The organism is Lentilactobacillus parakefiri (assembly GCF_002157585.1).
Classification (GTDB): Bacteria; Bacillota; Bacilli; order Lactobacillales; family Lactobacillaceae; genus Lentilactobacillus; species Lentilactobacillus parakefiri.
Genome location: NZ_BDGB01000025.1, coordinates 1 through 51259, shown reverse-complemented (window position 1 = coordinate 51259; position 51259 = coordinate 1). Strand labels below are relative to the sequence as shown.

The 51259-nt window shown below is 42.6% G+C and carries 57 protein-coding genes, 8 tRNA genes and 1 pseudogene; 4 read left to right on the top strand and 62 right to left on the bottom strand.

The window, feature by feature from the left end:
- Positions 1 to 413 (top strand): transposase (locus tag LPKJCM_RS01800; protein ID WP_165758557.1); only part of this gene is annotated, 413 nt, incomplete at its 5' end.
- A gap of 112 nt (positions 414 to 525) precedes the next feature.
- Here LPKJCM_RS01800 and rlmD read toward each other — a convergent pair.
- From rlmD to LPKJCM_RS01745, 11 genes are all read right to left on the bottom strand, one after another.
- Complete coding sequence (gene rlmD, locus LPKJCM_RS01795) at positions 526 to 1896, bottom strand: 23S rRNA (uracil(1939)-C(5))-methyltransferase RlmD (protein ID WP_057962971.1); 1371 nt, start codon at positions 1894 to 1896, stop codon at positions 526 to 528.
- A gap of 77 nt (positions 1897 to 1973) precedes the next feature.
- Positions 1974 to 2972, bottom strand: coding sequence for a diacylglycerol kinase (locus tag LPKJCM_RS01790; protein ID WP_057962987.1), 999 nt, complete (start codon positions 2970 to 2972; stop codon positions 1974 to 1976).
- A 15-nt stretch (positions 2973 to 2987) separates the two neighbouring features.
- Entirely contained in the window at positions 2988 to 4409 is a 1422-nt protein-coding gene (gene gatB, locus LPKJCM_RS01785) for an Asp-tRNA(Asn)/Glu-tRNA(Gln) amidotransferase subunit GatB (RefSeq protein ID WP_057962972.1), read from the bottom strand.
- Entirely contained in the window at positions 4409 to 5872 is a 1464-nt protein-coding gene (gatA, locus tag LPKJCM_RS01780; RefSeq protein ID WP_057962973.1) for an Asp-tRNA(Asn)/Glu-tRNA(Gln) amidotransferase subunit GatA, read from the bottom strand. Before gatA ends, gatB begins: the two co-directional genes overlap by 1 nt.
- Positions 5872 to 6183, bottom strand: coding sequence for an Asp-tRNA(Asn)/Glu-tRNA(Gln) amidotransferase subunit GatC (gene gatC, locus LPKJCM_RS01775; protein ID WP_057962974.1), 312 nt, complete (start codon positions 6181 to 6183; stop codon positions 5872 to 5874). Before gatC ends, gatA begins: the two co-directional genes overlap by 1 nt.
- A gap of 83 nt (positions 6184 to 6266) precedes the next feature.
- The gene (locus tag LPKJCM_RS01770) at positions 6267 to 7409 is read right to left on the bottom strand and encodes a CamS family sex pheromone protein (protein WP_087069508.1); all 1143 of its coding nucleotides are present in this window, start codon (positions 7407 to 7409) and stop codon (positions 6267 to 6269) included.
- A gap of 17 nt (positions 7410 to 7426) precedes the next feature.
- Entirely contained in the window at positions 7427 to 9454 is a 2028-nt protein-coding gene (ligA, locus tag LPKJCM_RS01765; protein WP_057962976.1) for an NAD-dependent DNA ligase LigA, read from the bottom strand.
- An 18-nt stretch (positions 9455 to 9472) separates the two neighbouring features.
- Positions 9473 to 11707 (bottom strand): DNA helicase PcrA, encoded by a 2235-nt coding sequence (gene pcrA / locus LPKJCM_RS01760; protein ID WP_057962977.1) that lies wholly within the window; start codon positions 11705 to 11707, stop codon positions 9473 to 9475.
- A 64-nt stretch (positions 11708 to 11771) separates the two neighbouring features.
- Positions 11772 to 12932, bottom strand: coding sequence for an ATP-grasp domain-containing protein (locus tag LPKJCM_RS01755; protein WP_057962978.1), 1161 nt, complete (start codon positions 12930 to 12932; stop codon positions 11772 to 11774).
- 78 nt (positions 12933 to 13010) lie between these two features.
- A complete protein-coding gene (locus LPKJCM_RS01750; protein ID WP_057962979.1) occupies positions 13011 to 13583 on the bottom strand; it encodes a xanthine phosphoribosyltransferase in 573 nt (190 codons plus the stop codon).
- Between the two features lie 14 nt (positions 13584 to 13597).
- Positions 13598 to 14173, bottom strand: coding sequence for a glycoside hydrolase family 73 protein (locus LPKJCM_RS01745; RefSeq protein WP_057962988.1), 576 nt, complete (start codon positions 14171 to 14173; stop codon positions 13598 to 13600).
- A 222-nt stretch (positions 14174 to 14395) separates the two neighbouring features.
- Between LPKJCM_RS01745 and LPKJCM_RS01740 the strand changes: the two genes are divergently transcribed.
- A complete protein-coding gene (locus LPKJCM_RS01740; protein ID WP_057962980.1) occupies positions 14396 to 14692 on the top strand; it encodes a hypothetical protein in 297 nt (98 codons plus the stop codon).
- 43 nt (positions 14693 to 14735) lie between these two features.
- Here LPKJCM_RS01740 and LPKJCM_RS01735 read toward each other — a convergent pair whose 3' ends face one another.
- The 39 genes from LPKJCM_RS01735 to rpsL form a co-directional block, all read right to left on the bottom strand.
- Positions 14736 to 15332 carry an ECF transporter S component gene (locus tag LPKJCM_RS01735; protein ID WP_057962981.1) on the bottom strand — a complete coding sequence of 199 codons (597 nt, stop codon included), beginning with the start codon at positions 15330 to 15332 and terminating at the stop codon, positions 14736 to 14738.
- 160 nt (positions 15333 to 15492) lie between these two features.
- Positions 15493 to 15885, bottom strand: coding sequence for a 30S ribosomal protein S9 (gene rpsI, locus LPKJCM_RS01730; RefSeq protein ID WP_013728473.1), 393 nt, complete (start codon positions 15883 to 15885; stop codon positions 15493 to 15495).
- 13 nt (positions 15886 to 15898) lie between these two features.
- Positions 15899 to 16342 (bottom strand): 50S ribosomal protein L13, encoded by a 444-nt coding sequence (gene rplM, locus LPKJCM_RS01725; RefSeq protein ID WP_057962982.1) that lies wholly within the window; start codon positions 16340 to 16342, stop codon positions 15899 to 15901.
- 126 nt (positions 16343 to 16468) lie between these two features.
- Positions 16469 to 17263, bottom strand: a complete 795-nt coding sequence (truA, locus tag LPKJCM_RS01720; protein WP_057962989.1) for a tRNA pseudouridine(38-40) synthase TruA — start codon at positions 17261 to 17263, stop codon at positions 16469 to 16471.
- A 10-nt stretch (positions 17264 to 17273) separates the two neighbouring features.
- Positions 17274 to 18071: an energy-coupling factor transporter transmembrane component T family protein gene (locus tag LPKJCM_RS01715; protein ID WP_057962983.1), complete on the bottom strand. Its 798-nt coding sequence runs from the start codon at positions 18069 to 18071 to the stop codon at positions 17274 to 17276.
- The gene (locus LPKJCM_RS01710) at positions 18064 to 18939 is read right to left on the bottom strand and encodes an energy-coupling factor ABC transporter ATP-binding protein (RefSeq protein ID WP_057962984.1); all 876 of its coding nucleotides are present in this window, start codon (positions 18937 to 18939) and stop codon (positions 18064 to 18066) included. Before LPKJCM_RS01710 ends, LPKJCM_RS01715 begins: the two co-directional genes overlap by 8 nt.
- Positions 18909 to 19742, bottom strand: coding sequence for an energy-coupling factor transporter ATPase (locus LPKJCM_RS01705; protein ID WP_057962985.1), 834 nt, complete (start codon positions 19740 to 19742; stop codon positions 18909 to 18911). The genes LPKJCM_RS01710 and LPKJCM_RS01705 overlap by 31 nt, the downstream gene beginning before the upstream one ends.
- 182 nt (positions 19743 to 19924) lie before the next feature.
- The gene (gene rplQ / locus LPKJCM_RS01700; protein WP_057962986.1) at positions 19925 to 20308 is read right to left on the bottom strand and encodes a 50S ribosomal protein L17; all 384 of its coding nucleotides are present in this window, start codon (positions 20306 to 20308) and stop codon (positions 19925 to 19927) included.
- Positions 20309 to 20336: 28 nt separating this feature from the next.
- On the bottom strand, positions 20337 to 21287 hold the full coding sequence (locus tag LPKJCM_RS01695; protein ID WP_014940328.1) for a DNA-directed RNA polymerase subunit alpha: 951 nt from the start codon (positions 21285 to 21287) through the stop codon (positions 20337 to 20339).
- A gap of 93 nt (positions 21288 to 21380) precedes the next feature.
- A complete protein-coding gene (gene rpsK / locus LPKJCM_RS01690) occupies positions 21381 to 21770 on the bottom strand; it encodes a 30S ribosomal protein S11 (protein ID WP_013728481.1) in 390 nt (129 codons plus the stop codon).
- A 25-nt stretch (positions 21771 to 21795) separates the two neighbouring features.
- Entirely contained in the window at positions 21796 to 22158 is a 363-nt protein-coding gene (gene rpsM, locus LPKJCM_RS01685; protein ID WP_057963427.1) for a 30S ribosomal protein S13, read from the bottom strand.
- Between the two features lie 24 nt (positions 22159 to 22182).
- Complete coding sequence (gene rpmJ / locus LPKJCM_RS01680; RefSeq protein WP_013728483.1) at positions 22183 to 22302, bottom strand: 50S ribosomal protein L36; 120 nt, start codon at positions 22300 to 22302, stop codon at positions 22183 to 22185.
- 36 nt (positions 22303 to 22338) lie between these two features.
- The gene (gene infA / locus LPKJCM_RS01675) at positions 22339 to 22557 is read right to left on the bottom strand and encodes a translation initiation factor IF-1 (protein ID WP_003559541.1); all 219 of its coding nucleotides are present in this window, start codon (positions 22555 to 22557) and stop codon (positions 22339 to 22341) included.
- A gap of 124 nt (positions 22558 to 22681) precedes the next feature.
- A complete protein-coding gene (locus tag LPKJCM_RS01670; protein WP_174658998.1) occupies positions 22682 to 23332 on the bottom strand; it encodes an adenylate kinase in 651 nt (216 codons plus the stop codon).
- Between the two features lie 44 nt (positions 23333 to 23376).
- Complete coding sequence (gene secY / locus LPKJCM_RS01665) at positions 23377 to 24693, bottom strand: preprotein translocase subunit SecY (protein WP_057963425.1); 1317 nt, start codon at positions 24691 to 24693, stop codon at positions 23377 to 23379.
- Positions 24693 to 25127, bottom strand: coding sequence for a 50S ribosomal protein L15 (gene rplO / locus LPKJCM_RS01660; RefSeq protein WP_013728486.1), 435 nt, complete (start codon positions 25125 to 25127; stop codon positions 24693 to 24695). Before rplO ends, secY begins: the two co-directional genes overlap by 1 nt.
- 25 nt (positions 25128 to 25152) lie before the next feature.
- Complete coding sequence (rpmD, locus tag LPKJCM_RS01655; protein WP_013728487.1) at positions 25153 to 25338, bottom strand: 50S ribosomal protein L30; 186 nt, start codon at positions 25336 to 25338, stop codon at positions 25153 to 25155.
- A gap of 14 nt (positions 25339 to 25352) precedes the next feature.
- On the bottom strand, positions 25353 to 25856 hold the full coding sequence (gene rpsE / locus LPKJCM_RS01650; RefSeq protein ID WP_057963423.1) for a 30S ribosomal protein S5: 504 nt from the start codon (positions 25854 to 25856) through the stop codon (positions 25353 to 25355).
- A 19-nt stretch (positions 25857 to 25875) separates the two neighbouring features.
- Complete coding sequence (rplR, locus tag LPKJCM_RS01645; protein ID WP_275667835.1) at positions 25876 to 26241, bottom strand: 50S ribosomal protein L18; 366 nt, start codon at positions 26239 to 26241, stop codon at positions 25876 to 25878.
- 28 nt (positions 26242 to 26269) lie between these two features.
- Entirely contained in the window at positions 26270 to 26809 is a 540-nt protein-coding gene (rplF, locus tag LPKJCM_RS01640) for a 50S ribosomal protein L6 (protein ID WP_057963422.1), read from the bottom strand.
- A gap of 26 nt (positions 26810 to 26835) precedes the next feature.
- Positions 26836 to 27234, bottom strand: a complete 399-nt coding sequence (rpsH, locus tag LPKJCM_RS01635) for a 30S ribosomal protein S8 (RefSeq protein ID WP_057963421.1) — start codon at positions 27232 to 27234, stop codon at positions 26836 to 26838.
- A 25-nt stretch (positions 27235 to 27259) separates the two neighbouring features.
- On the bottom strand, positions 27260 to 27445 hold the full coding sequence (locus LPKJCM_RS01630) for a type Z 30S ribosomal protein S14 (RefSeq protein WP_003635667.1): 186 nt from the start codon (positions 27443 to 27445) through the stop codon (positions 27260 to 27262).
- A 15-nt stretch (positions 27446 to 27460) separates the two neighbouring features.
- Positions 27461 to 28003, bottom strand: coding sequence for a 50S ribosomal protein L5 (gene rplE, locus LPKJCM_RS01625; RefSeq protein ID WP_057963420.1), 543 nt, complete (start codon positions 28001 to 28003; stop codon positions 27461 to 27463).
- A 28-nt stretch (positions 28004 to 28031) separates the two neighbouring features.
- Entirely contained in the window at positions 28032 to 28340 is a 309-nt protein-coding gene (gene rplX, locus LPKJCM_RS01620; protein ID WP_057963419.1) for a 50S ribosomal protein L24, read from the bottom strand.
- A gap of 30 nt (positions 28341 to 28370) precedes the next feature.
- Positions 28371 to 28739, bottom strand: a complete 369-nt coding sequence (gene rplN / locus LPKJCM_RS01615; protein WP_057963429.1) for a 50S ribosomal protein L14 — start codon at positions 28737 to 28739, stop codon at positions 28371 to 28373.
- Positions 28740 to 28797: 58 nt separating this feature from the next.
- Positions 28798 to 29064: a 30S ribosomal protein S17 gene (gene rpsQ / locus LPKJCM_RS01610; RefSeq protein ID WP_013728496.1), complete on the bottom strand. Its 267-nt coding sequence runs from the start codon at positions 29062 to 29064 to the stop codon at positions 28798 to 28800.
- Positions 29065 to 29088: 24 nt separating this feature from the next.
- On the bottom strand, positions 29089 to 29283 hold the full coding sequence (gene rpmC / locus LPKJCM_RS01605; protein WP_008855795.1) for a 50S ribosomal protein L29: 195 nt from the start codon (positions 29281 to 29283) through the stop codon (positions 29089 to 29091).
- Positions 29273 to 29707 carry a 50S ribosomal protein L16 gene (gene rplP / locus LPKJCM_RS01600; RefSeq protein ID WP_057825054.1) on the bottom strand — a complete coding sequence of 145 codons (435 nt, stop codon included), beginning with the start codon at positions 29705 to 29707 and terminating at the stop codon, positions 29273 to 29275. The genes rpmC and rplP overlap by 11 nt, the downstream gene beginning before the upstream one ends.
- A 2-nt stretch (positions 29708 to 29709) precedes the next feature.
- Positions 29710 to 30375 (bottom strand): 30S ribosomal protein S3, encoded by a 666-nt coding sequence (gene rpsC / locus LPKJCM_RS01595; protein ID WP_020281109.1) that lies wholly within the window; start codon positions 30373 to 30375, stop codon positions 29710 to 29712.
- A gap of 3 nt (positions 30376 to 30378) precedes the next feature.
- Positions 30379 to 30735 (bottom strand): 50S ribosomal protein L22, encoded by a 357-nt coding sequence (gene rplV / locus LPKJCM_RS01590; RefSeq protein ID WP_013728499.1) that lies wholly within the window; start codon positions 30733 to 30735, stop codon positions 30379 to 30381.
- An 18-nt stretch (positions 30736 to 30753) separates the two neighbouring features.
- Positions 30754 to 31029, bottom strand: coding sequence for a 30S ribosomal protein S19 (gene rpsS, locus LPKJCM_RS01585; protein WP_013728500.1), 276 nt, complete (start codon positions 31027 to 31029; stop codon positions 30754 to 30756).
- Between the two features lie 51 nt (positions 31030 to 31080).
- Positions 31081 to 31920, bottom strand: coding sequence for a 50S ribosomal protein L2 (gene rplB, locus LPKJCM_RS01580; RefSeq protein ID WP_057963418.1), 840 nt, complete (start codon positions 31918 to 31920; stop codon positions 31081 to 31083).
- Positions 31921 to 31953: 33 nt separating this feature from the next.
- Positions 31954 to 32241: a 50S ribosomal protein L23 gene (gene rplW / locus LPKJCM_RS01575; RefSeq protein WP_013728502.1), complete on the bottom strand. Its 288-nt coding sequence runs from the start codon at positions 32239 to 32241 to the stop codon at positions 31954 to 31956.
- Positions 32241 to 32864, bottom strand: a complete 624-nt coding sequence (gene rplD / locus LPKJCM_RS01570) for a 50S ribosomal protein L4 (RefSeq protein ID WP_057963417.1) — start codon at positions 32862 to 32864, stop codon at positions 32241 to 32243. Before rplD ends, rplW begins: the two co-directional genes overlap by 1 nt.
- A gap of 17 nt (positions 32865 to 32881) precedes the next feature.
- Entirely contained in the window at positions 32882 to 33517 is a 636-nt protein-coding gene (rplC, locus tag LPKJCM_RS01565; RefSeq protein ID WP_057825064.1) for a 50S ribosomal protein L3, read from the bottom strand.
- Between the two features lie 27 nt (positions 33518 to 33544).
- Complete coding sequence (gene rpsJ / locus LPKJCM_RS01560) at positions 33545 to 33853, bottom strand: 30S ribosomal protein S10 (RefSeq protein ID WP_057963416.1); 309 nt, start codon at positions 33851 to 33853, stop codon at positions 33545 to 33547.
- A gap of 373 nt (positions 33854 to 34226) precedes the next feature.
- Positions 34227 to 36329, bottom strand: a complete 2103-nt coding sequence (gene fusA / locus LPKJCM_RS01555) for an elongation factor G (RefSeq protein ID WP_057962321.1) — start codon at positions 36327 to 36329, stop codon at positions 34227 to 34229.
- 80 nt (positions 36330 to 36409) lie between these two features.
- Complete coding sequence (gene rpsG / locus LPKJCM_RS01550; protein WP_057962320.1) at positions 36410 to 36880, bottom strand: 30S ribosomal protein S7; 471 nt, start codon at positions 36878 to 36880, stop codon at positions 36410 to 36412.
- A 56-nt stretch (positions 36881 to 36936) separates the two neighbouring features.
- Positions 36937 to 37350 (bottom strand): 30S ribosomal protein S12, encoded by a 414-nt coding sequence (rpsL, locus tag LPKJCM_RS01545; RefSeq protein ID WP_013728508.1) that lies wholly within the window; start codon positions 37348 to 37350, stop codon positions 36937 to 36939.
- Positions 37351 to 37592: 242 nt separating this feature from the next.
- On the opposite strand from rpsL, the gene LPKJCM_RS01540 reads away from it, so the two are divergent.
- On the top strand, positions 37593 to 38282 hold the full coding sequence (locus LPKJCM_RS01540) for a prepilin peptidase (RefSeq protein WP_057963415.1): 690 nt from the start codon (positions 37593 to 37595) through the stop codon (positions 38280 to 38282).
- A 65-nt stretch (positions 38283 to 38347) separates the two neighbouring features.
- On the opposite strand, the gene rpoC is transcribed toward LPKJCM_RS01540, so the two are convergent.
- The 12 genes from rpoC to LPKJCM_RS01475 form a co-directional block, all read right to left on the bottom strand.
- Positions 38348 to 42010: a DNA-directed RNA polymerase subunit beta' gene (gene rpoC / locus LPKJCM_RS01535; RefSeq protein WP_057963414.1), complete on the bottom strand. Its 3663-nt coding sequence runs from the start codon at positions 42008 to 42010 to the stop codon at positions 38348 to 38350.
- 18 nt (positions 42011 to 42028) lie between these two features.
- Positions 42029 to 45646 carry a DNA-directed RNA polymerase subunit beta gene (gene rpoB, locus LPKJCM_RS01530; RefSeq protein WP_057963413.1) on the bottom strand — a complete coding sequence of 1206 codons (3618 nt, stop codon included), beginning with the start codon at positions 45644 to 45646 and terminating at the stop codon, positions 42029 to 42031.
- 246 nt (positions 45647 to 45892) lie between these two features.
- A complete protein-coding gene (locus LPKJCM_RS01520) occupies positions 45893 to 48385 on the bottom strand; it encodes an ATP-dependent Clp protease ATP-binding subunit (RefSeq protein WP_057963412.1) in 2493 nt (830 codons plus the stop codon).
- A gap of 15 nt (positions 48386 to 48400) precedes the next feature.
- A complete protein-coding gene (locus LPKJCM_RS01515; protein ID WP_057963411.1) occupies positions 48401 to 48868 on the bottom strand; it encodes a CtsR family transcriptional regulator in 468 nt (155 codons plus the stop codon).
- Between the two features lie 512 nt (positions 48869 to 49380).
- Positions 49381 to 49454, bottom strand: a tRNA-Pro gene (locus tag LPKJCM_RS01510).
- Positions 49455 to 49514: 60 nt separating this feature from the next.
- Positions 49515 to 49588, bottom strand: a tRNA-Pro gene (locus LPKJCM_RS01505).
- A 25-nt stretch (positions 49589 to 49613) separates the two neighbouring features.
- A tRNA-Arg gene (locus tag LPKJCM_RS01500) sits at positions 49614 to 49687 on the bottom strand.
- 46 nt (positions 49688 to 49733) lie between these two features.
- Positions 49734 to 49805, bottom strand: a tRNA-Gly gene (locus LPKJCM_RS01495).
- Positions 49806 to 49809: 4 nt separating this feature from the next.
- Positions 49810 to 49883 (bottom strand) — tRNA-Thr (locus LPKJCM_RS01490).
- A 33-nt stretch (positions 49884 to 49916) separates the two neighbouring features.
- Positions 49917 to 49998: transfer RNA gene (locus LPKJCM_RS01485), tRNA-Leu, on the bottom strand.
- An 18-nt stretch (positions 49999 to 50016) separates the two neighbouring features.
- Positions 50017 to 50089 (bottom strand) — tRNA-Lys (locus LPKJCM_RS01480).
- A gap of 2 nt (positions 50090 to 50091) precedes the next feature.
- A tRNA-Val gene (locus LPKJCM_RS01475) sits at positions 50092 to 50164 on the bottom strand.
- 342 nt (positions 50165 to 50506) lie between these two features.
- Between LPKJCM_RS01475 and LPKJCM_RS13865 the strand changes: the two are divergent.
- Positions 50507 to 51235, top strand: a pseudogene (locus LPKJCM_RS13865) (helix-turn-helix domain-containing protein).
- Positions 51236 to 51259 lie beyond the last annotated feature (24 nt).

The window sequence follows — 51259 nt, the reverse complement described above, 5'->3', positions numbered from 1 at the left end:
TCAACTACGAGGTCTTCCGTAAATGGACGAACTTCTCGTATCTGGCGACTGCCACTGATGTGGTTGATGCTTTATTAGGCATTGATCCCGAGCTCAAGCAAACATACGCTGTGATGAATCAGTTACGTGAAACCATCAAAACCCGTGACTGTCCCAACTATAATCAAGCCTTTCACCACCTGCAAGGCTGCTCGGAAGAAATGTTGGCAGTCCTCCAAACCTTGGCAGTTCATCGTGATGAAATTGGCAACACTTTTACTCACCACTACACCAACGGGCCTTTAGAGGGTTCCAATAATAAGATTAAAGTCATTAAACGAACTGGATTTGGTTACCGAAACTTCTTCAGATTCCGGCTCAGAGTACTGTTTGCTTTTCGAGTTCATACAAAAAGAGCTCTAATCACCAAGTGATTAGAACTCCAATATTTTGTTCACCAACAACAGTTGACGAAGAACCTCAAAAAAGAGGAAACTAGAACAAAACTGATTGCTTTGTCCTAGTTTCCTCTGGATTTTTCAATGCTTAATTTCCACGTTCCAAAACGGTCACTGATTCAACGTGGACCGTCTGCGGAAATTGGTCAACGGGTTGAATCGGCTGGTTAACCTGATAGCCTTGCTCAGTAAATAATTTAACGTCGCGGGCCAATGTTGCCGGGTTACATGAAACATAGACTACTCGCTTAGGATGCATCTTTACGACGCTATCGATCAAGCTGGCATCCAGTCCCTTTCGTGGGGGATCAACCGAAATGACATCTGGTTTTAAGCCGTCTTCCTGCCACTTTGCCATCTGCGTCTCGGCTTTACCAGCAACAAAGTGCACATTGGTCAAATGGTTGAGCTTGGCGTTCTTCTTTGCATCTTCCACAGCCTCAGGGACAATTTCCACCCCATAAACCTGCTTTGCAACCTGAGCCATCGAAAGCGAAATCGTCCCGATCCCACAGTAGGCATCAATGACAACATCATCTGCCGACAAGGCCGCCTTCTTTGTTGCCAAATCATAGAGTTTTTCGGTCTGCACTGGGTTAACCTGATAGAAGGAACTGGCTGAAATATCAAATTTAAGTCCCAGTAATGTGTCCTCAATGGTACTTTTACCCGCCAGAACTTTATTTTTCCGACCCATCAATGCGTTGGTCTTGTCGGGATTAACATTTTGGACGATACTCTTCACTTCAGGCAGTGAATGTTCGATCTCAGCAACAATTTCGCTGCTGCTTGGTAACTTCTCAGTCCTGGTGATCAAAACGATCATCATTTCATGAGAGTAATACCCGCGGCGAACCATGATGTTGCGGACAACGCCCTTGTTAGTTTGTTCATCGTAGGGCTGAATTCTAAACTTGCGAATAATATCACGAACAACGACCACGGCCTCGTCAATCTTCGGATCCTGAATATAGAAATCTTCAATCGGGACCAAATCGTGAGAATGTTTCCGATAAAAACCGGTCTGAAGCTGACCATTAATTAAACGCACGGGGATTTGAGCCTTGTTGCGGTAATGAGTCGGATCATCCATGCCCATCGTGGGATTAACAGTCACGTCAAGCTTCATCTTATCAAAATCAACTTCGATTTGATGTTGTTTGAATTTTAATTGGGCATCATATTTTAAATGTTGCAACGGCGCAATGCCAGTCTGGGTGTAGGCTTTATCAACCAATTCAACCCGGTCCTTGCTCTTCTGGTTAATCTTAACCACCCGACCAAAGGCGAAGTTTTTCTTGACCTTAATTACCTTCATTGTCACATTTTCAGTCGGCAAAGCATTTTCAATAAAGATTGGGAAATCATCAATCTTGGCAACTCCAAGACCTTGATACGTTAAATCACTAATATCAACGTCGTAGTTTTGGTTCTTTTCAACTGGTACCATCTTTTTCATTTATTCACCTTTTTAATTCCTAGAAACAAAAATTGCGAAACGAAAGCTTCGTAACGCAATTATAACATCTTATTAAACTATTCTTTATCAGGGAGTTTGTCAACGCCTGTGACGAAGTTCTTTTCAACCCGACGCATCTCGTTGGTTTCGTCGGAATATGCGTCATCGGGAATCTCATCAGTGTTGGCACAGAATTCAATATGTTGCTTAAGATCAACAAAAGTCATTGGTGCATCCCCCCCATATTCCCCGTCCAAATTGATCTGCATTCGATCATGGACCGGTTTGGCAGTCACTTTACGAACCTTTTTGTAAATAATCCGTGGATCATCGACATGCCGGCCGCCATTAAGAACCTTGGAAGCCAAGTGGAGAATCTCAACTAAGTTGCTGGTTTTCACAATGATTAAGGTGAATTTTCCATCATCTAACGAAGCGTCAGGAACAATTTGCTCGAATCCACCAACTGAATTAGTTAAGGCGAGGAAAAACATCGAGGCCTTACCCTTAAATTCCTCATCATCATACTTCAGATCCATCTCAATTGGTTTGATACGCGGTAGTAGTTCAGCTCCACGAACCAAGTAGGCCAAGTAGCCGAAGAAAGTCTTTAAGTCTGAAGGAACATCATAGGTCAATTCGGTTAATAAACCGCCGGCTGCGATGTTGATGAAGTAATTGTCACCGGCTTTACCGATGTCCATTCGCAGCGTTTGATCCTTCAAGACCACTTTGGCGGCATCAACCGGGTCTTCTCTGGGAATGTGCAGCGCTCTTGCGTAATCGTTAGTCGTCCCGGCTGGAATAATCGCCATCTTAGGACGTTTCCTCAACGGGGCAATACCATTAACCACCTCATTGATGGTGCCATCCCCACCGGCAGCTACCACAAGTTCAAAGCCGTCTTGTGCCGCTCGACGAGCCTCGTTTTTGGCAGAATCTTTGGCAGGAGTTGTCGCAAAAGCGCTGGTTTCATAACCAGCTTGCTCAAAAATATTCAAAATATCGACTAACTTTTGCTTGAGAAGTTCCCTTCCCGAAGTGGGATTGTATATAACCCGAGCCCGTTTTCGCATATCCATCCTGACTTTCTATTTACTCATTGAATCCTTTAGCATTTTGTTGATGACCTGCGGGTTAGCTTTCCCGTGAGTTTGTTTCATAATCTGACCAACCAAGAACCCAATGGCCCGATCCTTACCATTATGGAAATCTTCAACGGATTGTGGATTAGCCGCTACGACTTCGTCCACAATTGGTTGGAGTTTGGCTGGATCTGACAACTGAACCATGCCCTTGTCTTCAACGAATTTCTTAGGCTCTTCTCCATTGGTAATTGCCTTGAAGACCTTCTTGGCCATCTTTGATGAAATTGTGCCATCAGAAATTAACTTGATCATAGTAGCCAAATGTTCAGGGGTAATCTTGGTATCTTGCAATTCGACTTGATTATCGTTCATATAAGCATTTACGTCGCCTTGCAGATAGTTGGCTGCCAATTTGGCGTCAGCGCCGGCAGCAATCATCTTATCGAAGAAATCAGACATTTCCTTGGTCTGAGTAATCACCATCGCATCGTAATCGGTAATGCCGAGTTCATTAACATAACGCTCACGACGCTTTGCAGGCAGCTCAGGCAGCTCTGTTTGAATCTGGTCAATCCAATCCTGTGAAATGTTCAGTACGGGTAAATCAGGCTCTGGGAAGTAACGATAATCATCTGAACCTTCCTTAGTCCGCATCAAGATGGTTTGGCCGGTTGACTCGTTAAAACGACGGGTTTCTTGAGCAATCTTACCGCCAGACATCAATACCCGTTGGTGGCGTTGCTCTTCAAAAGCCAGCCCCTTCTTAACGTAGGTGAAGGAGTTCAAGTTCTTTAATTCAGTCTTAGTTCCATATTCTTGTTGACCAACGGGACGAACTGAAATGTTGACATCAACACGCATGGAGCCTTCTTCCATCTTGACATCCGATACACCGGTAAACTGGATGACCTGACGCAACTGTTCCAAGTAAGCGTATGCTTCATCTGATGAAGAAATATCCGGTTTGGAAACAATTTCAATCAATGGGGTTCCCTGACGGTTTAAATCAACGTAAGAATATTCAGAAGCATGCGAGTTCTTACCAGCATCTTCTTCAATGTGCATTTCAGCAATTCCAATTTTCTTTTTCTTACCGTCAACATCAATTTCAACCCAGCCGTCATGAGCAATGGGGGTTTCTGATTGTGTAATCTGGTAAGCTTTAGGATTATCGGGATAGAAGTAGTTCTTTCGGTCAAAGTGCGGGTGACGTTCAATTTGAGCGTGAAGGGCCAGACCGGCCATAATGCCGTCATGAACAACCCCTTTATTAGTGGTTGGTAAAACACCAGGATAACCCCAGTCAATGACGTTGGTATTAGAGTTGGGTTCATCACCAAATTCTACAGGAGATGGACTAAAAATTTTGGAGTTGGTTTTTAATTCAACGTGGACTTCAAGCCCGATTGTTGTTTCAAAATTCATTAGTTGTTACCTCCCATCTTCGGTGTTTGTTTTGCAAAGTCAGTTTCTTGTTCAAATGTGCTACCAGCTTGGTAAACCGTTAATTCATCGAATGGGCGACCGATCAGTTGTACGCCGACTGGCAATCCATTAGAGAATCCGGCAGGAATTGACATCCCTGGTAAACCGGCCAAGTTAACTGGTAAAGTCAAAACATCATTCATATACATCGTCATCGGGTCCGAAACATCTTCACCAATCCCATAAGCAGGCGTTGGCGCAGTTGGTGCCAAGATCAAATCGTAGTCTTTGAAAACATTGGTAAAGTCGTTAATCATCAAGGTTCGAACTTGAGCGGCCTTCTTGAAGTAGGCGTCATAAAAACCAGCTGAGAGTGAAAATGTTCCCAGCATAATCCGGCGTTTAACTTCGTCGCCAAAACCCTCTGAACGCGATTTAACGTATAGGTCTTCCAAATCCTTGACGTCTTTTGCCCGGCGACCATAACGAATGCCGTCAAAACGCTGCAGGTTAGAGGATGCTTCGGAGGAAGAAATGATGTAATAAGCGGCCACACCATACTTGGTATGTGGAAGCGAAACTTCTTCAACGTCTGCCCCCAACTTTTTGAAGGTTGCTGCGGTGTCTAAAACAGTCTGTTTGATGTCGTCATCCAAGCCCTGGGCCATGAATTCGGTTGGGATACCAATCTTCATGCCCTTAACACCCTTATCCAAAGTACTGGTGAAATCGGGAACTTCCTTAGTTGAGGAGGTCAAATCATGATTATCATGACCGGCAATTGCATTCATAATTGTTGCGTTATCGCTGACGTTACGAGTGATCGGACCAATTTGATCCAAACTGGAACCAAAGGCAATCAGTCCCCATCGTGAAACCCGGCCATAAGTTGGCTTCATGCCAACAACGCCATTAAAGGAAGCTGGCTGACGAATTGAGCCACCGGTATCTGAACCCAACGCAGCAATGACTTCGCCGGCAGCCACTGCTGCCGCTGAACCACCTGATGACCCACCAGGAACTTTGGTGGTATCCCAAGGGTTATGAGTAATCTTAAATGCAGAGTTTTCGGTTGAACCACCCATGGCAAACTCATCCATGTTGGTCTTACCAACAGTGATTGTTCCAAGTTTGTTCAACTTATCGACAGCCGTAGCATCATAAATTGGCTTGAAGTTTTCAAGAATTTTTGATGCCGCCGTCGTCGTTAACCCTTTGGTCACCATATTGTCCTTAATCGCAATTGGCATTCCGGACAAGACGTTATCAGCATCGATCCCCTTGGCGTCAACATCTGCCGCCTTTTTGAGAGCTCCCTCGTCATCAACCGTAATAAAAGCGTTAATGTCAGGATCAACTGATTTGATGTTGTCCAAGGTTTGTTGCGTCAAATCCTTTGCAGAGATTTCTTGATTGACCAGTTGTTTGTGAATGCTGGCAAGTGATTGATCAAAATAGTTCATTATTCATTATCCCCGCTTTCATCAATAATGGTTGGCACTCTAATGTAACCGTCGGCCGTATCAGGTGCATTGTCAAGTAATGCTTGGCGTTGATGCCAATTTTCGGCAATGTCGTCTCGCATGACGTTAATTTGATCGGTTACGCTACTAGTGGGTTCAACGCCATCAGTGTCCACTTCACTCAATGTTTCAAACAACCCGATGATTTGGTCTAATTGGGTTGTAAAGTATGGCAGCTGGTCGTCGGCAATTTTTAACTTTGCCAATTCAGCAACGTGTTTTACTTGATCTTCGGAGATCTTTTCAGTCATTGAAATCCTTCTCTCTTCTGAATATATCCAAAATTTAATAACAACAATAATTCTACCATATAAAGAATCGCATTTTTTAGAAATTAATAACTATTGAAAATATGCGTTGAAAATTTCTTTTCATTTTGCTTTCGACTCAAGAAACTCTGAATGCCTTCGGTCGAAGATACGGTAATATCAATTGGCGCATTGGCTGGCAGGTATCTTTGAGCGGCATTTTGAATGTATTGGGTAAAACTGATAATCTCAGTCTGACTATAAAATTGGGTGGTGATGCTGATATTCATGCCGCTCAATGAACCATCGGTGTATTGTGCCTGGGCGGTAACCCCACTTAGGTTCGGGAAGAATCCCTGAATCTCTGATTTGAAGTTATCAAAGGAATCAGCATCATTTTGACTCGGGCCCTTTTTGTTCGATTGTAATGGGAAAACATAGTTCTTCTGATTAATTTTATTCCATTTGCTAACCTTGGTCTCGCCGTCATCATTCATTGAATAAGCAAAGAAATTGCCGCCAACCAAACTATCGTCCGACGCCTGCTTGTATAAAGCGATGATGATCGGAATGTTCTTCAGTGCTCGTCTTTGCCTCAGCCGCTTGATGACTTGGTTGGCAATTGCCTTACCCTGCTTTTTAACTTGGGCATCCGAAATGTCAGTTTGGTAGGTCGGACCATATGCGGTCTTCTTATAATAATCAACCGAATTAATCCCCAAGCCAATCGTCATTGCCGATAAGCGAAGTGATTTTCCACTTTGGGTCATGAAATCCTGCTCATCAATTTGGGAAAGATAAATTGGGTTTCGGGTGGTCGGGTTGGTTGATTTTGATTTAACCGGATTTAGGCCGGTTGGGTTTGATTTTGACTGGCGGCCCAACCAATTTTCAACCGTATTGGTAGAAAGATATTGGCCTTCTTGAAAAATATACTTTTTAGTTGAAAATTCCTTTTTGGAAATATCCAACAAGCCATTTTCAAAGCCCTTAATATTGAACTGATTTGCCTCTTGGGAAACACTCACACCACGAGATTTACTGGTCTGATAATGGCCATTCTTAATCACACCTTGGTAATAGTCGGTGTTTGTTTGGCCGGTTAATTGGGTCTTCGTTTTAGACCCGCTGGAATTGCTGGTATCCTTTGACAGATTATCAACACTGCCACACGCTGCCAACATCAATCCCGACAGAATGATTGAAATCCCCAGGATAATTTTTTTCACGATTTGTTCCTCCATTGTCACTTTTCATCAGCCATTTCTTGGTGGAAACGATCTTCGTCCCACGTCTGAATGCCGAGGCGCTTTGCCTTATCATACTTGCTGCCGGGATCCTCCCCAACAACGACGATATCTGTATTTTTGGAAACTGAACTGCTGACTTTGGCGCCATGATCTTCAAGCCACTGAGTCGCATCCGGCCGGGTGATATTCTGTAATTTGCCAGTCAAGACAAACTTCTTGCCTGTAAAAAACGATTCACTTTCAGCAAGCTGTTCATTTGTAACCCCCAGGTAATCCATGTTGACACCCACTTGTTTGAGTTGGTCGATCAACTGTTGGGATTCAGGCATTGAAAAATAGGTCACCACACTATCAGCAATGATCATTCCCATTGTAGCAATTTCGGCGATATCTTGCGCGCTTGCCTGCATAACCTTATCAATATTTTTAAATCGTTGGGCAATCAATCGGGCTGCTTTAATCCCAACGTGACGAATTCCCAAGCCGTACAGCAATCGTTCACAAGAATTGGCTCGGCTGTTATCAATCGCAGCTAACAAGTTGGTGGCCGATTTTTCACCAAATTTATCCAAGGTTAGCAGCTGGTCAAAAGACAACTCATAAAGCCCCGCCACATCGGAGAGCATGTGTTTTTCAAATAACTGGGCAATAATTTTTGGACCCAAACCATCAATATTCATTGCATCTCTGGAAGCAAAGTGGGTTAAGCCCTCTTTGAGCTGAGCCGGACATTGTGGGTTAATGCAGCGCAAAGCAACTTCTTGGTCTAAGTGAACCAGCGTGGACCCACACGATGGACATTGCGTCGGAATCTCATACACCTGACTGTGAGCTGGTCGTTTCTCGGGTAAATATTGTGAAATCTCGGGGATGATATCGCCAGCCTTATGCAGCTTGACGGTGTCGCCAACCCGGATATCCTTTTCTGCTAAATAATCGGGATTATGGAGTGATGCTCGACTCACGGTGCTGCCGGCTAATAATACCGGATCCATCACGGCGGTCGGCGTCACTACGCCAGTCCGTCCCACGGTCCATTCAATATCTCTGACAACAGTTTGAACCTCTTCTGGCGGGAACTTGTAAGCAATTGCCCAGCGAGGAACTTTGACGGTTGCCCCGAGTGATCGTTGCAATGGCAATGAATTAACTTTAATCACGATGCCGTCAATCCCATAAGGCAGTCCGTCTCGTAAATCTTTGTATTGATCAACGTAATCATCAATATCAGTCATATTATGAGCCACTTTGTAATCAGAATTGATGGTAAATCCAAGCGCCTTTAGCTCTTCAAGCATTCCACTTTGGGTATCCGATTGCAAATCATCAATGTCAGCAACATTATACATAAAGGTGCTTAAATGACGACTGCGGGTCACACGTGGATCTAATTGACGCAAACTACCTGCCGCAGCATTCCTTGGATTGGCAAAGGGCTCTTCACCATTTAACTGCCGCTGATCATTAAGTTTGGCAAACGATTCTTTCGGCATGTAACATTCACCACGAACTTCAATATTGATCGGTCGGGAAAGCTTTTGAGGAATTGACTTAATCGTCTTCAAGTTACGGGTAATATCCTCTCCAATTTGACCGTTTCCCCGGGTAGATCCTTGAACGAAAAGTCCGTTCTCATATCGGAGATTGATTGCTAACCCATCAATTTTTAATTCGCAATTATAGTCAAATGCCACTGAATCATTTTCACTTAATCGGTTGACAAACTCAGCCAATTCTTCCTTAGAGAAAACATCCCCCAATGAAAGCATCGGAATTTCATGACTAACCTTGGTAAAGCCGGGTAATGTGTGATCACCGACTTTTTGAGTGGGTGAATCGGCGGTTACAATCTGTGGAAACTGGTTTTCCAAATCTACCAACTGCTGATAGGTTTGATCATACACAGAATCTTCGACGCTCGGTGCGTCAAAGGTGTAGTATTCATCAGCCCACTTATTCAATTGTTTCCTAAGATCGCTAGCTTTGGCGGCTGCCTGTTTTTCGGACATATTTTCAAATGCCACAATAACACCTTCTGTTGATTAGTTTTCCTGTTTCTTAATTGGGGCAAACGCAGCTAACAACCGTTTGATCCCCTCCTGCTTAAATGCAATGTCCAATTCCATATCCTCACCGGCTCCGGTAACCTTAACAACCGTACCGGTCCCCCAAGCCTTGTGGGAAACTTTATCGCCAACTGCCCAGGCCAGTTTATCGGTACCGGATCCTTTGAGGCTTTCAACGGCTTTGCCAGGTCGATGGTAGGTGGTTGCGGTTGCTCTTCTGGTTCGGCGATCGAATGGGGTTGTTAATGGTGACTCGGTTTGCTGTTGGTTGTCCGAATGGATGAGTTCTGGACTAATTTCATTCACAAAACGGGACTCCGGATTGTTTTGCAGACGACCATACAGCATTCGTGAGTATGCATTGGTAATATAGAGCTTTTCTTTGGCACGGGTAATCCCAACATAGGCTAGTCGGCGCTCTTCTTGAAGCTCCGATTCGTCTGCGGCAGCCCGCGAAAGTGGGAATAATCCTTCTTCCATTCCCATCAAGAAAACGACTGGAAATTCCAGTCCCTTAGCAGCATGCAGCGTCATCAAGGTGACCTGGGAGTTGTCCTCTTCCAGACTATCTTGGTCAGAAACTAATGCTAAGTCACTTAAGAAATTCACCAGGTTCTGTTGACCGGTTTCCCCCTCGTTTTCTTCATCATACTTTTGAGTAACAGAAATCAATTCTTCCAAGTTTTCAAGCCTGGTTTGGGCTTCCAACGATTTTGACGCTTTCAGGGTGCTTAGGTAGCCACTCTTATCAAGAAGTTCTTCAGTAATATCAGTAATTGACAACTGATCCAGCTTCTCTGAAATCGTGCGCATTGTCTGTTCAAACGCGGCAATCGAATTTTTGGCACGTGTCGAAATTTGGTTGGCTAAATCAACATTTTTGGCCGCTTCGAGAAGTCCCCATTGATGATCGTTGGCAAATAGCCTTAGCCGCTCAATACTGGCTTGGCCGATTCCACGCTTGGGTTCATTAATAACCCGCTCAAAACTCATCGAGTCGTTGGGGTTGGCCAATAAGGTCAGATAGGACAAGGCATCTCGAATTTCCTTTCGGTCATAGAACTTATGGCCACCGACCATCGTGTAAGGAATATTTGATTTAAGCAGTGTCTCTTCAATCACACGTGACTGGGCGTTAGTCCGATATAGGATCGCAAAGCTGCCATAATTGCGTTTGGGTTTAGCCATTTCTTCTTGGATTTTGGCAACAACGTATCTGGCCTCATCGTTCTCAGTCTGACCACGATAGTATGAAATCTGATCTCCCTTGGGATTTTCAGTCCATAAATTTTTGTCAGCACGGTTGTCATTGTGAGCAATCACCGAATTAGCGGCATCGAGCACCGTTTTTGTTGAGCGGTAATTTTGCTCCAGCAACGTCACATGCGCATCTGGATAATCTTTTTTGAAGTCAAGAATGTTCTGCATATTTGCGCCCCGCCAGCCGTAAATACTTTGATCGGCATCCCCGACGACACAGATGTTGCGGTTCTTCTTAGCCAGGGTATTTACCAGTCGGTACTGAGCCTCGTTAGTATCCTGATATTCATCCACATGGATATACTGAAATTTATCCTGATAAGATTCCAAAACATCTTGATGTTCATCAAACAGTTGGATGGTAATCATAATTAAATCGTCAAAGTCCAGTGATTCATTTTGCTTGAGTTCCGCTTGATAACGGTCATACACGTCAGCCACGATTTGATCGAAAGCACTATTGGCCTGAGCCTTGAAGGCTTTTGGCGTGAGCAGATCATTCTTGGCATTGGAGATTGCTGACAACACGGCTCTAGGATCAAACTTTTTCGGGTCAATGTTTAAATCTCGCAGCACCCGTTTAACAAGGGTCCGCTGCTCGCTGGTATCGGCGATCGTGAAGGCTTTATTATAGCCCAGCAAATCGATATGTCGACGCAAAATCCGCACACACAAAGCATGAAATGTTGAAACCCACACATCATTGCCACCTTCACCCAACAATTTGGAAACCCGTTCACGCATTTCCCGGGCAGCTTTGTTGGTAAAAGTAATCGCCAAAATCCGCCACGGCATAATATGGTTGTGTTCAATTATGTAGGCGATTCGGTGCGTTAACACCCGTGTCTTCCCACTTCCGGCACCGGCCATAATGAGGACGGGTCCTTCGGTATGGACAACGGCGTCTTTTTGATCTTTGTTTAATCCTGCTAATAAGCTTTCTTCTGCCACTAAATATTCCATCCTCTCATATTTATCTTTTCAATTATAACAAAAAAGTCGGCTTCCCGACTCTCTACATGTTGCTATATTTTGTTTTGTAATCTATGTCATGCCAAATGCCTGTGGCTTCAAGCTTAATTAACGTATCGGAAATGGATTCGGTCGGAATCAAAACGTGGCCGACCAGCTGATGATCGTCACTCGGTTCATTGCCATAAAACGTAAAGTGCCAATTGTCTTTAATGACCCACTGGGTTTGAACCCGTTGATATTCCTGCTGGCGAATTGCTTGATAAACAGTGGCAATTCCAGGAATAATCTGTGTCAAGGGAAGCCCGGCAATTGCCCGTAAATGTTGTTCAAATTCATCCGCATTTGCGGCATAATCAAACACAAATCCGGCAGGACTCAACTTGGGCGCAACTCTGCTGACGTAGATTGAGCCACTCTTGGCCAAGAAGAGGGTCACTTCAAAAGTACCAACGTAATCAAGATTGTTGGCAATCTCATTGGTAATTCGAGTCATTTCCTTCTTCACGCTGGGATCAAGTTTCGCTGGTGTGTACGCGGTCATCAACTGATCGCCTTCATAGATCACTTCAACCGGTGGAAACATCACAATGGACCCCGACTCAGTACGCGTAACGACCACCGAGTAATCGGTATCGTGTTCGACGTAAGGCTCCAAAATATAGGTTCCTGAATCCAAAAAGCCAGACGCCAAAACAATGTCAGCCTGACTTTTGATCAATAATTCCTTACCACCATTAAGTCCGCGTTGAATTGGTTTTAAAATTGCCGGATAGCCGATTGAGTTAATCGCTTGATAAATGTCTTCCAACGTCACGATCGTCGAGTAAGGTACCATATTGATATTCAAGGTTTCAAAAAATGTTCGTTCAATCAGTCTGTCCTGGACGATATCGAGCAGTCCATCCTGCTGTGGCACAGCTGTAAACTGGGAAATGTACCTAATAACATCTGAATCGATAAATTGGTTATCGTAGATCACTGCAACGCATCGTTCAGCAAACATTTTTAGGGTTTCCTTGTCAGTATAAGGGCCAATGTATTTATAGTCTGCCAGTTCCATTGCTTTACTATTCTCGTTGGAACTGTACATCCCAACATTAAAGCCCATTTGTTTTGCACGAGCTAGTAGGGTCGGTGTACTGATACTATCTCCAAGAATCCCAATTGTTTGCCCAGGATAGATAACATTTGCGTTTGCCAATTAATTCACTACTTTCATATCGTCATTTTACTAATCGTAAGTACTTACTAAGCTTATCGTACCATGGTTGTCACGAGTTTAATCCACAAATGTGACTTCTTGGTTGTCCAGAGAAGCAATTCGAGCCAGAGACTCCAGTCGGACACCGGATTTTTCAATCATGGTGTGCCCCTTTTGAAAGCTCTTTTCGATGACAATACCAACCCCAGCAACTTTAACCTTTGCCAAGTTCGCAATCTCCAACAGTCCCTGAACAGCCTGACCATTTGCCAGAAAATCATCAATAATTAAAATTCGATCATCCGGCTTCAAAAAACGCTTATCAATACTGATGTCGTTACTAACTTGCTTAGTATAAGAATAGACGCTGGCGGTGTACAGGTTATCGGTCAAGGTTAAACTCTTATGCTTCCTGGCAAAAATCAAGGGAACATCCATATGAATCGCCGTTGTCAGCGCTGGCGCAATTCCAGAAGATTCAACCGTCACAACTTTGGTCACTCCTTCATCTTTGAACAATCGGGCAAATTCGGCACCAATTTGATCCATTAACTTCGCATCTACTTGGTGATTTAAAAAGTTGTCGACCTTTAACACGTTTCCTGGCAATACAGTGCCGTCCTCCAAAATGCGTTGCTTAAGTAAGTCCATCTCAAAATTCCTTTCTAGTCATCATACTGGTAAAGTTTATATTGTTTGATGATGGCGATCAATTTTTTAGTATAAGCGGGGTCGGTGGCATAGCCATCCTGTTGAAGGCCATCAGCGGCCTGCAGGTAGTTGTTTGCGGCCACCACGTCCTTGTACTGCTGTGGGTTCCATTTCGTGCCATATGCGAGCAATTTGGCGTGATCAGCCAAGGATTCATTCCAATCCCGATATACCTGGAACCGGGCCTTGATGGTCACGTATCGGCCGTTGACAAATTCCTGTGTATTCAAGTAAACCGAATTAGTCGTATCGTCCTGAGCCTTAACACCAAATAAATTGTAATACTGACTGGCAAGTTTGCTGGTGCCCCAATCAGATTCCAAAATGGCTTGGGCCAATGTAATACTTGGTAAAATATTATATTGGCCCTGCAGTCGCTGAGCTTGTGGCGCCAATTTGTCAATAAACTTACGGTGCTCAACGGCAACCCCGTCGTTCGAACTTTGAATATTGTTCGAATGATAACCATTTTCGTACAACGCGTGGAAACCAAAAATAATCACTAATCCGCATGCCACTAGAATCAGCATCAAAACGGTGTTTGCTTTTTTTGCTCGGCGTTTCCGCCCCTTCTTATATTTTGCCAATCCATCCTCAAACTTTCTAACTTTAAAATTAATTTTAACGATAAATCCGAATAAAGACAAACGAAATTTACGATTTGTTCAATTTTTATAAGTACGTAAAAATTGACAAATTAGGTAATTTCGGTTATGTTATCAGCTGACACTTAAATCTGGAGATGAAAACCAATGGCTAAAAACACCGAAGTATCAGAAGCACAATCAAAATTTCATGTTGGTGATGAGGTTTCATTCAAGATCGAAAAGCAGACGTTTACCGGTTTCGTGGATAAGAGTTACACCAACTCATTTTTAATCACTTTTGAATCGGATGATCCTGAAATTATTGACAAGTACCACAAGAAGGTTGTCATCAATAACCGTCATCTCAAAATGATCAAGGCTGCCCCTCAACCCGAAGTTGAAGATGAAGCCGATGAAGACGAACCCAAGTCCCCAAAGGCTAAAAAGTCAAACAAGAAATAATGATTTAAAAGTAGACCTTGCATATCTGTGCAAGGTCTATTTTTTATCTTCCAGTCCGGTCAAAAATCTTTTTAACCGGCACACCAATCATTGGGGTGACAATCCCGCTGAAAATTGCTTCAGGAATTCCGTTTGTTCCGACAACCCCTAACAAATATGGTAACAGCTCTTTGATATTAATCTGGTAGAGTTGCGGTGCTTTAGCTTTATAAAACAGATAAATGAGCCCCAGCACAAGTACCGTATTGGTTAAAGAACCAAGGACGGCGGCGACAGAAATGCTTGCTGTCTGGCTTTTAAAGTGCTTTTTGAGATACGTATATGTCACACCGGCCACAACGCCAATCATAATCCGAGGAATCACGGAAATAATCGGGTTAACGAAGACAATTGCGGCTAGTGGACTAGTCGGCCAGACAAATGCCCGAACAAAAGTTGTCAGCCCCCAGATGCCACCAATAATGGCTCCGTCTACGGTTCCAAGTAGGACTGTTGCGACGACAACCGTCATCGGGATAATTGTGATTTCAAGTGGACCAATTGGGATGTACCCGATTAAAGGAATCGATGTTTGCAGCAGAATGATTGCAATAAACATTGCCAACATGTTTAGCCGTAGTGTGTTTTTCTTAACAGGCATGTGATCTTACCCCTTTAAAGTTGTTGGCACTATTATACAATAACGGATTGTATTCTAATACAATTTTGCCGGAGAATGTTAGTTTAACGGTAAGCTTAAAGTATTCTCAATAAAAAAACACTCCTCCGAAGAGAAGTGTTTTGCAGAAACAAAAAATAGTTTAACGCTTTGAGAATTGTGAAGCTTTACGGGCTTTTTTAAGACCTGGCTTCTTACGTTCTTTCATTCGTGCGTCACGGGTCAACAAACCTGCACGCTTCAACGGTCCACGGAAGTCAGGATCAACTGCGAGCAAGGCACGAGCAATCCCATGACGGGTTGCGCCGGCTTGACCGGAGAATCCACCACCGTTAACATTAACCAAGGTATCATAGTTACCCAAAGTCTCAGTTACGTTGAATGGTTGCACAACAACTTCACGCAAGTTAGCAAATGGAATATAATCTTCGATTGCTTTGTCATTCATAATAATTTTGCCAGTTCCGGGTACTAAACGTACTCGAGCAACTGAATCTTTACGACGGCCAGTGCCGCGATATTGTACTTGAGCCAAAGTGAATTCCTCCTTAAATTAGGTTATTAATGTCTAATACTTCTGGTTTTTGAGCTTGATGATCGTGTGCAGGACCTGCATAGACATGTAACTTCAAACCAATTTTATGACCTAATGTTCCATGAGGAAGCATTCCTTTAACGGAAGTTTCAATTAACTTTTCGGGATTCTTAGCGCGCAAATCACCGGCAGTTCGTTGCTTTAAGCCACCAATGAAGCGGCTGTGATGATAATAGATCTTACGAGTGTCTTTATGACCAGTCAGACCTACTTTGCTTGCATTAATAACAATCACATTATCCCCAGTATCTACGTTGGGTGTGAATGTTGGTTTATTCTTACCTCTTAAAATTGATGCTACTGCTGATGATAAACGTCCAAGAGATACGTCTGTTGCGTCAACAACGTACCATTTACGTTCTACTTCACCAGGTTTTGCCATATAAGTTGTACGCACTGTATATTCCTCCATTGTTCCTGTGTTTGTTCGACACCAAATAAGATTCCGGGGCTTATCGTGGGGCAAACAATACCAACTAACATAATACAAATTATTACCGTAAAAGTCAATTAGTTTCCTAATTTATCGTTGTCGTTTTGGCAATTTTGTCGGGTGTTTTGGATCTTCACCCTCATAATACACTTTTTTTAAGTACAAACCAGATGCCGGCATGGTTCGCCGTGCCTGGTCACGATCCTTCACATCATATAAGCGCAATATATCGTGCTCAGGACGCATTTGAGAGCCAATCTCAACAACTACCCCCACCATGATTCGAACCATGTTATAGAGGAAGCCATTGCCATAGAACTCAAGTTGAATTTCATTGGCCTGTTTGTCCAAAATTGCTTTCGCTTCATAAATTGTTCGGACATTGGAACGAGCGGTTGACCCTGAGGCAACAAAACTTGAAAAATCATGTTCACCCACAAAGTCCTTCATTGCAGTCTGAACCCGTTCAATATCGATTGGAAAACGCCAGTTGCCGGTATAGTTTCGTTTGAAAGGATTCTTAAATTCACCCAAATCCAGACGATAGACATATCGTTTACCGGACACATCATAGCGGGCATGAAAAGTGTCGGATACCTTTTCAGCTTTTTTAATTTCCATATCGAGCGGCAATAAGCTGTTAAGACCCCGATAAATTGCTTTGGTCGGCAGATCAAATGGAAAATCAAAATGGACAACTTGTCCAAGCGCATGAACGCCAGCATCTGTTCTCCCAGAGCCATAAACGACAATCGGCGGATTAGGATTTTTAGCCATAACATTCACTTTTTGGGTTAAGACGCCCTCAATCGTCCTGCGTTTTGGTTGCCGCTCAAAGCCACTAAACAGTGTCCCGTCGTAGGCCAACGTCACTTTATATCGAATGTTGAACACCTCAACTCTTTCTTATAAATAAAACTAAAATACCTATCAATAAAAAGACTGCCCAACTGATGGTGTCTTTTCGCTGCCACCGGTAGACCCGATATTTGCTTCGGTGTTCACTGTCGGTAAAACCGCGGGCTTCCATTGCAGTTGATAGGTTTTCTGCATGATTGATCGCGCCAGTAAATAATGGAACGAGCAGTGGAACAGCCGCAGAAATCCGATGGCGCAAGCTTCCTGACCCGAAGTCAACCCCACGGGACCGCTGGGCATTCAAAATTGTTTCCATTTCGTCCATCAAGGTGGGGACAAAGCGCAATGCAATTGAAAGCATCAGTGCCAATGTATCCACTGGAAAGTGAACTTTTTTGAGTGGTCGTAAAACCGTTTGAACCCCATCCGCGATGGCCAACGGTGTGGTCGTCAAAGTGAGAACCGTCGAAATCATAATAATCAACAGACATCTGATAAACATGAAGCCACCGTTAATTAAACTGGTGTCGCTGATTGAAAACGGGCCAAAGTGCCAATATACATGCCCCCCACTGCTGAATAAAATCTGCAGTAGGACGGTAAAAACAATCAACCAAATCAGTGGCCTGATTCCTTTCAGAAAATAACCAATCGATACGCCTGACATGAGGACGACTAAAAGAATCAACCCACTTAATGCAGCATAGGTCCAGATATTATTGGCAAAGAAAATGACCACCACAAAATAAAAGCTCAGCATCAATTTGGATTGCGGACTCATTTGATGAACCCATGAGCTGCCAGGAAGGTATCGACCGAATAAAAAATTACTCATGTGATTGCCCTCCTTGGATAACGCCCACAATTGCATCCGCTAATTTATCGATCGTTAGTGGAATGGTTTTGAGTGGAACCCCTGCTGTGATCAATCGACAGGCAAATTCTGCAGCACTAGGTAAATCCAGATGCATGTCATAAACCCATTCAGGATCCGAGAAAATATCTTTCGGCTCACCATGTTTAACAACCTTACCTTGATCCATCACAATAACATCGGAAGCGTAGTCGACAACATCATCCATTTGATGCGTCACCAAAATAATCGTCATCCCCTGCTGTTGATGAAGTTTTTCAGCCAAGTCCATAATTTCTTTATGGCCACGCGGATCCAGGCCAGCAGTGGGTTCATCAAGGATTAAGATCTCCGGCTTCATCGCCAATACGCCAGCAATCGCAACTCTTCTCATTTGGCCACCGGAAAGATCAAATGGCGACTTGTCTTGTAAAGAGCCATCAAGGCCGACTAACCCCATTGCCTGCTTGGCGTCTAACCTCGCTTCTTCATCGGACACGCCATAATTTTTGGGGCCAAACATGATATCCTTGATCACCGTTTCTTCAAACAACTGTTTTTCCGGAAATTGAAAAACCATTCCGACGTGCTTACGAAGTTGTTTTAAATTTTTATTAGTGGTGGCAGGTGTAATCGTCCGACCGGATACTTTGATCTCTCCGGCAGTCGGCTTAAGAAGCGCATTAATATGCTGGACCAAAGTGGACTTGCCACTACCGGTATGGCCAATAATCGCTGTAAACGACCCACCAGCAATGGTGACAGACACCTGGCTCAAGGCGTTTTGAGCAAATGGGGTACCTGCTTGATAAGTATGCGTTACTTGCTTGAAATTAATTGTTTGATCCATGTAATTAACCTCTGATCATTGAGATATTGACTAGGTGAGTCGACTCCACGTTTTCTGAGGGCGGACAGTAATTCGGAGGTGAAGGGGGCTGATAGCCCGATTGACGTCAATTTGTTGATGTCACCAAAAATTTTATCAGGTTGATCAGCTTCGACGACTTTGCCCTTATTTACAACAATGACCTGATCTGCGCCAGCCGCCTCATCAATATCGTGGGTGATTGAGATGACGGTGAGGTCGTTATCATGTTTGATTTTATCAACCAACTTCAGAATCTCTTGTCGCCCACGGGGATCAAGCATACTAGTGGCTTCATCTAAAATAATAATTTTTGGACTAAGCGCAATAATTCCCGCAATTGCTACTCGCTGTTTCTGGCCGCCAGACAAGTTTGCAGGAATCCGGTCACGAAAGTCCCACATTCCGACCTGCTTGAGACTGTTCTCCACGATTTGCTGCATCTTTTCACGGGGAATTTGACGATTCTCGAGACCAAAGGCGACATCATCCTCAACAGTTGCACCAACAAACTGGTCTTCAGGATTTTGAAAAACCATGCCAATCTTATTGCGAATATCAAAGATATTTTCATCATTAACGGTCAGACCGTCAACAACAATTTGGCCGGATTTCAGAACAATCAGGCCATCAATTAACCGAGCCAAGGTACTTTTGCCGCTCCCGTTTTGGCCGATAATTGCAGTCCACTCGCCTTCATGAATGTTCATCGAAAAGTTAGTAAAGAGTCGTTCTTGGTCAGGATAATTGAATGAAATATTTTTAATTTGAATAATGTCCTTCATGATATTCCTCACGGCGTTCTAAGTGTTGTCTATATGTACAAAAAAATCACTTACAAGTAATCGGTGCATGAGATAAGTCCCACATTCAAACTAGACTAGGAACTGGGTTCCACCATCATAACGTTCTATACCAAAAACCTGAGTGATTCTCGTGATAAATATGTGATTTGGTTTAATACTAGTTAGTCAACTAACTCTAAAATGACCATTGGAGCACCGTCACCACGACGAGGCATAGTCTTCAAAATTCGTGTATATCCACCATTACGATCAGCATACTTTGTGGCTAATTCGCCAAATACCTTTTGTAAAGCAGTCGTAACGTTAATATCGTCACCGTCTTCTTTAACATCAGCAACAACATCACGAATAAATGAGGCAGCTTGACGACGCGCATGTAAGTCGCCATGCTTACCAAGTGAAATCATCTTGTCAGTAGTCGAGCGAACTTCCTTAGCTTTTGCTTCAGTAGTAATGATTTGACCATGAATAATTAATTCAGTAGTCAGATTACGAAGCAATGAGCGACGATGTGCACTACTACGTTGTAATTTCCGATAACCCATAATTGGATGTCCTCCTTCTTTATCTTTATTAGTCTTCTTTACGAAGTGAAAGGCCTAATGCAGCAAGCTTTTCTTTAACTTCTTCAAGTGATTTACGGCCAAGATTACGAACCTTCATCATATCAGCTTCGGTCTTTTCCGTAAGTTCTTGAACAGTATTAATGCCGGCGCGTTTCAGACAGTTGTATGAACGAACGGATAGGTCCAATTCCTCAATTGTCATTTCCAGCATTTTTTCTTTGTGGGTTTCTTCCTTCTCAACCATGATTTCGGTATTCTTAGCTTCATCAGTTAAATCAACAAACATCTCTAAATGTTCAGTTAAAATTTTGGCTGCCAAACTAACCGCTTCGCTCGGTGTAATTGAACCATCAGTCCAAATATCCAGAGTAAGCTTATCAAAATCATCGCGTTGACCAACCCGTGTACTTTCAACCTGATAGTTGACACGTTCGATTGGGGTATAAATTGAATCGACGGGAAGCACACCAATAGGCATTTCAGAACTGCGCTTTTTGTTTTCTACAGCAGAAACGTATCCACGACCTTTGTTGGCAGTTAACCGCATATGAAATGTGGCACCTTCAGCAACGGTAGCGATGTGCAAATCAGGGTTCAGAACAGTTACATCACTGTCAGCTTGAATATCACCGGCAGTAACGTCAGCAGGACCAATTACATCGATTTCCAAATTTTCTTCTTCATCTTCTGGCCCATCTAATTTCAAAGAAATTTTCTTAACATTCAATATAATCTGAGTAACATCTTCGACAACACCTTTGATCGTCGAAAATTCGTGCAGTACATCATCAATCTGGATACTGGTAACAGCTGCACCAGGAAGAGATGATAATAATGTCCGCCTCAAAGAATTTCCGAGAGTTGTACCATATCCCCGTTCGAGCGGTTCAACGACAACTTCACCAAAATTATTAGTTTCTTCAATTTTATGAATGTTAGGCTTTTCAAATTCAATCATTCTTATCATTAACCCCTTTCAAAACGCGTGAGTCTTCATGCAAAATATCAATATGCTTAAACCAAGTAAAATTCACTATATTGAATGTCTTAATTAAACTCGACGACGCTTTGGAGGACGAGAACCATTGTGAGGTACCGGAGTAACATCACGAATAGCAGTAACTTCCAATCCAGTAGCTTGAAGTGCACGAATGGCAGCTTCACGTCCTGAACCTGGTCCTTTAACAGCAACTTCAACGGACTTCATACCATGTTCCATTGATGCCTTAGCAGCAGCTTCTGCAGCCATTTGAGCAGCAAAAGGTGTTGACTTACGACTTCCACGGAAGCCTAATGCACCAGCTGATGACCAAGAAACCGCATTCCCAGTGGTATCGGTAATCATAACTAAAGTATTGTTGAATGTTGAATGGATATGTGCAACACCAGCGGCAATATTCTTTTTAGCACGGCGTTTACGACTTGTCTTTTTGTTTACCATAAAAACTGATGACCTCCTTCTTTAATTATTTTCTTCTACCAGCAGCAGCTTTGCTGCCTTTACGTGTGCGGGCATTGTTCTTGGTATGTTGACCACGAACTGGCAAGCCACGACGATGACGCATTCCGCGATATGATCCAATTTCTTGGAGTCGTTTGATGTTCATACTTACTTCACGACGTAAGTCACCTTCGATTTTAAGATCGCCGACAACTTCACGGATTTTGTCTTCTTGGTCTGGTGTTAAATCACGTACACGAACATCCTCAGAAACGCCAGCTTGAGCTAAGACTTTTTGAGCAGTTGTGTTACCAATACCAAAAATGTAAGTTAATCCGATGACAATTCGCTTATCACGGGGTAAATCAATTCCGGCAATACGAGCCATTGAGCATACACCTCCTGTTTTTGTTTATTTACCTTGGCGTTGTTTGTGCTTTGGGTTTGCTGAGCAAATAACCATTACTCGGCCTTTTCGTTTGATAATCTTGCAATGTTCACACATTTTTCGTACTGATGGTCGTACTTTCATTTTTAACCCTCCTCGAAAAAAAATGACGAAAAAGGACTACTTAAATCGATAAGTAATACGTCCCTTGGTTAAGTCGTAAGGAGACATTTCAACGGTAACTTTATCTCCCGGAAGGATCCGAATATAATGCATTCGGATCTTACCAGAAACATGAGCTAGAATTTCATGTCCGTTCTCAAGTTCAACACGAAACATTGCATTCGGCAATGTTTCAACGACTTTTCCTTCAACTTCAATAACATTATCTTTAGCCACTCAATACACCTCCAATGTTAAATTAGATTGAATAAATTAAATTAATCTTGACAAACCTATGACAGTTTAACACATTCATTATATTTCATCAATCTAACCGACTCAACACTTAATAAAATGAGGCTTAGAGTGTGCTCAAGATTTTGTCAACATTTTGCCAAACTTCATCAATGTCTTTGCTGCCATCAACATTGAACAAAAGATTGCGATCTTGATAGTATGCAATCAATGGTGTGTTCATCTTAACGTTGACCTTAAGACGATTCTTAACAGCTTCGGGTTTGTCATCCTCACGCTGGTAAAATTCATGTCCACCACAGACATCGCAGGTACCAGGGACCTTGGGCATATGATACAACTTATGATAAGTAGCACCACAGTTTCTACAGATGAAACGACCTGATAGACGCTCTGTCAGCAACTTAGGATCAACATCGATGTTGATCACGGCTGTCAAAGGTTTACTCAAGTCCTGAGTCATTTGAGACAACGCATCTGCTTGCTCCAGGGTTCTGGGATAGCCATCTAACAAGAAGCCCGGTTTGGTATCATCTTGAGCCAATCTCTCTTTAACAATCCCATTGGTCACTTCGTCAGGAACCAAATTCCCCTTATCAGTGAACTCTTTCGCCTTAACCCCGAGAGGTGTGCTATTTGAGATTGCATCGCGGAACATGTCTCCCGTTGAAATATGAGGTACGTGGTACTTATCCACAATAAATTGTGCTTGAGTACCTTTCCCCGCACCAGGTAAACCCATTAATATCAAGTTCAATGACATTTCGTTGCCCTCCTCGTTAATAGCTGAATTGCTTAAAACTAATCTTCAGTTGGTCGTGTATCATGAATAAAGCCAACGTACTCTCGCTTCATCATCAAACCACGAATCTGACGAATCGTTTCAATCGCAACACCAACAACAATTAACAGGCTAGTTCCACCTAATCCAATTGATTCATCCAAATTCCACAGGTTTTGCGCAATCAAAGGAATCAAAGCAACAACTCCAAGGAATAACGCACCTACAGTACTTAATTTCATCAACAGATCAGAAACATAAGATTGCGTCTCATGACCTGGCCATACGCCAGGAATGTAACTGCCTTGCTTTTGCAAATTCTCCGAAAGTTTTTCCGGGTTAACTTGAACAAAAGCATAAAAGAAAGTGAACATGATGATCAAGATTGTATAGAAAGCTGCACCAGTTGGTGTTTGCATATTAAACAAATTGTTCAATACTTGGAACCAAGTCGCAGTTGAATAGTTATTAGTGAACGCCATCAATATAGTTTGGGGAGTTGCAATAAACGAACTTGCAAAGATAACTGGAATAACGCCGGCAACGTTAACCTTCAATGGAAGGTAACTGCTGTCAGGTGAACCAGAAACTCGCCTGGTATATTGAATTGGTACTCTTCGTTCAGCCTGTTGAACCCAAGTAACGAAGGTCACGATCACCAATACGATGATCAGCAATGCAATCGCAAAAAGGATTGGCTGCCACAGATCTGCACCAGAAACACCGACAAAGTACTGTGTCCACAATGACTGAAGGCCAACAGGGATTCGGGCAATAATACCTGCAAAGATAATCATTGAAATCCCGTTTCCTAGTCCACGTTCAGTAATCATGTCACCCATCCAAGTTGTTAACATTGTTCCACCGGTTAAAATCAAGCCAATGATGACAAATGTCTTGATGCTTGGATTTTGAACAAGATTTAAACTACTTAATTGGTTAAATCCTGCAGTGATTCCAACGGATTGGAAAAATGCCAAGATGACGGTTAAGTATCTTGTATGTTGATTTAACTTACGACGACCAACTTCACCCTGTTTACCCCATTCAACATATCTGGGAACGATATCCATCTGGAGCAGCTGGATGATAATTTGTGCAGTAATATATGGGGAAACTCCCATCGCAAAGATGGAGTAGTTAGTTAGTCCACCACCACTGAAAGTGTTTAGGATACTAACCAATCCAGAAGATGCAACGGAGGTTAATGCTTTGGCATTGATCCCGGGAACAGTTATGTATGCTCCCAGACGGAATATAACTAGCACAAACAAAGTAAAAAGCATCTTGTTGCGAATATCCTTCACTTTGAATGCTTTTGCTAAAGTCGAAAGCATTAAACCACCTCGATTTTACCGCCCGCATTTTCAATTACGGATTGTGCAGCTTTTGAGAACTTGTTAGCCTTAACGGTCAACTTCTTAGTAAGTTCACCTTCACCAAGAATCTTGATGCCTGATTTGGCATTCTTAACAAGTCCTGATTGTTGAAGTAATTCAGGCGTAACTTCCGTACCGTTGTCAAAGCTTTCAAGCTTCACAACATTCACAACAGCATATTCCTTACGGTTAATGTTGTTGAATCCACGTTTAGGAATTCGACGGTACAATGGCATTTGGCCACCTTCGAAACCTACACGAGTCTTGCTACGCGCTTTTTGACCCTTTTGACCACGACCAGCAGTTTTACCTTTGCCGGCAGAACGGCCACGACCTTTACGTGTACGTAATGAACGAGAACCTTCAGCAGCCTTCAATTCATTTAATTTCATGAAATTGGCACCTCCTTACTAATTATTAGTCTTTAACTTGTTCAACTTCAATTAAGTGAGCAATTTGGAAAAGGGCTCCACGAATAGATTCGTTGTCTGGTTTAACAACAGTACTATTAACGCGACCCAAGCCAAGTGCCTTCACAATTTTACGTTGCTTTGGAAGGCGATGAGTTACGCTACGTTTTAAAGTAATTTTTAATTGAGCCATCTAAAACACCCTCCTTATTCAGCTAAATGTTGGGTTGAAACCCCACGTAAAGCTGAAATTTCTTCAGCACTCTTCAACTCAACCAAGCCTTTGAATGTTGCTCGGATAACGTTGATAGGAGTATTGGAACCCAGTCGTTTACTAGTAACATCGTCAATACCAGCTAATTCCATCACGGAACGAACGGCACCGCCGGCTGCTACTCCAGAACCTTCTGCAGCAGGCTTCAATAAAATTCGGCCACCACCAAATGTTCCGAGAACTTCATGAGGAATTGTTGTACCAACAATCGGAACCTCAATTAAGTTTTTACGAGCAGCTTCAACAGCCTTACGGATTGCTTCCGGAACTTCTTGTGCTTTACCAGTTCCAAAACCAACATGACCGTGCTTGTCTCCAACAACAACTAAAGCGGCAAAACGAAGGCGACGGCCACCTTTTACAACTTTAGTGATCCGGTTGATTGAAACGACGTTGTCTTCAAGCTCTAATTTATCTGGATCAATAAATTTCTTCATGTGCGGTTATTCCTCCTTTTTAAAATTCTAGTCCATTTTCACGAGCAGCATCTGCAAGAGCTTGAACACGACCATGATACAAATATCCACCACGATCGAAAACAACATCTTTGATGTTCTTTTCGCTAGCACGTTGAGCTACTAATTTACCAACACTGGCTGCTTGTTCAGTCTTGTTACCACTACTGATTGCAGAATCAAGTGTTGAGGCACTAACAAGCGTTACACCCTCTACGTCATCAATTACTTGAGCGTAGATGTTTTTATTAGAACGATAGACATTCAAGCGTGGGCGCTCGGCAGTACCAGAAATTTTATTACGGACACGATTATGACGGCGTTTCCGATTCTTATTCTTATCTGGTTTAGAAATCACAATAGTCACCTCAAAATTTTATTAGGCTGGTATCTTACTACTTACCAGTCTTACCTTCCTTACGAATAATATGTTCGTTTTCATAACGAATACCTTTACCCTTATATGGTTCAGGAGAACGTACTGAACGAACTGATGCAGCAAAGTCACCAACTGCTTGTTTACTGATACCGTTAATGTGAATCGTTGTGTTATCAGGAACTTCAACAGTCAGATCATCTGGAACAGTCATTTCAACGGGGTTTGAATAGCCAACATTCAATGTTAGATTCTTGCCCTTAAGTTGTGCACGATAACCAACACCAACCAACTTCAAAGTCTTCTTGAAGCCAGTGGTGACGCCATCAACCATGTTGCTGACGTTGGCACGAGTTGTACCATGCAATGCACGCACTTTATCATTGTAATCGCCAATGGGCTCAAAGTTAACTTCGTTGCCTTTGATAATCATCTTAATTTGTGATGAAATCTCGCGGGTTAAAGATCCTTTGGCACCTTTAACAGTTACAGTATTTCCATCTGCTTTTACCTCGACACCTTTTGGTAGTTCGATGGTTTTATAACCAATTCGACTCATTAATTACACCTCCGATTTGATGAATTTTACCAGATGTAAGCTAACACTTCGCCGCCAATTTTTTGGGCGCGTGCTTGCTTATCAGTGATCACACCATTTGATGTGGAAATGATAGCAATTCCAAGACCATTTAAAACCTTAGGAACAGCATCTGCTTTAACATATGAACGTAATCCTGGCTTAGAGATTCTCTTAAGACCAGTGATAACACGTTGCTTATCCTTGCCATACTTCAAGAAAACACGGATAATGCCTTGTTTGTCATCTTCGATATATTCAACATCGCGTACAAAACCCTCACGTTTAAGGATCTCAGCGATGTCACGTTTGATTTTTGATGCAGGAACTTCAACTGTTTCATGGTAAACCATGTTTGCATTACGAATGCGAGTTAAAAAGTCTGCAATTGGATCAGTCATAGACATCAGCGCACAACCTCCTTTTTAATTATTACCAACTAGCTTTCTTCATGCCAGGAATTTGACCTTTGTGGGCAAGTTCACGGATGCATAAACGGCATAAATGGAATTTCTTGTATACAGAACGAGGTCGTCCGCAGCGTTCACAACGAGTGTAGTTCTGGGTTGAGAACTTAGCAGGGCGTTCACTTTTTACAATTAATGATTTTTTAGCCAATGTGAAACCTCCTCTTTATCTTGCAAATGGCATACCGAACTGAGCTAATAATTCATGTGACTCTTCATCGGTATTTGCGGTAGTTACGATTACGATATCCAAGCCTCTAACCCGGTTAACATTATCGTAATTAATTTCAGGGAAAATCAATTGTTCGCGGACACCTAAAGTGTAGTTACCACGACCATCAAAGGCACGTGTGCTAACACCATGGAAATCACGGACACGTGGTAATGAAACGTTGACTAACTTATCTAAGAAGTCATACATTCTGTCACCACGGAGCGTAACTTTAGCACCGATTGACATTCCTTCACGTAATCTAAATCCGGCAATTGATTTTTTGGCCTTTGTAACCAATGGCTTCTGACCTGAAATCAGTGCTAATTCAGAAACGGCTTCATCGAGATTCTTAGCATTAGTGACAGCATCACCAACACCCATGTTCAGAACGATCTTATCAATCTTAGGAGCTTGCATAACTGATTTGTAGCTGAATTTATCCATCATATGTGGTGTAATTTCGCTATTGAATTTTTCTCGTAAACGACTTGACATTTAAAAGGTATCCTCCTTTCACTAGTGATTAATCGATCGCTTTTTGCGATTTCTTTGAGTAACGTACTTTTTTACCATCTTCAACTTTAATACCAATTCGAGTTGGTTCGTTGGTTGATGGGTCAATTAGCATAACATTTGATACATGAATTGGCGCTTCGGTATCAACAATTCCACCTTGGGGATTGGTCGAAGAAGCTTTTGTATGCTTCTTAACTTTGTTAATTCCTTCAACAATCACACGATCTTTTGAAGCGATAGTTTTAGTAACTGTCCCTTCCTTACCTTTATCCTTACCACTAATAACACGGACTTTGTCACCAGTTTTAATGAACATCTACGGCACCTCCTTATATCCGGGTAGTGATTACAGTACTTCTGGGGCTAATGAAACAATCTTCATGAAGTTGCTGTCACGTAATTCGCGGGCAACTGGGCCAAAGATACGAGTACCTTGAGGGCTCTTGTCATCACGGATAAGAACCGCAGCATTTTCATCAAAACGAATGTATGAACCATCATTACGACGAGTAACAGCTTTAGTACGTACTACAACAGCTTTAACAACGTCACCCTTTTTGACAACGCCACCTGGTGTTGCTTGTTTAACCGTAGCAACAATGGTATCACCGATTCCGGCATACCTTCTGGCTGAGCCACCTAAAACCTTAATAGTTAACAATTCTCTTGCACCTGAGTTGTCGGCAACTTTCAAACGACTTTCTTGTTGAATCACAGGTATATCCTCCCTTCATCATTGGATCGAATACGATAATAATGATAATTAAGTAAAGTTAAATAATAACTGCTTTTTCAACAATCTTGATTAAACGGAATCGCTTTGTCTTTGACAATGGGCGAGTTTCCATGATTTGAACAAGATCGCCAGTTTTAGCTTCATTATTTTCATCATGAGCTGTAAATTTCTTTGAGTATCTAACACGCTTACCATATGTTGCATGTTTCTTGTAAGTTGAAACTTCAACAGTAATTGTCTTATCACTCTTGTCAGAAACAACGCGTCCTTGATAAACCTTACGCTGGTTACGTTCTTCAGCCATTAATTATACCTCCCTTATCGTATTCTATTTGTTGAGTTCTTGTTGACGAAGTGCAGTCTTAATGCGCGCAATGTTCTTACGAACCTGCTTCAAACGCGCAGTATTCTCCAACTGGCCAGTGGCTAATTGGAAACGAAGATTGAACAGTTCATCTTTGTAATCTTTTTCTTTGTCAATCATTTGAGCAGTGGTCAACTTGCTGATATCTTTAGCCTTCATTTGATTCGCCACCTACTTCCTCACGTTCTATGATCTTAGTACGAACAGGAAGTTTGTTTGATGCAAGGCGTAATGCTTCATGGGCAGTCGCTTTATCAACTCCACCAATTTCGAACAATACTTTGCCACGCTTAACTGGTGAAACCCAGCCAGCTGGTGTACCTTTACCATTACCCATTCGAACTCCGACACCTTTTTCAGTATATGATTTATGAGGGAAAATCTTGATCCAAACTTTTCCTCCACGCTTCATATGACGAGTCATCGCCACACGGCATGCTTCGATTTGACGGTTAGTGATCCAATGTGAATCAAGTGCCTGTAAACCGTAATCACCGAAAGTAACCGTCTTACCACCTTTGGCAGTTCCGCGGAGCTTGCCACGATGTTCACGACGATGCTTTACACGTTTAGGTACTAACATGTTTATTTCCCTCCTTTAGCAGCTTTGCTGTCCTTTGGCTTTTCAGGGAGAACTTCACCACGATAGATCCAAGTTTTTACACCAATTGATCCATAGGTAGTAAAAGCTTCAACCCATGAGTAGTCAATATCTGCTCTTAAAGTATGCAGAGGAACAGTTCCGTCTGAGTATGATTCAACACGAGCCATATCAGCACCATTAAGACGACCAGCAACCTGAGTCTTAATTCCTTTGGCACCAGAACGCATTGTCCGTTGCATTGCTTGACGCATTGCACGACGGAAAGCAACACGGCCTTCCAGTTGACGAGCAATGTTTTCGCCAACCAACTTGGCATCTAAATCAGGCTTCTTGATTTCGATGATGTTGATGTGGACTCTCTTACCTGTGAGGTCATTAAGCTCTTTACGAAGATTTTCAACCTCAGATCCACCCTTACCAATGACCATTCCTGGCTTAGCGGTATGAATCGAAACATTAACGCGGTTTGCTGCACGTTCAATTTCAACAGTAGAAACAGACGCATTAGCAAGACGTTTCTCTATATATTTACGAATTTGTAAATCTTCTTTTAAGTAAGCTGCATAGTCTTTACCTGCATACCACTTAGCTTCCCAGTCGCGAATGATTCCAACTCGTAAACCATTAGGATTTATCTTATTACCCACGCGTTATCCCTCCTCTTTTTCTGATACAACAATTGTAATGTGACTTGTACGCTTGTTGATTGGTGAAGCTGAACCCTTTGCACGAGGACGGAATCGCTTAAGCGTTGGGCCTTCGTTAACAAATGCTTCACTAACAAACAAGTTTTCACTATCTAAATCAAAATTATTTTCTGCATTAGCAACTGCAGATTTAAGAACTTTTGAAACTACCGGAGAAGCACCGCGGGGTGTGAAATCCAAGATTGCGGCTGCTTCAGCAACACTCTTACCTTTAATAAGATCAACTACAAGACGGACCTTACGTGCGGCAATGCGAACAGTTTTGGCAGTTGCTTTTGCTGATGTAACTTGTTCAGCCATTTGTTATCCTCCTTGTTATTAAACAGTCTTCTTATCGTCAGTTCCATGACCATGGAATGTACGAGTGGGTACGAATTCTCCGAGCTTATGACCAACCATGTCTTCTTGAACATATACTGGGACATGCTTACGTCCATCATAAACAGCAAATGTATATCCAATAAAGCTTGGGAAAATCGTTGATCGGCGTGACCAAGTTTTGATAACGGCCTTTTTATCCTGGTCTTTTTGGGCATCTACCTTCTTGAGTAAATACTCATCGGCGAATGGCCCTTTTTTCAAACTACGACTCATTTTGCAACCTCCTCTGCACAGATATTAATCGTGATTAATAAATGCGTTCTATTACATCTTTGAACCTTTACGACGACGAACGATAAACTTGTCCGAACGTGCTTTCTTAGAACGAGTCTTCTTACCAACTGTCTTCTTACCCCATGGTGATAATGGTGATGGAAGACCAACTGGTGCTTTACCTTCACCACCACCATGAGGGTGATCGTTAGGGTTCATTACAGATCCACGAACATGAGGACGTTGACCCTTGTAACGTGTACGACCAGCTTTACCAACATTGATAAGTTCATGTTCTTCATTGCTTACTGAGCCGATAGTTGCACGGTTAGTGCTAAGAATTAAACGAACTTCACCAGATGCCAGTCTTACAAGTGAATACTTGCCATCGCGACCAAGCAATTGAGCAGATGCACCAGCTGAACGAACAAGCTGACCACCCTTACCAGGTTTAAGTTCAATGTTGTGAATAATTGTACCAACTGGAATGTTAGATAATGGCAATGTGTTACCTGGCTTAATATCGGCATTAACGCCAGATTCAACCTTGTCGCCCACCTTTAATCCCTTGGGTGCAATAATGTATGATTTAATTCCGTCAGTATACACAATCAAAGCAATGTTAGCAGTCCGGTTAGGATCGTATTCAATTGCTTTAACTGTGGCATAGACATGATCTTTGATACGTTTGAAATCAATAATACGATATTGATTCTTGTTACCACCACCACGGTGACGAACAGTCATATGTCCGTAATTATTACGGCCGGCTGTTTTACTTTTTGATTCAATCAAAGACTTTTCAGGCTTACGTTTAGTAATTGCGCTGTAGTCTAAGCTTGTCATATTACGTCTACCATTGCTGGTTGGCTTATATGTTTTAATGGCCAAAACGTGTTCCTCCTATATTAGAGATTTGTTTGATTATTCTTCGTTGAATAATTCAATTTCCTTTGAATCTTCGGTTAAGGTAACGATTGCCTTACGACGCTTTTTAGTGTAACCGGCGTAACGACCTTGTCGCTTGAGCTTACCACGAACGTTCATGATATTCACACGGACAACCTTAACATCAAAAATGTCTTCGATCGCCTTTTTAACTTGGGTCTTAGTTGCTCGTAAATCAACATCGAATGTGTATGTCTTGTCGTCCATCTTACTGGTTGTTTCCTCAGTAATAACCGGGCGTAAAATAATATCGCGTGATTCCATTATGCGAGCACCTCCTCTACTTGAGAAAGAGCAGCTTTCGTAATAACAACTTTGTCGTGATCAGCAACATCCAAAGTGTTAATGCCTTGAGCAGAAACAACTTTAACGTTTTCCAAATTACGAGCGGACAGAACTGCCTTTTCGTTGTCGTCTTCCAAAACTACTAATGTCTTAGTTGAAACGTCTAATTTGCTTAATAATTCAGCAAATTCTTTAGTCTTAGGTGCATCAAATTGTAAAGCATCAACAACAACAAACTTGTTGTCGGAAACCTTTTCTGATAACACTGACTTCAATGCTAAACGTGAAACTTTCTTAGGCAAACGGTATGAGTATGAACGTGGAGTAGGTCCAAAAACAATTCCACCGCCACGCCATTGTGGTGAACGGATAGAACCTTGTCGAGCTCTACCAGTACCCTTTTGACGCCAAGGCTTCTTTCCACCGCCGCGAACTGCTGAACGGTTCTTAACGGAATGAGTCCCTTGACGTAAAGAAGCACGTTGCATAACAATTGCGTCAAACACAACGTTATTGTTAGGCTCGATGCCAAAGATACCATCATTTAATGCAACGGTACCATTCTTACTTCCGTCTTGTTTATATAATGCTACGTCAGTCATCTATGGTTGCCTCCCTTCTACTTGTTTGAGCCGTGAACGGCACTTCTAATTGTGATATATGATTTATTTGCACCAGGTACATTACCTTTGATTAAGAGAACATTGTTGTCAGTGTCGGCATTCACGATCTCCAAATTTTGAATGGTAACAGTCTTGTTACCCATTCGTCCAGGCAATTTCATACCAGGAACAACACGGTTAATGATGACACCGAGTGAACCTGGACGACGGTGATAACGAGAACCATGAGTTTCTGGTCCACGTGACTGGCCGTCTTTATGGATGTTACCTTGGTATCCATGACCTTTTGTGGTTCCAGTTACATCAACGATGTCTCCTGGTTTAAAGATATCTGCTTTAACTTCATCAGATACTTTATAGTCTCCCAGCTCAACATCTTTGATTTCTTTAATGAAGCGCTTAGGAGTCGTATTTGCTTTCTTTGCATGACCTTGTTCTGGCTTATTGGTAAGCACAGTACGTTTGTCTGCATAACCTAATTGAACTGAATCGTAACCATCATTTTCAACGGTCTTGATCTGCATAATGACATTAGGTGTCACTTCGACGACAGTTACTGGAACTAACTCACCGTTTTCAGTGAAGACTTGCGTCATTCCAACTTTCTTTCCTAAGATTCCTTTTCTGGTCATGAGTACACCTCCGATATATTGTATTTATTATAGTTTAATTTCAATATCCACACCGCTAGGCAAGTCGAGCTTCATTAATGAGTCAACTGTCTTTGGCGTTGGATTTAAAATATCGATTAATCGCTTGTGAGTCAAAATTTCGAATTGCTCACGAGAATCCTTAAACTTATGTGGTGAAGCTAAAACAGTGTAGATTATACGATCAGTAGGCAATGGAATTGGACCTGAGATAGTAGCTCCAGTTCTTTGCGCAGTTGCAACAATCTTGTCTGCGGATTGATCGAGGATACGATGCTCGTATGCCTTCAATCGAATACGAATTTTTTGTTTTGCCATTGTGTTCCCTCCTTCGTCTATTTTGAAAATAGGACTAACTCCGTGAAAATTACCGCCAAACCCATGGCAAAGCATCCGGGTGTGTCGCAACCTTTCACATCAAAGCTAATACATATTGCTTTAGGGCAAACTTATCCCTAAAAACAAGTACTCAAATAGTGTACTAAAAAAAGCCGCATAAAACAAGTGTTAACAGCAATAAATTCGTTTTGTAATATTACTGTTACTTGAAAAAACAATTTGAACTTTTCTTGACATTCAAATGATCGTAAATAACTTTAACCTATTCATTATACATTGTCGTATGATTATTTAACAGTTCTTTGGATAAAAAAAGGGACCGGAAATAAATTCCGATCTCCTGATTTTGAAATTAATCTTCAGCGGGTTGGTTCCCACCGTTTTTCTTAATAATTTCTGCTTGAATGCTCTTTGGAACTGGCTCGTAATGATCAAATGTCATGGTGAATGTACCACGACCCTGTGATGCAGAACGAAGTGTCGTTGCGTAACCGAACATTTCAGCAAGTGGAACGAATGAATGAATCACTTCAGCACCACTTCTGCTTTCCATTCCATCAACTCGTCCACGTCGTGCAGTAACTTGGCCCATAACATCACCCATGTACTCTTCAGGGACGTTAATATCAACCTTCATGATTGGTTCCAAGATTACTGGAGCGGCAGTTTTAGCAGCATTACGAAGTGCGATTGATGCGGCTACCTTAAATGCAGCTTCACTAGAATCGACTTCATGATAACTACCATCGTATAACTTTGCTTTTAAATCAATTAATGGGTAACCGGCGAGCACACCGTTAGCCAGTGATTCTTTCAAACCTTGTTCTACGGCTGGAATGTATTCACGAGGAACAACACCACCGACGATGGCATCTTCGAATTCGAAACCTTTTCCTTCTTCGTTTGGTGTAAATTCAATCCAAACATCACCATATTGACCTTTACCACCAGACTGACGGATAAATTTACCTTGCGCCTTGGTTGGTTTGGTAAATGCTTCACGGTATGAAACTTGTGGTGCACCAACTGTGGCTTCCACGTGGAATTCACGTTTCATACGATCAATGATGATATCCAAATGCAACTCACCCATTCCGGCGATTAAAGTTTCACCAGTTTCAGGGTTGGTGGTTGCCTTGAATGTTGGGTCTTCTTCAGAAAGCTTTTGAAGCGCAACGTTCATCTTATCCTGGTCAGCCTTAGTCTTAGGTTCTACGGCAACCTGGATAACTGGGTCAGGGAATTCCATTGATTCCAAATGAAGTGGATGATCGACATCAGTCAATGAATCACCGGTTGTGGTGTTCTTTAAACCAATGGCGGCAGCAATATCACCTGAGAATACTTCTGGGATTTCTTGACGGTGATTTGAATGCATTTGAAGCAAACGACCAACACGTTCACGTTTGTCTTTAGTTGCGTTCAAAATATATGAACCTGACTCAAGGGTTCCTGAGTAAACCCGGATGTAAGTTAAACGACCAACGAATGGATCAGTTGCAACTTTGAAAGCCAAAGCAGCAAAACTGGCATCATCGTTAGCTTTCAACTCAATCTTGTCACCCGTTTCAGGATCAGTTGCGTTGTATGGCTTAACATCAAGTGGTGATGGTAAGTAGTCAATAACCGCATCCATCAACATTTGAACACCCTTGTTCTTGAAGGCTGATCCGGCTAATACTGGGAACAGTTCCAAGTTCAAGGTAGCCTTACGAATAGCAGCCTTGATTTCAGGAATCGGAATTTCTTCACCTTCAAGGTACTTGTTCATAATATCGTCATCAACGTCGGCCAACGTTTCAACTAATTGGTCACGGCGCTTCTTAGCTTCATCTTTATATTCATCAGGAACATCAACTGTATCCCAATTTGAACCAAACTTATCTTCGTCGTAGATATCGGCCTTCATTTCGATCAGGTCAATAACCCCTTCGAAATCATCTTCAGCACCGATTGGCATCTGGATAGGAAGTGGCTTAGCATTCAGGCGGTCTTCAATTGAGCCGACTGAGAAATCAAAGTTAGCACCAACTTTATCCATCTTGTTAACAAAGACGATCCGGGGAACGTCATAATCAGATGCTTGACGCCAAACAGTTTCGGTCTGAGGTTCAACACCCGCTTGGGCATCCAAAACAGCGATAGCGCCGTCTAAGACACGCAATGAACGCTCAACTTCAACGGTAAAGTCCACGTGTCCTGGGGTATCAATAATGTTGATACGGTGGTCTTTCCATTGAGCAGTTGTAGCAGCTGACGTGATGGTAATACCACGTTCCTGTTCTTGTGGCATCCAGTCCATTTGTGAAGCACCATCATGGGTTTCACCAATTTTATGAATTTTACCAGTATAGTACAAGATCCGTTCGGTTGTGGTCGTTTTACCAGCATCGATATGGGCCATAATCCCGATATTACGAGTTTTTTCGAGCGGAAACTCTCGTTTGTTAGCCATTGTGTAACTCCTTCCGATTCGTACAAAAAGTGGCTAAATCAGCCACTTATTAGTTTGAGCTGTTTAGAAAAATCCTGAGATTACCAACGATAATGTGCAAAGGCACGGTTGGCTTGAGCCATTCTGTGTGTATCTTCACGTTTCTTAACTGATGCACCTGTGTTATTAGCAGCATCCATGATCTCACGTGCAAGACGTTCAGTCATCGTATGCTCACCACGTGAACGGGCGTAGTTAACGATCCAACGCAAGCCCAATGTTGTCCGGCGATCTGGTCGAACTTCAATTGGCACTTGGTAGTTAGAACCACCAACACGACGAGCCTTAACTTCAAGAACCGGCATAACGTTCTTCATAGCTTCTTCAAAGACGTCAACTGGTTCGTTGTTAGTTTCTTTCTTAATTAAATCAAATGCACCATATAAAATTTGTGATGCAGTTCCACGTTTACCGTCTAACATCAAACGGTTAATTAAACGGGTTACCAATTTTGAGTTATAAATTGGATCAGGAAGTACTTCCCGTTTTTGAACATTTCCTTTTCTAGGCATTTCGTTATCCTCCTCATGATTCTATAAAACTAAATATTTAGATTGCATTAGTAAGATTATTCTTTAGGCTTCTTTGTACCGTATTTTGAACGACCTTGACGACGGTCCTGAACACCAGCGGTATCAAGTGCACCACGAATAACGTGATAACGAACACCAGGTAAATCCTTAACACGGCCACCACGGATTAAAACAACACTATGTTCTTGTAAGTTATGACCAATACCTGGAATGTAAGCCGTAACTTCAATTAAGTTAGACAAACGAACACGGGCATATTTACGTAAAGCAGAGTTAGGCTTCTTTGGTGTCATCGTACCAACACGGGTTGCAACACCTCGTTTTTGAGGGGCTGGAACAGTTACCTGCTTCTTTTTGAAACTATTGTAAGCATAGTTTAAAGCTGGTGACTTTGATTTTGAAGTTCTAGAATGACGTCCTTTACGGACCAATTGGTTAATTGTAGGCATCTAAAAAGTTCTCCTTTCGAAATTTCAATGTAAGTCCACACATCCAGGCGGTTCTTTTTTATGTAAAAAGAAATGTGTACCGCCCAACACTTTTTGTCATATACAGTCAGCATGTCTGAATATTCAGGAATCTGTCACAAAAAGCACCTTGTCTAATTTATCATGACTAACCAGTTGTGTCAATGAATCGCGTTGAATAATTTCAAACATAACAACGTACATAAGATGCAGAGGTAGAAAATATGATAATCATTCAATTTTTGCTGGGTGCAAGCCTGGCGTCGTTCTTTAATTTGGTTGCCATCAGAACGCAACGGGGCGAATCAATTGTCACACCACGATCGCACTGCGATAGTTGTGGCAGCCAACTGAGTAATTTTGATTTAATTCCCGTCTTCAGTTACATTATTTTAATGGGAAAGTGTCGATACTGCAAACAAAAGTTTTCTGCAGCCTGCTTTACCATTGAGCTGGCTGCCGGATCGGCCGCAGCCAGCTTAAATCTCTCCGTGATCAGTGGACTGTATGCGTGCACACTCATCATTTTAACGGCCCTCAGTTCTTTTGATTCTGTGAACCAACAAATTCCAACAAACGGAATTATTCTGCTGTTTGCTATTTCTGGATTATCAAACAGCCACCCGATCCAAGACATTTTAATTGCGGTGGTTGTTTATTTACTTGTCCAATTTCTAAACCACCACTTTCGTTGGATGGGAAGTGGCGACATCGACATCTACTTGTGTCTATGGTTATCATCCAATATTCCCAATTTACTTTGGCAAACATTTATTGCTTGCATTGCTGCCCTCCTTTACTTAATCGTCGCCCCGTGGCCCAAAGAATCTAAAATTCCTTTCGTTCCGTTCATCACCATTGGTTACTTTTTAACCAATCAGTATCAATCGTTCCTGTTACCACTCATTTCATAACAAAAAAAGGATTCCAGCTCTCTCGAGTTGAAATCCTTTTTATTTGATCGATTCAATTTAAATCATTATTTGGTCGTCTTACTCTTGTTAGCATCTTCAGCCTTCATTTTTTCTTCGAGCTGGCTAATTGAGTAAACCCCATCAGTTGAGGAGCTGCCGATTTCTTCGGGCTTAATTCCCCGGTAATCTGGCATACCAGTACCTGCAGGGATTAACTTACCAATAATAACATTTTCCTTCAAACCAACCAGTGGATCATTCTTACCACGAATTGCAGCGTCTGTAAGAACACGAGTTGTTTCCTGGAATGATGCAGCTGACAAGAAACTGTTCGTTTCAAGGGCAGCCTTGGTAATCCCAAGTAAGACAGGACGGGCAGTTGCCGGAATCCCACCATTAACAACCGTGTCACCATTGCTTGTCCGGAAATCATTAATGTCCATCAAAGTACCAGGCAATACATCAGTGTCACCAGGATCCATGATCCGGACCTTACGAAGCATCTGACGAATCATGATTTCCACATGCTTATCAGCCACTTCCACACCTTGCATTCGGTAAACTCTTTGAACTTCATGAAGCAGGTAATTTTCAGTTGAAAGCACATCTCTAACCTTCAACAGTTCCTTAGGATCAACAGAACCTTCATTAAGAGCTGAACCACGGTGAATATAATCACCTTCGGCAACTCTCATTCGAGCTGTGATCAGAACAGTGTAAGTTCGAGTATCAGATTCGCCTTTAATGGTAATCTCTTTGGTTCTTTCAGCCGGATTTTCTTCAATCGACTCAACGGTACCAGTAACCTCACTGATCTCCGCTTTACCTTTTGGATTACGTGCTTCAAAAATTTCTTGAACACGAGGAAGTCCTTGGGTAATATCGGCGTTACCAGCAACACCACCAGTATGGAAGTTACGCATCGTCAACTGGGTACCAGGTTCACCGATTGATTGAGCAGCAACAGTACCAACTGCTTCACCAACTTCAACCTCGTCACCAGTGGCCATGTTACGCCCATAACATTTCTCACAAACACCATGAATGGTGTTGCAAGTAAATGCGGAACGAATCGTCACTTCTTTAATGCCAAGATCATCAATCTTAGTTGCTTGATCCTCAGTAATCATGGTGTTTGCTGGAACAATCACATCACCGGTCTTAGGATTCTTAACGGATTTGTGAGCATAACGACCAACAATTCGATCGTACAATGGTTCGATCATTTCGTTACCTTCAGTAATCGCACTGATGGTCAGGCCACGATCGGTGCCACAGTCTTTCTCACGAACGATGACATCTTGAGCAACATCCACCAAACGTCGGGTCAAGTAACCAGAGTTGGCAGTCTTAAGGGCGGTATCGGTCATTCCTTTACGAGCCCCATGGGTTGAAATGAACATTTCCAAAACAGTCAGACCCTCACGGAAGTTTGAAGTAATTGGCAATTCCATGATTTCACCGTTAGGAGCGGCCATCAAACCACGCATTCCGGCCAACTGAGTAAAGTTTGAAATGTTACCACGAGCACCAGAATCACTCATCATAAAGATTGGGTTCTGTGGATCTTGGTTTTCCAACAGACGCTTTTGAATGTCGTCCTTGGCATCATTCCAAATGCCAATAACCCGTTCGTAACGTTCATGATCAGTAATCAAACCACGACGGAACTGTTTGGTAACCATATCCACCTTTTTGTGGGCGGCGTCAATAATTTCTTGTTTATCAGGCAACTGAGTGATATCAGTAATTCCAACGGTCAGACCAGACTTAGTTGACTCGTTGTAACCAAGATCCTTCATTCTGTCTAACAGGAATGAAGTTTCAGTCACTTTGTAGATCTTGTAAACTTCGGCAATGATATCACTTAAGAAACCTTTCTTGAACGGCAGGATTAATTTGGCATTCTTGAGGTGTTCATGAATGTCTTCTCCTGGTTCAAGGAAGAACTTGTCATCAACATATCCGTTCAAATTAGTTTCTGAAGGCTCGTTAATGTATGGGAAGTCTTCTGGCAAAATTTCATTGAAAATAATCTTACCAACAGAGGTTACCAGAATCTTGCCAAGTTGATCTTTGGTGAACGTCTTCTTTGGATATGCTGAGGCTTTAATACCGACACGGGTATGCCAATGAACGATTCCGTTCTTAAATGCCAGCTGGGCTTCATCAGGTGAGTTAAAGATCATTCCCTCACCTTCACGGCCTGCTTCTTCCATGGTCAGATAGTAGTTACCAATAACCATATCCTGAGAAGGGGTAACAACTGGTTTGCCATCCTTAGGTGCAAGAATGTGGCCAGCAGCTAACATCAGCAAACGTGATTCAGCCTGTGCTTCATCAGATAACGGAACATGGATCGCCATTTGGTCACCATCAAAATCGGCATTGTAAGCTTCACAAACCAACGGATGAAGACGCATTGACTTACCACTTACCAGAACGGGCTCGAATGCTTGAATTCCCAAACGGTGAAGTGTAGGTGCCCGGTTCAACAGAACTGGGTGTTCCTTGATAACATCTTCCAAAACACTGAAGACGTCGTCATCTTGACGCTCAATCTTACGCTTGGCGTTCTTAATATTAGAAGCCAAATTGCGACCAACCAGTTCCTTCATAATAAATGGCTTGAATAATTCCATTGCCATTGGAACTGGTAATCCCATTTGGTTCATCTTCAAATGAGGACCCACATCAATAACTGAACGGCCAGAATAATCAACCCGCTTACCAAGTAAGTTTTGACGGAATCGTCCCTGCTTACCTTTAAGCATGTGAGAAAGTGACTTCAATGGGCGGTTACCTGGTCCGGCAACTGGACGGCCACGACGACCGTTATCGATCAAAGCATCCACGGCTTCTTGAAGCATCCGCTTTTCGTTTTGAACAATAATGCCAGGTGCGTTCAGATCAAGCAATCTCTTCAAACGATTGTTACGGTTGATTACCCGACGGTACAAATCATTCAAATCAGAAGTGGCAAATCGGCCACCTTCAAGTTGAACCATTGGTCGTAAGTCAGGTGGGATAACCGGAATGGCATCCATTACCATCCATGAAAGTTCACTTCCGGATTGGACAAATGCTTCCAAAATGTCGAGTCGTCGAACGGCACGGGTCCGTTTTTGACCGGTTGCGTTCTTCAATTCATCTTTTAATTCGGTGACTTCTTTTTCAACATCAACATCGTCAAGCAGGGTCTTAATGGCTTCGGCACCAATTTGAGCTGAGAACCGGGGACCATATTCCTGCTTCTTTTCACGGTATTCACGTTCTGAAAGCAATTGCTTCTTCTCCATAGGGGTGTTACCTGGTTCAGTAACAACGTATGAAGCAAAGTAAATGATTTCTTCAAGTGCACGTGGGCTCATGTCCAAGACAAGGCCCATTCGACTTGGGATTCCTTTAAAGTACCAAATGTGAGTGACTGGAGCTGCCAATTCAATATGGCCCATTCGTTCACGACGAACCTTTGAACGAGTTACTTCAACCCCACAACGGTCACAAACGATTCCCTTATAACGGATCCGCTTGTACTTGCCACAGGCACATTCCCAATCCTTGGTAGGACCGAAAATCCGCTCATCAAACAAACCATCTTTTTCTGGTTTTAAAGTTCGGTAGTTAATGGTTTCTGGCTTTTTAACTTCGCCATATGACCAACTACGAATCTTATCAGGAGAGGCTAGTCCAATCTGCATACTTTCGAATTTATTAACATCGACCACTAGTTTGACCTCCCATTTCTAGTCATTACTGTTGTTAACGTTGGTTGATTTACTTGGTGTTTCAACTTGATCAGCAGGTTGTTTGGCTGCTTGATCTTCTTGTTCTTTCTTCTTGTCAGCCAATTTGCTCAATGCATCAACATTAACGACGTCGTCATCGTCATCAAGGTCACGAAGTTCAATCTCTTTATGGCTAGCATCGAGAACCTTCATATCAAGGCCTAATGATTGTAATTCCTTAACAAGAACTCGGAATGATTCAGGAACACCAGGCTTTGGAATTGGCTCACCCTTCACAATGGCTTCATAGGTCTTGACACGACCAACAACGTCATCTGATTTGTAAGTCAAGATTTCTTGGAGGGTGTATGCAGCACCATAAGCTTCAAGTGCCCAAACTTCCATTTCACCAAAACGCTGGCCACCAAATTGCGCTTTACCACCAAGTGGTTGTTGCGTAACTAATGAGTAAGGTCCAATTGAACGGGCATGAATCTTATCGTCAACCATGTGGGCCAACTTGAGATAATGCATGACACCAACGGCAATCTTCTTATCGAATGGTTCGCCAGTTCGGCCATCGTACAAGATGTACTTACCATCTGAAGGCATACCAGCTTCCTTAACGGCGTCCCAGATATCCTTATCACGGGCACCATCGAAAACAGGTGTTGCAACGTGGATGCCAAGTCTTCTGGCAGCCATTCCCAAATGGAGTTCCAAAACTTGTCCGATGTTCATCCGTGATGGCACACCCATGGGGCTCAGCATGATGTCAACGGGTGTTCCGTCAGGCAAGAATGGCATATCCTCTTCAGGAATAACAACAGAAACAGTACCCTTGTTACCATGACGGCCAGACATTTTGTCACCAACTTGAATCTTACGCTTCTGCGCGATGTAAACGCGGACCATCTTGTTAACACCAGGTGAAAGTTCATCCCCGTTTTCACGGGTGAAGATCTTAACATCCTGGATGATTCCGCCACCACCATGAGGAACTCTCAATGACGTATCACGAACTTCTCGTGATTTCTCGCCAAAGATTGCGTGAAGCAAACGCTCTTCAGCCGATAATTCAGTCACACCTTTAGGGGTCACTTTACCAACTAAGATGTCGCCATCATGAACTTCGGCACCAATTCGAACCGTACCATCTTCATCGAGGTTCTTCAACGCATCTTCACCAACGTTAGGAATTTCTCGAGTCATTTCCTCAGGTCCTAATTTGGTGTCACGGGTTTCTGATTCGTACTCTTCAATATGGATTGAAGTGTAAACATCATCCTTAACCAGACGTTCGCTGATTGCGATGGCATCTTCGAAGTTGTACCCTTGCCAAGTCATAAATGCAACAACGGGGTTTTGGCCAAGTGCCAATTCTCCGCCTTCCATTGATGGGCCGTCAGCTAAGATTTCGTCAGCATCAACTCTGTCGCCAACCTTAACGATTGGACGTTGGTTATAGTTCTTACCGCCATTTGAACGACGGAATTTCATTAATTTATATTTATCAAGTGACTTGTCGTCACGACGAACTCGAATTTCACGAGCATCAACGTATTCAACAGTTCCTTCATTCTTGCAAATCAGGGCAACCCCAGAATCATGAGCGGCCTTGTATTCGATACCAGTACCAACAAGTGGTGCATGAGGATCGATCAAAGGAACAGCCTGACGCTGCATGTTGGCACCCATCAAAGCACGGTTGGAATCATCATTTTCCAAGAAAGGAATACATGCAGTGGCCACAGCAACTACTTGCTTAGGTGAAACATCCATGTAATCAATCTTGTCGATACCGATTTCAATGTTGTTGGACTTATGACGAGCCATAACAATCTTGTTAACAAACGAACCATCATCATTCAATGGTGAGTTGGCCTGCGCAATAATAAAGTTATCTTCCTCGTCGGCAGTCAAATAATCAATTCGATCGGTAACCTTATGACTAGTCCAATCAACACGACGGTACGGTGTTTCAATAAAACCGTACTTGTTAACCCGGGCGTAACTGGACAAACTGTTAATCAATCCAATGTTAGGACCTTCAGGGGTCTCAATCGGACACATCCGGCCATAGTGGGTATAGTGAACATCCCGGACTTCATATCCGGCACGGTCACGAGTCAAACCACCAGGTCCAAGGGCAGACAAACGACGCTTATGAGTTAATTCACCAAGCGGGTTGGTCTGATCCATGAATTGAGAAAGTTGTGATGAACCAAAGAATTCTTTGATTGAGGCAACAACTGGTCGAATATTGATCAACTGCTGTGGTGTCACAGTTGAAGTATCCTGAATTGACATTCTTTCACGAACAACTCGTTCCATTCGTGACAGACCAATTCGGAACTGGTTCTGCAACAATTCACCAACTGAACGAATTCGACGGTTACCCAAGTGATCAATATCATCAATTGAACCAATGCCTTCTTGAAGGTTAAAGAAGTAGTTCATCGCTGAAATGATGTCAGCTGGGGTAATGTGCTTGAAGCTCAATGGAATATTATCATTACCGATTAAAGGAACCACTCGATCAGGATCGTTAACTGATTGAACTTTAATGATTTGAACAGTCATTGGTTCAGTCACAATGGCTTCGTCTGAAGGCGTAAAGGTATAAGCCTTAAATTCATCGTTATCAAGGAATGGTGCCAAGTCCTTCATAACGTCTTTTGTAACCACAGTGCCCTTTTGAGCAATCACTTCACCAGTGTCAGGGTCGGCAAGGGTCTCAGCCAATGTCAAACCTAACAGACGGTTCTTCAAGCTCAATTTCTTGTTGGTCTTGTAACGGCCAACGGGTGCCATGTCGTAACGTTTTGGATCAAATAAGCGAGCAGTCAGCAGGCTTCGTGATGAATCAGCAGTCTTAGGCTCACCTGGACGTAGTCGTTCGTAAATATCCTTAAGTGACTCTTCAACACGGGAATCGTCAGTATCTTTGTGAACATCCTTTTCCAAGGTCAAACCCAAACTGTCGTTGTCACCCAAGATATCAATGATTTCTGAGTCACTGCCAAAGCCAAGGGCTCTAATTAGTTCTGTTAAAGGAATTTTTCGTGTTCGATCAATTCGAACGTACGCGATATTTTTTGCATCGGTTTCAAATTCAAGCCAGGCACCTCTGTTAGGAATAACAGTCGTCCCAAATGAATCACGGCCATTCTTATCTTTATCAGCATGGTAATAGACGCCGGGTGAACGAACCAATTGTGAAACAATTACTCGCTCAGCACCATTAATAATAAATGTTCCTTGATCAGTCATTAATGGAAAATCGCCAAAAAATACATCTTGCGTCTTAATTTCGCCAGTCTCATGATTGGTTAATTTTAAGGTAATGTGAAGTGGAGCAGAATAGTTTGCTTCGTGTTCACGCGCTTCATCAACGGTGTACTTTGGTGTTAATAATTGATAATCGACAAACTCTAAAGAAAGCTTGCCCTGAAAGTCATCGATTGGCATAATGCCGTCGAAGGTTTCCTTAAGTCCCTCATGTAAAAACCAGTTGTAAGAATTAGTCTGGATTTCAATCAGGTTCGGTAAATCAAGCACTTCTTTAATTCGTGCATAACTTCGTCGGGTACGGTGTTTTCCATATTTAACTAAATGTCCTGCCAAGTTTTTCACCTCTCCAAAAATTCCGGAATCGAAATGTTACAGTTTGATTACAAATGCACTTTTTAGCACATCTGACCAGGTTTTGGGCAAAAAAAATCCAAAAACAAGACTTTCTTGCTTTTGGCTTTTTATGCAGGCCAACCCGGACAATAGATCGCGTCGACCATTTCGATTCACAACAAATACAGTTAAAAGAATAACAATTTATAGATGTAAAGTCAACCCTTTAGACCATGGTTCATTTTGAATCGCAATTTATTTTTTATCATTGACTAATGTTTTACGCTCCGGCTTCTTCACTGAAATGGTGATCTGGTTATTTCTACCACCAACAGTAACTGAGTCGCCAGGAACAATTTCTTTGGCAAGCAGCTTAGCGCTCAAATTATCTTCAAGCTCGGTTTGAATGGCTCTTCTGATTGGACGAGCACCGTACTCAGGATCAAAGCCACGCTTGGAAATAATGCCAATCGCAGTCTTGGTAATCTTGATATCAATCCCCTGATCATGAATTCGCTTGATAACTGGTTTGGCCATCAGGTAAACGATTTGGTCCAGTTCATCCTTGGTCAATGAGTGGAAGACAACCACTTCGTCAATTCGGTTCAGGAATTCAGGACGGAAGCGTTGCTTGAGGGCAGCTTGAATCGTGTCCTTCATGGCAGCGTAACCTTCCTTGGCATCCTCTTGCCCAAATCCAACGGTCTTCTTATCACGCAATGTTGTTGCGCCAAGGTTGGACGTCATGATAATAACCGTGTTGCGGAAATCAATCTTACGGCCCTTGGCATCCGTTAAGTAACCATCGTCAAGCACTTGAAGCAACAGGTTAAAGACGTCTGGATGAGCCTTCTCAACTTCATCAAAGAGAACAACTGAATATGGCTTTTGACGAACCTTTTCAGTTACTTGGCCGCCTTCATCGTAGCCGACGTAACCAGGCGCAGAGCCAATCAGACGACTGGTTGAGTATTTCTCCATAAATTCACTCATGTCAACCCGGATCACATCTTCTTCAGAACCAAAGACTGCTTCGGCGACCGCCTTTGCCAGCTCGGTTTTACCAACCCCAGTAGGTCCCAGGAACATAAAGGAACCGATTGGGCGATTAGGATCTTTCAACCCGCTTCGAGCTCGACGAATCGAACGGGAAACCGCTGAAATTGCCTCTTCTTGACCAACCACCCGCTTGTGGAGAATCTTTTCCAAGTTGACTAAGCGGTCAGCTTCGGTACTGCTCAAACGAGTCACTGGAATGCCAGTCCACTCACCCACAATTTCGGCAACGTCTTGTGGCGTTTCTTTAACTGGGTAGTGAGCATCCGCTGATTCTTCGTCAGCATCATTATCGGAAGCAAGTTCGTCCTGGAGTTGATTGGTTTGTTTACGAATCTTAGCAGCCTTTTCGTAATCTTGCGCAACCAAGGCTTCGTTTAACTCCGATAACAGATCAGACAACTTTTTATGATCGTCAACCGCATCTGACTTTTGAAGATGGTCGATTCGAACTTTGGCCGCAGCCTCATCCATTAAATCGATCGCCTTATCAGGTAAGAATCGGTCACTAATGTAGCGGTTAGAAAGGCTGACCGCCGTTTCAATTGCTTCGTCAGTAATTTCAACATGATGATGTTGTTCATACTTTGGTCGTAATCCTTTCAGAATCTCGACCGTTTCATCAGTCGTTGGTTCATCAACCATGACTTTGGCAAATCGGCGTTCCAACGCCGCATCGGATTCAATGTACTTTTGGTATTCATCCAAAGTCGTGGCGCCAATCAATTGAAGCTCACCACGAGCCAGTGCCGGTTTCAAAATATTGGAAGCATCAATCGCACCTTCAGCGCCACCGGCACCAATCAAAGTGTGTAATTCATCAATGAATAAGATGATATTGCCATCTTGGTAAATTTCATCAATGACTTTCTTTAAACGGTCTTCAAATTCACCACGGTATTTGGTACCAGCAACCAGTGAACCCATATCAAGCATCATTAAACGCTTCTTGGACATGTCACCGGGAACATCGCCACTGACGATCCGTTCTGCAAGACCCTCAGCGATGGCTGTTTTACCAACCCCAGGTTCACCAATTAACACCGGATTATTCTTAGTTCGACGAGCTAAAATTTGAACAACTCGTTTAACTTCCAAATCTCTGCCGACGGTCGGATCCAGGCGATCTTGACGAGCCATTTCAGTCAGGTCACGTGCCAGGGAGTCAATGGTAGGCGTCTTTGAATCAGCAGGCTTTTGCTGACGGCCACGTTGCTTGGAAGCCATATTGGAGGCCATTGAGCCGCCGCTGATCCCCATTTTTCGAAGGGTTACTTTTCTAATTTGTGATAGATCGAGTCCCAGGTTAATTAAAATGCGGGAAGATAAAATGGTCTCATCGGTCAGAAGGGAAAGTAAAATGTGTTCAGTCCCAACCTTTGGAACACCGTTTTTCTTAGCAAATTCTCCTGCTTGAGCCAAAACTTCCTTTGCCTTTGGAGAGTATGGTAGATAATCGTTACTGCTAAGGTCCTTAAGGTTGCCATAGCCGGCGAAACGTTCTACTTCTTCAGTGACATCTTCGGCAGTTACTGAGAACTGCTGAAGCGCCTTGTAGGCAATTCCGTTGGTCTCGACCAGTAAGCCCAATAAAAGATGTTCAGTTCCAATTGCTTGGTGCTTGAATTTCTTGGCTTGTTCTTGAGCAATGGTCAAAACGTTCTTAGCACTTGGCGTAAATAAATTATTCATAGATACCCTCTCTTTCTATCGTTCGTATCTCAGCCGATTTAAGATCGACACCATAATATTGGCACGTAAAATGTCGGTCAAATCGCTGTTGTTTAGGTCAATTGCATCTTTGTCAATCGCAGCTAATATGATGCTCACCTCGCGACGATTAATTAAGTCATTATTATATAACGTTTGAACGATCGTTTCACTATCCCGCTTCGATAATTTGTTGCCAATCGCTTCGATTAATGAGTTCAAAACATCGATGTCATCTAATAAATGAACTTTTTCTATTCTAATGTAGCCGCCACCACCACGTTTGCTTTCCACAATGTACCCATTTTGGATTGTAAAACGGGTGTTGATTACATAGTTAATCTGAGACGGTACAACGTCAAACAGCCCAGCAATTTCAGAACGACGAATTTTAACTTGCTCGTTGTCGGCAAGGATTTCTTTGAGATAATGTTCAATTAAATCAGAAATATTTTCGTCCGCCATGTCATCACCCAATTCTTTGACTAATATTGACTATTATTATACGAATGTGACGGGAAAGTGCAAGGAAAGTGTTTGAGAGTGTGACGAGGCCCTTTAGAAATTAAGCATCTGGCCCGTCGGAACATATTTTAAAGGCAGAAGGGAGCACTAAAGAGTCTGACAAACGTGTTTGAGCGCGACAAGGGCTGGGTGCCCCGGTTTCCAAGTGTACTTTGATTAAAGTCCCTGGTTTTGGGGCTTTGATCAAAGTACACTTGGAAGTTAGGGGAAAGCCCGTCGGAGCGTGTTATCAAAGTAGAAGGGTGCTAAAAGGGAAATAACGGCCGTGCCCTTATACAACCCAGAAACACATCTAAACCGCCATCCACAGTGCCAAAAATCAATTAACAAATTCATCGAAATCAGCACCAATGACCAACAATTAATGAGATATCAAAAAAAGCCAGAACCAACGTACAGTTCCGACCTCAAACACGATTCAGTTAATATTTATGTAATTTCCCACAAAAAAATCGGGAAAACAAGATTTGAACTTGCGACCCCTACGTCCCGAACGTAGTGCTCTACCAAGCTGAGCTACTTCCCGATGATTAAGTTCTATTAACTTAACGTTACCAATATACCATATGATCTATGTTAAAAAAAGTCGGGAAGACAGGATTCGAACCTGCGACCCCCTGGTCCCAAACCAGGTGCTCTACCAAGCTGAGCTACTTCCCGAAAAGGAATTCATTGCAATAAAAAATGCACCCAGTAGGAGTCGAACCTACAACCTTCTGATTCGTAGTCAGACACTCTATCCAATTGCGCTATGGGTGCATAATAAGTATTCAATTAGGTTACCTCAATCATAGTACTTGATTGAAGCGGAAGACGGGATTCGAACCCGCGACCCCCACCATGGCAAGGTGATGTTCTACCACTGAACTACTTCCGCAAAATGCCGACTAGACGATTCGAACGCCCGACCTCTTCATTACTAGTGAAGCGCTCTAACCAACTGAGCTAAGTCGGCAAAACATTTAAGTATTTAGGTAACTAGCACCTATGCGGGCGAAGGGATTCGAACCCCCACGTCATAAGACACTAGAACCTAAATCTAGCGCGTCTGCCAGTTCCGCCACGCCCGCATTGTAAAAAACTGGCAATGAGCCGTGGCAGTCTCGAACTGCCGACCCTCTGATTAAAAGTCAGATGCTCTACCAACTGAGCTAACGGCTCAATGGAGGATACAGGGATCGAACCTGTGACCTCCTGCTTGTAAGGCAGATGCTCTCCCAGCTGAGCTAATCCTCCATGAAACTAATGAATCAAATGTTGGTAGCAACATCATCAACACAACTATTAAATTTTACAATACCAATCAATTCAAGTCAAGATGAATTTTAAAAAATCATGATTGGTTAGCCGTTAGTTAATAATGTCTTTTTCCGACAAAAAATATTATATCCTATCTCGGAAAACATTGCTAGTCCAATTTTGAAATAATTGCATTTTTATTCGCGACTAACAAAAGAGACTGGGATAATAGGCGTTTAGATCCCAGAGTTTAACGAGAAAAAGCAATCATTGGCTATACTCCTTCTTGAGTAAACAAGCAAATAATTAAAGCTTGTTTACCTAGGAAGGAGTTTTTGTATGGGCCGAAAAGGGTCTAGATATACCTTAGAGGAAAAGCTCTTCTACATTGGTTTACTTCAAGACGGAACCGCAAACCCTCATCAAATAGAAAGTCAATATGGGCTTAAGCACGACCAAGTAAAACAGTGGTTAGAAAGGTATCAGATTAGAGGAGTTGATGGTCTTAAAAGAACCACAAAGCAACAATATTCAAAAGAATTCAAACTTGGCGTCATTCAGGAATATCTGGCCGGAGATACATCGTATTCAGAATTAACAAGAAAATACGAAGTTTCAAACGTTGGGGTTATCTCCCAATGGGTTTCCCGGTATACTAGTGGGAAATCACTAGATTCTAGTTCTACTAGGAGGAGACCCCGATTGAAGAATGGACGAAAAACCACCAAGCTTGAATGAATTGAGATTGCGGAATGGACAATTGCCCACGAAAAGCATTACACCGAAGCCGCCAATCATTTTGAAGTTTCGTATGGCCAGGTCTATAGCTGGGTTAACAAATATGAAAAAGATGGTGCGGACGGATTAGCTGATCGTCGTGGAAAAGCTAAAGAAGATAATGGTCATCTTTCTGAATTGGAAAAGAAGGACTTGGAGATTAAGCGTCTGAAGGCACGATTGGAATATGTTTCAACTGAGGCAGCTATTCTAAAAAAAATTCAGGAAATCGAAAGGAAGGATGCCCCCAACAAAAATATCAAGCCGTTCAAACACTCTCCCAAAAAGTAAATCCGGACACGAAACAGAAATATG

What these genes read in the sequence shown, in the direction of transcription:
- rplO (WP_013728486.1), bottom strand. Translation starts at nt 25,127, where the DNA reads ATGAAATTAAATGAATTGAAGGCTGCTGAAGGTTCTCGTTCATTACGT.
- rpsM (WP_057963427.1), bottom strand. Translation starts at nt 22,158, where the DNA reads ATGGCTCGTATTGCCGGAATTGATTTACCCCGTGATAAGCGAATTGTC.
- secY (WP_057963425.1), bottom strand. Translation starts at nt 24,693, where the DNA reads ATGCTTTCGACTTTAGCAAAAGCATTCAAAGTGAAGGATATTCGCAAC.
- rplV (WP_013728499.1), bottom strand. Translation starts at nt 30,735, where the DNA reads ATGGCTGAACAAGTTACATCAGCAAAAGCAACTGCCAAAACTGTTCGC.
- rpsL (WP_013728508.1), bottom strand. Translation starts at nt 37,350, where the DNA reads ATGCCTACAATTAACCAATTGGTCCGTAAAGGACGTCATTCTAGAACT.
- gatA (WP_057962973.1), bottom strand. Translation starts at nt 5,872, where the DNA reads ATGAACTATTTTGATCAATCACTTGCCAGCATTCACAAACAACTGGTC.
- rplW (WP_013728502.1), bottom strand. Translation starts at nt 32,241, where the DNA reads ATGGAATCACGCGATATTATTTTACGCCCGGTTATTACTGAGGAAACA.
- rlmD (WP_057962971.1), bottom strand. Translation starts at nt 1,896, where the DNA reads ATGAAAAAGATGGTACCAGTTGAAAAGAACCAAAACTACGACGTTGAT.
- LPKJCM_RS01740 (WP_057962980.1), top strand. Translation starts at nt 14,396, where the DNA reads ATGGCTAAAAACACCGAAGTATCAGAAGCACAATCAAAATTTCATGTT.
- LPKJCM_RS01710 (WP_057962984.1), bottom strand. Translation starts at nt 18,939, where the DNA reads ATGGATCAAACAATTAATTTCAAGCAAGTAACGCATACTTATCAAGCA.
- rpmC (WP_008855795.1), bottom strand. Translation starts at nt 29,283, where the DNA reads ATGAAGGCTAAAGATATCAGCAAGTTGACCACTGCTCAAATGATTGAC.
- rpmD (WP_013728487.1), bottom strand. Translation starts at nt 25,338, where the DNA reads ATGGCTCAATTAAAAATTACTTTAAAACGTAGCGTAACTCATCGCCTT.
- LPKJCM_RS01745 (WP_057962988.1), bottom strand. Translation starts at nt 14,173, where the DNA reads ATGCTGATTCTAGTGGCATGCGGATTAGTGATTATTTTTGGTTTCCAC.
- rplE (WP_057963420.1), bottom strand. Translation starts at nt 28,003, where the DNA reads ATGTCAAGTCGTTTACGAGAAAAATTCAATAGCGAAATTACACCACAT.
- LPKJCM_RS01520 (WP_057963412.1), bottom strand. Translation starts at nt 48,385, where the DNA reads ATGAATAATTTATTTACGCCAAGTGCTAAGAACGTTTTGACCATTGCT.
- rpsG (WP_057962320.1), bottom strand. Translation starts at nt 36,880, where the DNA reads ATGCCTAGAAAAGGAAATGTTCAAAAACGGGAAGTACTTCCTGATCCA.
- fusA (WP_057962321.1), bottom strand. Translation starts at nt 36,329, where the DNA reads ATGGCTAACAAACGAGAGTTTCCGCTCGAAAAAACTCGTAATATCGGG.
- rplP (WP_057825054.1), bottom strand. Translation starts at nt 29,707, where the DNA reads ATGTTAGTACCTAAACGTGTAAAGCATCGTCGTGAACATCGTGGCAAG.
- LPKJCM_RS01715 (WP_057962983.1), bottom strand. Translation starts at nt 18,071, where the DNA reads ATGAGTAATTTTTTATTCGGTCGATACCTTCCTGGCAGCTCATGGGTT.
- rplX (WP_057963419.1), bottom strand. Translation starts at nt 28,340, where the DNA reads ATGTTCATTAAAACTGGTGACAAAGTCCGTGTTATTAGTGGTAAGGAT.
- LPKJCM_RS01735 (WP_057962981.1), bottom strand. Translation starts at nt 15,332, where the DNA reads ATGCCTGTTAAGAAAAACACACTACGGCTAAACATGTTGGCAATGTTT.
- LPKJCM_RS01790 (WP_057962987.1), bottom strand. Translation starts at nt 2,972, where the DNA reads ATGCGAAAACGGGCTCGGGTTATATACAATCCCACTTCGGGAAGGGAA.
- rplD (WP_057963417.1), bottom strand. Translation starts at nt 32,864, where the DNA reads ATGACTGACGTAGCATTATATAAACAAGACGGAAGTAAGAATGGTACC.
- gatB (WP_057962972.1), bottom strand. Translation starts at nt 4,409, where the DNA reads ATGAATTTTGAAACAACAATCGGGCTTGAAGTCCACGTTGAATTAAAA.
- LPKJCM_RS01515 (WP_057963411.1), bottom strand. Translation starts at nt 48,868, where the DNA reads ATGGCGGACGAAAATATTTCTGATTTAATTGAACATTATCTCAAAGAA.
- gatC (WP_057962974.1), bottom strand. Translation starts at nt 6,183, where the DNA reads ATGACTGAAAAGATCTCCGAAGATCAAGTAAAACACGTTGCTGAATTG.
- rpsH (WP_057963421.1), bottom strand. Translation starts at nt 27,234, where the DNA reads ATGTCTATGACTGATCCAATTGCAGACTTTTTAACTCGCATTCGTAAT.
- rplC (WP_057825064.1), bottom strand. Translation starts at nt 33,517, where the DNA reads ATGACCAGAAAAGGAATCTTAGGAAAGAAAGTTGGAATGACGCAAGTC.
- rplQ (WP_057962986.1), bottom strand. Translation starts at nt 20,308, where the DNA reads ATGGGTTATCGGAAATTACAACGTAGTAGTGCACATCGTCGCTCATTG.
- rpsE (WP_057963423.1), bottom strand. Translation starts at nt 25,856, where the DNA reads ATGAAGAAATTTATTGATCCAGATAAATTAGAGCTTGAAGACAACGTC.
- rpsQ (WP_013728496.1), bottom strand. Translation starts at nt 29,064, where the DNA reads ATGGCTGAAGAACGTAACCAGCGTAAGGTTTATCAAGGACGCGTTGTT.
- rpsJ (WP_057963416.1), bottom strand. Translation starts at nt 33,853, where the DNA reads ATGGCAAAACAAAAAATTCGTATTCGATTGAAGGCATACGAGCATCGT.
- rpsS (WP_013728500.1), bottom strand. Translation starts at nt 31,029, where the DNA reads ATGAGTCGTAGTTTGAAAAAAGGGCCATTCGCCGATGAGTATTTACTC.
- rpmJ (WP_013728483.1), bottom strand. Translation starts at nt 22,302, where the DNA reads ATGAAAGTACGACCATCAGTACGAAAAATGTGTGAACATTGCAAGATT.
- LPKJCM_RS01695 (WP_014940328.1), bottom strand. Translation starts at nt 21,287, where the DNA reads ATGATTGAATTTGAAAAGCCTAACATTCATAAAATTGAAGAAACTAAT.
- rpsK (WP_013728481.1), bottom strand. Translation starts at nt 21,770, where the DNA reads ATGGTAAACAAAAAGACAAGTCGTAAACGCCGTGCTAAAAAGAATATT.
- LPKJCM_RS01750 (WP_057962979.1), bottom strand. Translation starts at nt 13,583, where the DNA reads ATGGACTTACTTAAGCAACGCATTTTGGAGGACGGCACTGTATTGCCA.
- LPKJCM_RS01540 (WP_057963415.1), top strand. Translation starts at nt 37,593, where the DNA reads ATGATAATCATTCAATTTTTGCTGGGTGCAAGCCTGGCGTCGTTCTTT.
- rplF (WP_057963422.1), bottom strand. Translation starts at nt 26,809, where the DNA reads ATGAGTCGAATTGGTTATAAAACCATCGAACTACCAAAAGGTGTCGAG.
- LPKJCM_RS01705 (WP_057962985.1), bottom strand. Translation starts at nt 19,742, where the DNA reads ATGAAGGACATTATTCAAATTAAAAATATTTCATTCAATTATCCTGAC.